This is a genomic window from Microbacterium sp. UBA3486 (assembly GCF_002377845.1).
GTDB lineage: Bacteria > Actinomycetota > Actinomycetes > Actinomycetales > Microbacteriaceae > Microbacterium > Microbacterium maritypicum_A.
Window position 1 is genome coordinate 1 of record NZ_DFQP01000039.1, and the last position, 57671, is coordinate 57671.

The window sequence follows — 57671 nt, forward strand, 5'->3', positions numbered from 1 at the left end:
CCGTCGCCGACACCCGTTCGCGCCTCGGCCGACGCCGCAGAGACTCCCACGCGTGTTCTCCCGCGGGTGGTGGCCGCGGCGGCCACCGGTCGCACCTCGGCAGCGGCCGAAACGCCCGAACCGGCGATCGGCGGCGGGCTCGACGATCTGTTCGCCCCGCACGACGACAATGTTCCCGCGGCGCCGAAGAAGAAGCGCCGCAAGGGCTGCCTGATCGCGCTGATCATCGTGCTCGCCGTGCTCGGCGGCATCGCGGCGGGGGGCGCCTGGGCCTGGAACACCTATGGCGACAAGATCAGCGATGCCATGGGCTGGGGCGAGTCGAAGGACTGGGAGCCCGGTCTCGCGAACGGCGAAGCCCTCGTCACGATCAAGCAGGGCGACACCGGGGGGCCGGTGTCGACGGCGCTCTATGAGGCCGGCGTCACGAAGACCGAGGACGTGTTCTACGACTACATCGTCGAAGAGAACCTCGCGGTCACGTTCTATCCGGGCGTCTACCGCCTGCAGAAGAAGATGACGGCGGAGGCCGCCCTCGCCGCGCTCAAGGACGACGCGAACAAGATGGCGAATGCCGTCTCGGTCTCCGAGGGGGGCACGATCGTGTCCTCGTTGCCCGGCATGGCCGAGACCCTCGGGCTTCCGCTCGCCGACTTCGAGGCTGCGGTCCAGGACCCCTCGGCCTACGGCGTGGACGCGCCGAGCCTGGAGGGCTGGCTGTTCCCCGCAGTGTACGAGTTCGATCCCGGGGTCACCGCACCTCAGGTGATCCAGCGGATGGTCGACCGCACCAGAGAGTCGCTCGACGCGGCAGGAGTACCGCCGGCGGATGCCGAACGAATCCTGACGATCGCCTCGATCATCCAACGCGAGGGCCGTCTCGACGACTTCGCGAAGGTGTCCCGCGTCATTCAGAACCGTCTCGACATCGACATGAAGCTGCAGATGGATTCGACCGCCCAGTACGGCTACGGGTCGCTGCACGAAGGCGTCGTGTCGAGCTCGAAGGAAGCGCTCGAGGACGACAACGAGTGGAACACCTACGTGCGCACCGGCCTGCCGGCGACACCGATCGCCAGCCCGAGCGACGCGGCCATCAAGGCGGCGATGCAGCCGGCTGACGGCCCGTGGCTGTACTTCGTCACGATCAACCTCGCCACGGGGGAGACCCAGTTCTCCGAGACCATGGCGGAGCACGAGCAGGGCATCGAGAAGTGGCGTGAGTGGTGCCGTGCGAACCCCGACGGCGGCTGCTGAGACGGTGACGCGCTCACGGTTGGCGGTCTGGGGCGATCCGATCGCGCACTCCAAGTCGCCGGAGCTGCATGCGGCCGCCTATCGTGTGCTCGGCCTGGACTGGGAGTACGGAAGGCGCCGGGTCTCGGCGGAAGGGTTCGCCTCGGCGATCGCCGAACTGGACGACACCTGGCGTGGTCTCTCCCTCACGATGCCGTTGAAGGAAGAGGCGTTCCGCGCGGCGGCGACACGGGATCGTCATGCGCAGCTCACGGGCGCCGTCAACACGCTCCTCCTGGGAGAAGAGCCGGCCGGGTTCAACACCGATGTCGGAGGGATCGTCGATGCCCTCGCCGAGGCGCACATCGCCGAGGTCGAACGGGTCCGGATACTCGGGGCCGGGGCCACCGCGGCATCGGCTCTCGTCGCCGCAGCCGAGATCGGGGCCGCGCGCGTCGACGTGCGTGCTCGGCGCGCTGCTCCCGCGGCGGCGCTGGTGGATCTCGGGGAGCGGCTCGGCCTCATCGTGGAAGTACGCGCGTTCGATGCGCCTGCTCCGGCCGTCGAGCTGACCGTGGCCACCCTGCCCAGCGGCACGGCTCTCCCCGCGGAGATCGCCTCGGTGCTGTCGTCGAGTGGCGGCTCGCTCTTCGACGCCGCCTACGCCCCGTGGCCGTCAGCTCTCGCGATGACCTGGAGCGAGGGCCCGGCCATCTCCGGACTCGGCATGCTGCTGCATCAGGCCGTGCGCCAGATCCGCATCTTCCGGCACGGCGATCCGACGATGGAGCTCCGCGACGAGGCTGCGGTGATCACCGCGATGCGCGCCGCGCTCTGAACCGAACCGCTCGCTCGACGAAACGCGGCGCTGCGGGGGTGTGAACCCGTGGGAGACTGGAGCAATGCTCCGCGTGCTCACAGCCGGCGAATCGCACGGCCCAGAACTCATCGCCGTCATGGAGGGTCTGCCCTCCGGCGTCCCTGTGTCCTCCGAGGCCATCCAGGCCGATCTCGCCCGTCGCAAGTTGGGCTACGGCCGCGGCTCGCGGATGAAGTTCGAGCAGGATGAGCTCACGATCTCCGGCGGTGTGCGCCACGGCCGGAGCCTCGGCAGTCCGATCGCGCTGCGCATCGGCAACACCGAATGGCCCAAGTGGATCGAGGTCATGAACCCCGAGCCCGTCGAGCTCACGGACAAGTCTCGCGGACGCAGCGCGCCTCTCACGCGTCCGCGTCCAGGGCACGCCGATCTGGTGGGCATGCAGAAATACGACTTCGACGAGGCGCGTCCGATCCTCGAGCGTGCGAGCGCCCGCGAGACGGCCGCTCGTGTCGCGTTGGGAGCGATCGCCCGCTCCTTCCTCGGTGAGCTCGGGATCCGTCTCGTCAGCCACACGTTGTCGATCGGCCCGGTGCGCGTACCCGAGGGTTCCGCGCTGCCCACGCCGGATGACGTCGAGGCGCTGGACGCCGATCCGCTCCGGTGCTTCGACGCGGCGACTTCCGCGCTGATGGTGGCCGAGATCGACGACGCCAAGAAGGACGGCGATACGCTCGGCGGGATCGTCGAGGTCCTCGCGTACGGGCTGCCTCCGGGACTCGGCTCCCACGTGCACTGGGACCGACGCCTCGACGCGCGTCTGGCCCAGGCCCTGATGAGCATCCAGGCGATCAAGGGTGTCGAGGTCGGCGACGGCTTCGAGACCACCCGTCGTCGCGGCTCGGCCGCGCACGACGAGCTCTTCGCGACCGCCGACGGCATCACGCGCGGATCCGACCGTGCCGGCGGCACCGAGGGCGGCATGTCGACGGGCACCGTCCTGCGCGTGCGTGCCGGCATGAAGCCGATCGCGACGGTGCCGCACGCGCTGCGGACGATCGACATCGCGACAGGAGACGACGCCACCGCCCACCACCAGCGCTCCGACGTATGCGCGGTACCAGCCGCCGGTGTGGTCGCCGAGGCGATGGTCGCGGTCGAGCTCGCGAACGCCGTGCTGGAGAAGTTCGGCGGTGACAGCATCCGGGAGACGCGACGGAACCTCGACGGGTACCTGGCGGGCATCCCTGCCGAGCTGCGCACGACCCCCGCGTCCGAGGCGGCGCTCATCGCGCATGACGAGCGGGGCTGATCCGCTGACGCTGGTGCTGGTCGGCCCGATGGCCGCCGGCAAGACCAGCGTCGGCAGACGCGTCGCCCGTCGGCTCGGCGTCGCGTTCATCGACACCGACAAGCGCATCGTGGCCGCTCACGGACCCATCGCCGGCATCTTCGAGGCCCACGGCGAGGCGCACTTCCGTGCCCTCGAGCGGGCGGCGGTGGCAGAGGCCCTCGCCGAGGGCGGGGTGATCTCCCTCGGTGGCGGGGCGGTGACGGAAGCGGCGACCCGGGAGCTGCTGGCAGAGCACCCGGTCGTGTTCCTGACAGTGAGCCCCGACGCGGTGGCCGACCGGCTCCGTGGGAGCAATCGTCCGCTGCTGGCGGGGGAGGACCCCCTGGAGCGCTGGAAGAAGATCTTCGAGGAACGTCGGGGGTGGTACGCCGAGGTGTCATCGGCGACCTTCGACACCTCACGTCGTCCGATGCAGAAGATCGCGGACGAGATCGTGGCATGGAGGAGAGAGCAGCGATGAGCACGACGACCATCAGCGTCACCGGTAGCGACGCCTACGACATCACGATCGGACGGGGGATCCTCGAACGGGTCTCGACTGCGCTGGCTCCGGGGGTGCGCAAGATCCTGGTCGTGCACCCGCCGACGCTGGCCGCACGGGCAGCCGAGCTGCGCGATCGCCTGCTCGCCGATACCGCGGACGGGCCGCGTGAGGTGCTGCTCGCGGAGATCCCGGATGCGGAGCAGGGCAAGCGCATCGAGGTCGCGGCCTTCTGCTGGCAGGTGATGGGGCAGGCCGACTTCACGCGCAGTGACGCCGTCATCGGCTACGGCGGCGGCTCGGTCACCGACCTCGCCGGCTTCGTGGCGGCGACGTGGCTGCGCGGTGTGCAGCTGATCCAGGTGCCGACCACGGTCCTCGGCCTCGTCGACGCGGCGGTCGGCGGCAAGACCGGGGTGAACACGGCGGAGGGCAAGAACCTCGTCGGTGCGTTCTGGGCGCCGCGCGCCGTCGTGGGCGACCTCGACGAGCTCGCGAGCCTCAGCCCGAACGAGGCGACCGCCGGTTTCGCCGAGGTCGTGAAGGCCGGATTCATCTGGGCGCCGGAGATCCTCGACATCGTCCAGGCGGATCCCGCTCGTGCCGTTGACCCCACGACGGACGAGTTCCGTCGTGCCATCGAACTCGCGATCGCGATGAAAGCCGAGGTCGTCTCGGACGACTTCCGGGAGGCGGGCCTGCGGGAGATCCTCAACTACGGCCACACCCTCGGACACGCTATCGAGCACGCAGAGCGATACCGCTGGCGTCACGGCGCCGCGATCTCGGTCGGCATGCTGTACGCGGCCGAGCTCTCGCGTCTCGCCGGACGCCTCTCCGACGCCGCGGCCGAGCGTCATCGCACCATCCTCGAGTCGCTGGGGCTTCCGACCTCGTACCGCGCAGGAGCCTGGCCGCAGCTGCTCGCCACGATGCAGCGCGACAAGAAGAGCCGCGGCGGAATGCTGCGCTTCATCCTCCTCGACGACATCGCGAAGCCGACGGTGCTGCAGGCCCCGGACGAATCGCTGATGTTCGCCGCCTACCAGGAGGTCGGCGCGTGAGCCGGCGCATCCTCCTGGTCAATGGACCCAACCTGAACCTGCTGGGTTCGCGCGAACCCGAGGTGTACGGCACGGCCACGCTCGCCGACGTGGAGCGCATCACCATCGCCGCCGCTGCAGAACACGACTTCGAGGTGCGTGCGGTGCAGAGCAATCACGAAGGGGTGCTGATCGACGCGATCCACGCCGCCCGTGAGGACTGCGCCGCGATCGTGATCAATCCCGGCGGACTCACGCACACGTCGGTGGTGCTGCGCGACGCTCTCACCGGAGTCTCGCTGCCGTTCGCCGAGGTGCACATCTCCGATGTGTACGCCCGGGAGGAATTCCGGCACCACTCCTACCTCGACGACGTCGCGGCCGTGCGCGTCGTCGGACGCGGTGTCGACGGCTACGCAGACGCCGTGCGGCAGCTCGCAGCACTCATCCCTTAGAATCGACTGTCGGTCTCGTCCGACCCCGCAGACTCACGAACGGAACTCGCAGCGCATGGCATCTACCGCAGACATCAAGAACGGCGTCGTCCTCAGCATCGACGGGCAGCTCTGGAGCGTCATCGAGTTCCAGCACGTCAAGCCCGGCAAGGGTGGCGCCTTCGTGCGCACCAAGCTGAAGAACGTCGTCTCGGGTAAGGTCGTCGACCGTACGTACAACGCCGGCGCCAAGATCGAGATCGAGAACGTCGATCGCCGCGACTACACGTACCTGTACACCGATGGCGACGGTTACGTCTTCATGGACCAGACCGACTTCGACCAGATCACGGTCGGCGCCGCGACGGTCGGCGACGCGAAGAATTTCCTGCTCGAGAACCAGGCCGTCACGATCGCCCTGAACAACGGCAACCCGCTCTACATCGACCTCCCGGCGTCAGTGGTCCTCGAGATCACCTACACGGAGCCCGGCCTGCAGGGCGACCGCTCGTCGGCCGGCACCAAGCCCGCCACGCTCGAGACCGGCTACGAGATTCAGGTGCCGCTCTTCGTCGAGGCCGGCACCAAGGTCAAGGTCGACACCCGCACGGGTGACTACCTCGGCCGCGAGAAGTAAGGCGTGAGCGCCCGGACGAAGGCGCGCAAGCGCGCTCTCGACATCCTGTTCTCCGCCGATGTGCGCGGGGACGACCTCGCGGTCACGCTGGCCGCCGAGGCGAAGCGCGCCGCGAGCGAGCCCGCCCGCGAGGCGTCCTGGCTCTACGCCCGCGAGATCGTCGACGGCATCATCGACTCGCGCGATGAGATCGACGAGCAGATCACGACGCACAGCCGCGACTGGAAGCTGGAGCGGATGCCCGCGGTCGACCGCGCGCTGCTCCGGATCGGCGTGTGGGAGATCCTCTACAACGACGACGTTCCGACGGCTGTCGCGATCGATGAGGCCGTGGAACTCGCCAAGGAGTTCTCGACCGATGACTCCGGCGCCTTCGTGCACGGCGTCCTCGCGCGAGTCGCCCGCGCCGCCTGATCCGTCCGACCGGAGAAGCGGTCGGCCCTCTCACCGTCAGCGGTATCAGTGTCCGCGGCGTCGCTTTCGGTGGTGTCGCTGTCGGTGGTGTCGGAGAGGATGGCCCTATGTCGCTCCCTCATGATGCTTCCCGCGCGGAGCGTCCGTCATCCGCTGACTGGCGGATCATGCTCGGCGCCGGACAGGGGAGTGCCGAGACGGCTCTCGCGCTCGGTATCGAACTCCGGTTGCGCGATGGTCGTGGTGCGAATCCGTGGGCCTCGCGCCCGCAGCGCACCGCTACTGCGCGCGACGTCGGGAAGCGCTCCGGCGAGATCCTCCTCGGGATCCGTCCGCTCGAGAGGAGCGCAGCGACGGGGGCCTGGGTGCAAGGAACAGCCACGTGGGATGCGGTGCGTCGGTCACCGACGCAGTACGGGCGTGATCGCTCGCGGTGGTTCGCCGATCTGCTCAGCATCGCCCGCGACACACTGCTCTCCGGCACAGCCGGGGACTGGCTGGTCGCCGATCTGATCGAATCCGGACTCTTCTGGCGACACCTGCGCGCGGGCGCCGAAGTCGGCATCCCCCTCGTCGCCACGCAGAAGAGCACGACCGTGATCCTCGCCGACCGCGCCGAGATCCGTGCGACCATCGGACGCGACGACGCGGGCGGCCTCCTCGTGCGCCCTGACGTCATGATCGATGGAAGAGAGGCGGACCCGGCCGGCGTGCGAACCATCGGTCACAGCGGGCTGTACGAAGTCGAGCAACGCGGTACGACCATGCGTGTGACTCTCGCCGAGGTGCCGATCAGTGCCCCGGTGCACGCGCTCCTCGGCGCGGGGGCGGGCGTGGAAGTCCCGGCGCATGACGAAGCCGCGTTCTTCCGCGACGCCTACCCGCTGCTCGGCCGCCGCATCGAGGTGCGTCCGGTCGGTCGCGTCGAGCTGCCGGTGCTGCCCGCCCCCCGTCCGGTGCTCGAGCTGTCCTTCCTGCGCGGCGACACGGTCAGATACGCCTTCGAGTGGGAGTATCGCGGGTTCGGGCGGGTCCCGTTCGCTCCCGGAGGAGACGCCGTGCGCGACGCGGTCGCGGAGGAGATGCTCCGAGACGCGCTCCAGGCCGTCTGGATGGAGCAGCTGGGCGAAGATCTCGCTTCGGAGGGTTCCTTCCACGACGTCGCCGCCGCCGAGTTCGTCACCCGAATGGTGCCGGCGCTCGAGGCCGAGGGCGTCACGGTCTCCGTATCCGGTCGTCGCAAGAGCTATCACGAGCTCACGGGCGAGCCGCAGATCACCGTATCCACCGTCGAGAGCAGCGACCCCGACTGGTTCGACCTGGGAGTCCTGGTAAAGATCGACGGGCGCACCATCCCGTTCGAACCGCTGTTCACGGCGCTCAGCAAGGGCCGCAAGAAGCTCCTCCTCGTGGATGGCAGCTACTTCTCCCTGAACCATCGAGCGCTCGATCGTCTCCGGGAGCTCATCGACGAGTCCGGCGACCTCGACGAGTGGGAGACCGGTCCACGGATCAGCCGCTACCAGACCGACCTCTGGGAGGAGTTCGAGGACCTCGCCGATGAAGCCGTTCCCGCCGTCGCATGGCGGGCGATCGCCGACGGACTCCGCCGCGCCACCTCGGTGCCCCCAGTCGCTGTGCCATCGGGCATCACGGCCGAGCTCCGTCCCTATCAGAAGGAGGGTCTCGACTGGCTCGCCTTCCTGTGGAGCCATCGCCTGGGAGGCATCCTCGCCGACGACATGGGACTCGGAAAGACGCTCCAGCTTCTGGCGCTCATCGTGCACGCTCGCGAATCAGGGGAGAAGCGTCCTTTCCTCGCGATCGTCCCCACGTCGGTGCTCGCCACGTGGCGCAGCGAGGCTGAGCGCTTCGCTCCCGCGCTCCGTGTGATGCTCCGGGGGAGCACCCAGGGGCCACCGCTCGACGGCAGCCTCCGAGAGGTCGACCTCGTCATCACCACCTATGCCGTCGCCCGTCTGGATGAGATCGAGTACGCCGCTGTCGAGTGGGCAGGGCTCATCCTCGACGAGGCGCAGTTCGTGAAGAACCCGGCGACCAAGCTGCATCGTGCTGTGGCCTCGTTCCGTGCGGACGTGACGTTCGCGGTCACCGGCACCCCGATGGAGAACAGCCTCAGCGAGCTGTGGGCGCTGCTGAAGCTCACCGCTCCCGGCCTGTTCGCCTCTGCGCGGAAGTTCCGCGAACACTACATCCAGCCGATCGAGCAGGGAAAGGTCCCGGAGAACGAGGAGGGGGGCACCTATCGGCAGCGACGCCTCGAGCAGCTGCGGCGGCGCATCCGTCCCCTGCTGCTGCGACGGACGAAAGAGCTCGTGGCCCCCGACCTCCCGGCGAAGCAGGAGCAGATCCTCGAGGTCGAGCTCAGCTCGTCTCATCGCGCGCTCTACGACGTGGTCCTGCAGCGCGAACGGCAGAAGGTGCTCGGACTGCTGGAAGACCTCGATCGCAACCGCTTCATCGTCTTCCGCTCGCTCACACTGATGCGCATGCTCAGCCTTGCCCCCGGGCTCATCGATCCGGAAGACGCCAAGATCGGCTCGCGCAAGCTCGACGTGCTGCTCGAGCGGGTGATCGAGCTGCAGGCGGAGGGGCACCGGGCGCTCGTGTTCAGCCAGTTCACCTCGTTCCTCGACCTGGCTGCGGCGCGCCTCGATGCCGCCGGCATTCCTTATGCGCATCTCGACGGGTCGACACGTCACCGGCAGAAGGTCGTCGAGAGCTTCACCTCGGGGGAGCAGCCGGTGTTCCTCATCAGCCTGAAGGCCGGCGGCTTCGGCCTCACGTTGACCGAGGCCGATTACGTCTTCCTGCTCGATCCGTGGTGGAACCCCGCAGCCGAGGCGCAGGCCGTCGATCGCACACACCGCATCGGTCAGGACAGCCAGGTGTTCGTGTACCGCATGATCTCCACCGGCACGATCGAGGAGAAGGTGCTCGACCTGCAACGCCGCAAGGCCCGGTTGTTCACCGCCGTGCTCGACGACGAGGCGCTGTTCGCGCAATCGCTCTCCGCCGACGACATCCGCGGGCTGTTCGAGGGCTGACCGGAATACTCACGGCCGGGTCGACCGGGCGTTCAGGGAGCCGTCGGTACAATCGAACGGTTCACTTTCGGGAGGAATGCAATGCGGATCACGGGACTCGGCCACGCCGGGATGTTCATCGAGACGGTCGGCGGGAACATCATCTGCGACCCGGTCCTCGGACCCTCGTTCTACGGATCCTGGTTCCCGTTCCCCGACAACCGAGGCCTGGACTGGGAGCGTTTCGGGCGTGAAGCCGATTTCCTCTGGATCTCGCACCGGCACCGCGACCACTTCGACCCGCGGCTCCTCGAACGCTACATCCGCAAGGACATCGAGGTGCTGCTTCCGGAGTACCCGACCGATGACCTCGAGAAGGACATCCGGGCACTCGGCTACACGAACATCACGTACGCCCCGGCCGGGCAGGTGATCCAGCGCGGCGAGCTCAAGATGATGATCACGCCGCTGCGAGCCCCCAGCGACGGTCCGATCGGTGACTCCTCGCTGAGCGTCGACGACGGCACCGGCTCGATGCTGAACCAGAACGACTCCCACCCGCTCGATCTCGAGAAGCTGCTCGATTTCGGCAAGCCCGACGCCTACTTCACTCAGGTGTCCGGCGCGATCTGGTGGCCCATGGTCTACGACCTGCCTCTCGATGCCAAGCAGAACTTCGCCCGTCTCAAGCGCGAAGCGCAGAACAAGCGCGCCATGTACTACATCGAGAAGGTCGACGCTCCGCACGTCTTCCCGATGGCGGGCCCGCCCATGTTCCTGCGTGACGACCTGTTCGACTTCAACGGTCTCGGGAAGAACGGCGAGTCGATCTTCACCGACCAGAAGCAGTTCCTCGCGCACATGAAGGAGCTGGCGCCGCAGTACGACGGGCAGCTCTTCATCCCCGGCACGGTCGTCACGGTCGAGGACGGATCCGTCACGAGCGAGCAGACGCTCTACACCGAGGCCGAGATCTCCCACATCTTCGATGAGAAGTGGGACTACCTCGAGGAGCAGCGGGCGAGCCGACAGCAGGAGATCCGCGACGAGGAGGCTTCTCGTGCCGCGATCATCCCGCCCGCCGAGATGCTCGAGGCGATCAAGAACTGGTGGGAGCCGCTGCTGAAGAAGTCCCGCACGATCCGACTCGGCGTCGGCGGGTGCGTGCGCTTCCGCATCGGCGAGCTCGACATGGTGGTCGATTTCCCCCGCGCGAAGGTCCGGGAGTATGCCGGGGAGGAGTGCATCTACTGGTACACCATCCCCGCAGACCTGGTCTCGACGAACATCGTCGATCACGAGATCGACTGGTCGAACTCGATCTTCCTCTCGATGCAGTTCTCCGTGGGGCGCAGCGGCAAGTTCAACGAGTTCCTCACCACGTTCCTCAAGTGCCTCTCCGTGGATCGGATCGAGTACGTCGAGAACTGGTACCAGGAGCAGACCGACCAGACCGAGGATGCCGAGATCGGCGACTGGGTCGTGCAGCGCCGGTGCCCGCACCTGCGTGCCGACCTCACCCGCACGGGCACGGTCGACGAGGACGGCATCCTCACGTGCAGCATGCACGACTGGAAGTGGGACCTGAAGACGGGGCGCTGTCTGTCGACCGCCGGTCACCCGATCCGTTCCTCCAAGATCGATGAGGTCACCGACCCCGTGCTGCAGGAGGCCAGCTGATCCGCCGGAGTCCCCGCGCTCCGATAGACTGACATCACAAGCAACCTTTAACACCGTCCTGTGAGGCGGAGAAGGGAGCGGCCGATGAGCATGCGCACCGTGCTGCACGAAGCCGACATCTCACGAGCGCTGACCCGTATCGCGCACGAGATCCTCGAGTCCAATCGAGGAGCCGAGAATCTGGTGCTGCTGGGCATCCCGACCCGCGGTGTGACCCTCGCCCATCGCCTCGGGCTGCTGATCAGCGAGATCGCGCAGCAGTCCGTCCCGGTCGGCGCTCTCGACGTCACGCTCTTCCGCGACGACCTCGCCCAGCACCCGACACGCTCCCCGCAACCCACCGAGATCCCGGTCGGCGGCATCGACGGCAAGACCGTCGTGCTCATCGACGATGTGCTCTTCTCGGGTCGCAGCATCCGGGCAGCGTTGGACGCGATCCAGTCGATCGGGCGCCCCTCGGTCGTGCGCCTCGCGATCCTCGTCGACCGCGGGCACCGTGAGCTCCCGATCCGTCCCGATTTCGTCGGCAAGAACATCCCCTCCGCCCGCACCGAGCGGGTCAACGTGCGCCTCTTCGAGAACGACGGCGCGGAGGAGGTGACGATCGGCGAATGAGACACCTCCTCGACACCCGCACCCTCGACAGGGCCACAGCCCTGCGCATCCTCGACGTCGCCGAAGACATGTCCGACACGCAGTCGCGTGAGGTCAAGAAGCTCCCGACGCTGCGTGGCAAGACCGTCGTGAACCTCTTCTTCGAGGATTCGACGCGCACGCGCATCTCGTTCGAGGCGGCCGCCAAACGCCTCTCCGCCGATGTGATCAACTTCGCGGCGAAGGGATCCAGCGTCTCCAAGGGCGAGAGCCTGAAGGACACGGCGCAGACCCTGGAGGCGATCGGTGCTGACGCGGTCGTGGTCCGGCACCCGGGTTCCGGCGCGCCGCAGACGCTCGCCACCAGCGGTTGGATCTCGGCCGGTGTCGTGAACGCCGGCGACGGCACCCACGAGCACCCGACGCAGGCGCTGCTCGACGCCTTCACGATCCGCAAGCGCCGGTTCGGCGCCGACAGTCGCGGTCGTGACCTGAGCGGTCTGCGCGTGGTGATCGTCGGTGACGTGCTGCACTCTCGGGTCGCGCGCTCCAACGTCTGGCTGCTCACCACGCTCGGCGCCGATGTCACGCTCGTCTCGCCGCCCACGCTGGTTCCGCAGAACGTGTCGCTCTGGCCGGTGCGGGTCGTCTACGACCTCGATGAGGCGTTGGCGGAAGAGCCGGACGCCGTGATGATGCTGCGCATCCAGCTGGAACGGATGAATGCCGCGTATTTCCCGACTGAGCGGGAGTATTCCCGACGCTGGGGCCTGGACGCACGGCGTGTGGCCGGTCTTCCGGCAGGTAGCATTGTCATGCACCCCGGACCCATGAACCGGGGACTGGAGATCTCCTCGGAAGCTGCCGATTCCCCCCGCTCGACGGTGCTGGAACAGGTCACGAACGGGGTATCCGTCCGCATGGCGGTGCTGTACCTGCTGCTGGCAGGAGAACGAGACGACGAACGAGGGGGAGACCTGTGAGCGAGACCCTCGTCATCACCGGTGCACGACTGCTCGGTGCCGAGAGCGCCGACATCATCATCGAGGACGGCCGGATCGCCGAGATCGGGAGCGGACTGCAGCGTTCGGGTGCTCGGGTCATCGACGCAGCGGGTCTCGTCGCCCTGCCCGGACTGGTCGACCTGCACACGCATCTGCGCGAGCCCGGCTACGAAGCGTCCGAGACGATCCTCACCGGAACGCGCGCCGCCGCGGCCGGTGGTTTCACCGCCGTCTTCGCGATGCCCAACACCTCGCCGGTCGCCGACACCGCTGGTGTCGTGGAGCAGGAGCTCGCGCTCGGTGAAGCGGCGGGCTACGCCACGGTGCAGCCCATCGGCGCTGTCACCGTCGGGCAGAAGGGCGAGCGGCTCGCCGAGCTGGGCGCGATGGCCACCTCCCGCGCGCAGGTCCGTGTCTTCAGCGACGACGGCTTCTGCGTGTTCGACCCGCTCATCATGCGTCGCGCGCTGGAATACGTGAAGTCGTTCGGCGGCGTGATCGCCCAGCATGCGCAGGACCCCCGCCTCACGGAGGGCGCGCAGATGAACGAGGGCACGGTGTCGGCCGAGCTGGGCCTCGCCGGCTGGCCCGCGGTCGCCGAGGAGTCGATCATCGCCCGCGACGTGCTGCTGGCCGAGCACGTCGGCTCGCGACTGCACGTGTGCCATCTCTCGACCGCGGGCTCGGTGGACATCATCCGCTGGGCCAAGAAGCGCGGCATCGACGTCACGGCCGAGGTCACCCCTCACCACCTCCTGCTGACCGACGAACTCGTGCGCGGGTACGACGCGCGCTACAAGGTCAATCCTCCGCTGCGTCGCGAAGAGGATGTGCTCGCGGTGCGCGAGGGTCTCGCCGACGGAACCATCGACATCGTCGCGACTGATCATGCCCCGCATCCCAGCGAGCACAAGGCCTGCGAGTGGCAGGCAGCGGCGAACGGCATGGTGGGTCTCGAGAGCGCGCTGCGCGTCGTGCACCAGTCGATGGTGCAGACCGGCCTGCTCGACTGGGCCGACATCGCGCGTGTGATGAGCGCGGCACCCGCTCGCATCGGACGTCTCTCCGGACACGGCACGCCGCTCGAAGTCGGTCAGCCGGCACAGCTCACGCTGTACGACGCCGCGGTCGACGGTGTCTTCACGGAGGCCGACCTCCACGGCCGGAGCGTGAACTCGCCGTACCTCGGCCGCGCGCTTCCCGGACGAGTGGAGTACACGGTCCACGGCGGCGTGCTCACGGTCGACGGCGGCAGCGTCGTCGAGGAGCTCCGCGCATGAGCGCTCGGGACCTCGCCGTCGCGATCACGATCGCCGTCGCGCTCCTGGTGCTGCTGGTGATGCTTCTCGCCTGGCGACGACGAATCCGCCGCGATTCCGTGTTCACGGCCCCGCTGGGTGTGCCTGAGCACGCGGAGGTCGCCCGCCGCGACGAGGTGCTGTACGTGTCGACGACACGGCACGAGCAGCCGCTCGAGCGTCTCGCGGTGTCACCTCTCGCGTACCGGGCCCGCGGCGAGCTCGCGCTCACGGATCGCGGCATCGCCCTCTGCCTCGACGGTACCCCGACGGTCTTCCTCGCGAACGACCGGCTCGTCGCCATCGACCGCGCCACGGTCACGATCGACCGCGTCGTGGAGCCCGGCGGCCTCGTGCGCATCGCCTGGAACATCGACGACGACACCATCGTCGACAGCTACCTGCGCCTCGCCACCGGCGATCCCCAGAACCTCATCTCCGACCTGCAGCGGCTCGTCCCCGCCGCCCCCGACACAGGAGCACAGTCATGACACTCTCGACAACCTCCGGGCAGGCCCCCGCGGCCTCGCTTCCCGATCCCGCCGTCCTCGTCCTGGAGGACGGCACACGTCACATCGGACGCGCCTACGGCGCCCGCGGCCGCACCCTCGGCGAGGTCGTCTTCGCGACCGGCATGTCCGGATACCAGGAGACGATCACCGATCCGTCCTACGCGGGCCAGATCGTCCTGCAGACGGCGCCGCACATCGGCAACACGGGCATGAATGACGAAGATGCCGAATCACGTCGCATCTGGGTCGCCGGCTACATCGTGCGCGACCCCTCCCGCGTCGTGTCGAACTGGCGCGCGAACGCCTCGCTCGACGACGTGCTCGTCGAAGACGGCGTCGTGGGGATCAGCGGTATCGACACCCGATCGATCACCCGCCACATCCGGTCGGCGGGCTCCATGCGCGGCGGGATCTTCTCCGGTGCCGATGCGGCGCTCGATGCCGAGGAGCAGGTGCGCATCGTCCGCGAAGCACCGGAGATGGCCGGGCGCAACCTGTCCGCCGAGGTCTCGGTCGACGTGGCCACCGTGACGACGGCGATGGGGGAGCGGATCGGAAACCTCGCCGTGCTCGACCTCGGTGTGAAGCAGGCGACGATCGACAACCTCGCCGCCCGCGGTTTCGAGGTGCACGTCCTTCCGCAGAACGTGACGATCGACGAGATCCGTGCGGTCGACCCCGTCGCGGTCTTCTACTCGAACGGCCCCGGCGACCCCGCGGCCTCCGGCGACCATGTCGAGCTGCTGCGTGCGGTGCTCGATGACGGGCTGCCGTTCTTCGGGATCTGCTTCGGCAACCAGCTCCTCGGTCGTGCACTGGGCCTCGGCACCTACAAGCTGCCGTTCGGTCACCGCGGCATCAACCAGCCGGTGCTGGACAAGCAGACCGGCAAGGTCGAGATCACCGCGCACAACCACGGTTTCGCGGTCGAGGCTCCGATCGAGGGCACTTTCGACAGCCCGAACGGCTACGGCAAGGTCGAGGTCAGCCACGTCGGCCTCAACGACAACGTCGTCGAGGGACTTCGCGCCCTCGACATCCCGGCATTCTCGGTGCAGTACCACCCCGAGGCGGCGGCCGGCCCCCACGACGCCAACTACCTCTTCGACAGGTTCCGCGACCTGGTCATCGCAAGCCAGAAGGACTCCAAGTAATGCCCAAGCGCGACGACATCAACTCCGTCCTCGTCATCGGCTCCGGCCCGATCGTCATCGGTCAGGCCTGCGAGTTCGACTATTCCGGCACCCAGGCGTGCCGCGTGCTGCGCGAGGAGGGCGTCCGGGTCATCCTGGTCAACTCCAACCCGGCGACCATCATGACCGATCCCGACTTCGCCGACGCGACGTACATCGAGCCGATCACCTGGCAGGTCATCGAGACGATCATCGCGAAGGAGCGTCCTGACGCGATCCTGCCCACGCTGGGTGGCCAGACCGCGCTGAACGCCGCGATCGAGCTGCACAACCACGGCATCCTCGAGAAGTACGACGTCGAGCTTATCGGCGCCAACTTCGAGGCGATCAACAAGGGCGAGGACCGCCAGATCTTCAAGCAGCTGGTGCTCGACGCCGGTGCCGACGTGGCGGACTCCCGCATCGCGCACACCATGGACGAAGTGCTGGCGGCTGCCGACGAGCTGGGCTACCCGATGGTGGTCCGCCCGAGCTTCACGATGGGGGGTCTGGGCTCGGGCTTCGCCTACGACGAGGAAGACCTGCGCCGCATCGCCGGCGCCGGCCTGCGAGACTCGCCGACCACCGAGGTGCTCCTGGAGGAGTCCATCCTCGGCTGGAAGGAGTACGAGCTCGAGCTCATGCGCGACACAGCCGACAACACGGTCGTCGTCTGCTCCATCGAGAACGTCGACCCGGTCGGCGTGCACACGGGCGACTCGATCACGGTCGCCCCGGCGCTCACCCTCACCGACCGCGAGTACCAGAAGATGCGCGACATCGGGATCGACATCATCCGCGCCGTCGGCGTCGACACCGGAGGCTGCAACATCCAGTTCGCGGTCGACCCGACCAACGGCCGCATCATCGTGATCGAGATGAACCCGCGCGTCTCGCGGTCCAGCGCCCTCGCCTCGAAGGCCACCGGATTCCCGATCGCGAAGCTCGCGGCCAAGCTCGCGCTCGGCTACCGCCTCGACGAGATCCCGAACGACATCACGGGCGTGACACCGGCGAGCTTCGAGCCCACGCTCGACTATGTGGTCGTCAAGGTGCCGCGGTTCGCCTTCGAGAAGTTCCCGGCCGCCGACGCGACGCTGACCACGACCATGAAGTCGGTAGGCGAGGCCATGGCCATCGGTCGCAACTACGCGACCGCGCTGCAGAAGGCGCTCCGCTCGCTCGAGAAGCGCGGATCGAGCTTCCACTGGGGCGTGGAGGACCGCTCCGTCGAGGAGCTGCTCGAGATCTCGAAGATTCCCACCGACGGTCGGATCGTCACCCTGCAGCAGGCGCTGCGCAAGGGTGCGACCGTGGAGCAGGCCTTCGATGCGACAGCGATCGACCCGTGGTTCCTCGACCAGATCGTGCTGATCAACGGGGTCGCCGAGGTCGTGCGCCAGGCATCCGAACTGGATGCGGCGACGCTCCGCTACGCCAAGGAACACGGCTTCTCCGACGCACAGCTCGCCGAGCTCCGCGGAACCTCTGAGGCCGAGGTCCGCGGCGTGCGCCACGGTCTCGGCATCCGCCCGGTGTACAAGACGGTCGACACCTGCGCCGGCGAGTTCCCGGCTCTCACGCCTTACCACTACTCGAGCTACGACTTCGAGACCGAGGTCGAACCGTCCGAACGCACCAAGGTCGTCATCATCGGATCGGGTCCGAACCGCATCGGGCAGGGCGTCGAGTTCGACTACTCATGCGTGCACGCATCGTTCGCGCTGTCCGATGCCGGCTTCGAGACCGTCATGGTCAACTGCAACCCGGAGACGGTCTCGACCGACTACGACCCCTCCGANNCCGACCGCCTGTACTTCGAGCCGCTCACGCTCGAAGACGTGCTGGAGGTGCTCGATGCGGAGGCCGCGAGCGGCACCATCCTCGGTGTCGTCTGCCAGCTCGGCGGTCAGACCCCCCTGGGACTCGCGAAGGGCATCGAGGCCGCCGGCTATACGGTGCTCGGCACGAGCCCCGAGGCGATCGACCTCGCGGAGGAGCGCGAGCTCTTCTCGCGGCTGCTCGACGAGGCCGGTCTCGTCGCACCGCGCAACGGCACGGCGATCGACGTCGAGGGTGCCGTGCGCATCGCCGAGGAGATCGGATACCCGGTGCTGGTGCGTCCGAGCTTCGTGCTCGGCGGACGCGGCATGGAGATCGTGTACGACACCGCGTCGCTGCGCGACTACTTCGTGCGCACCGCGGGCGAGGTCGTCATCGAGGAGGGCAAGCCCCTCCTGGTCGACCGCTTCCTCGACGACGCGATCGAGCTCGACGTCGATGCGCTCTACGATGGCACCGACCTGTACATCGGTGGCGTCATGGAGCACCTCGAAGAGGCCGGCATCCACTCCGGCGACTCCAGCTGCACGCTGCCGCCGGTATCGCTCGGCCGCACCGATGTCGACCGCGTGCGCGAGGCCACGCTGGCCATCGCCGAGGGCGTGGGCGTGCGCGGACTCCTGAACGTGCAGTTCGCCATCAGCGCCGGCGTGCTCTACGTGATCGAGGCCAACCCGCGCGCCAGCCGCACCGTGCCGTTCGTGTCGAAGGCACTCGGCATCCCGATGGCCAAGGCGGCGAGCCGCATCATGACGGGCTCGACGGTCGCCGAGCTGCGCGCCGAAGGGATGCTTCCCGAGCAGGACGGTTCGCGCGTTCCGCTCGACGCACCCGTGTCGGTCAAGGAGGCCGTGCTCCCGTTCAAGCGCTTCCGCACCGCCGACGGCAAGACCGTCGATTCCGTGCTCGGCCCGGAGATGCGTTCCACGGGTGAGGTCATGGGCATCGACCGCGACTTCCCGACCGCGTTCGCCAAGAGCCAGGCCGCTGCCTATGGCGGCATGCCCACCTCGGGAACCGTGTTCATCTCGGTGGCCGACTCGGACAAGCGCGCCGTCATCCTCCCCGCCCACCGTCTGCAGCAGCTCGGCTTCACGATCGTCGCGACGGAGGGCACCGCCGAGATCCTCTCGCGCAACGGCATCGCCGTCACGGTCGTCGAGAAGTACAGCGAGACGCAGGAGTCGGGCGCGAAGAACATCGTGGACCTCATCAACGAGGGCTCGATCGACATCGTCGTGAACACTCCGTCCGGTGGTGCCGCGCGAGCGGACGGCTACGAGATCCGCGCTGCCGCCGTCGCCGCCGACAAGGCGCTGTTCACCACGATGGCTGTGCTCGGCGCGGCCGTGAGCGGGATGGACGCGGCCCACGAGGGCTTCCAGGTCAAGAGCCTGCAGGAGTACGCGCTGGACCGGAAGGCGGCACTGTGAGCGAACGCTTCGGCGAACGCACACGGTCCGCGCTGAGTGCGCGGGGCCCGCTCTGCGTCGGCGTCGACCCCCACGCGGCACTGCTCGCCGCGTGGGGGCTGACCGACGACGCTCACGGTGTCCGTGAGTTCGGCCTCCGCACCGTCGAGGCGGCGGCCGGTCGGGTGGGCTTCGTGAAGCCTCAGGTGTCGTTCTTCGAGCGCTTCGGTTCCGCAGGCTTCGCAGCTCTCGAAGAGGTGCTCGCGGCGGCACGTGCCGCAGATCTGCTCGTGATCGCCGATGCGAAGCGTGGCGACATCGGATCGACCATGGACGACTACGCGAAGGCGTGGTTGACGCCGGGATCCTCGCTCGAAGCCGACGCGCTCACGGTGAATCCTTTCCTCGGCGTCGGTGCCCTCGATGGGTCCTTCGCCCTCGCCGAAGAGCACGGCAAGGGCGTGTTCGTGCTCGCCGCCACCAGCAACCCCGAGGCAGCGGGCATCCAGCGTTCGATCACTGCGAGCGATGAGACGGTGTCTGCCGCGATCATCGGGGAGGTCTCCGCACGCAATGCCGCAGCCTCAGGCGCAGGCGAGTGGGGGAGCTTCGGCTTCGTTGTCGGCGCGACCGTGGACTGGGCGGCCGCAGGCCTTTCGCCGTTCGGCCCGGTCGCCCCCATCCTCGCTCCGGGGTTCGGCGCGCAGGGCGCGACTCCCGCTGATCTCCGCCTTCGCTTCGGCTCGATGGCGGATGCCGTGATCGCGAGTGAGAGCCGCAGCATCCTCTCCGCCGGTCCCGCCGACCTGGCGACCGCCATCACCGCGCGTGCGGCCGAGTACTTGGAGGTGGCGCGTGCCTGACGCGCAGCGTACGGTTCCCGAGGTCGACAGGGCCGCGGCCGCCCGCCGTGCCGTGGAACGGCGCCGCGCCAGGGCATCGGTCAAACGCGACCTGACGATGCGCGTGGTGACCCCGCAGACCGTCCTGCACCGCGCGACGGCCGATGCTGACTCGGTGGAGGGGTCGATGCGCATCACCGACTTCCTGCTCGCGCTCCCCGCGATCGGTGCGGGCAAGCGTGACCGCGTGCTCGATGAGCTGCACATCTCCCCGGTCAAGCGTCTCGGCGGTCTCGGTGCGCGCCAGCGCCGGGTGCTGGAGGCCTGGCTCGATTCGCGCTTCCCGGTGCCGACCCCGCGCGACGCACGGAGCCGCCTGCTGGTGCTCGCCGGCCCCACCGCTGTGGGGAAGGGAACCGTCGCCGCGCATATCCGCGAGCACAACCCGGAGATCCACCTGTCGGTATCGGCAACGACCCGGCCGCCCCGCCCCGGTGAGATCGACGGCGTGCACTACTACTTCGTGGACGACGCCGAGTTCGACCGGCTGATCGCCGACGACGAGCTGCTCGAGTACGCCGTGGTGCACAACCGCTCCCGCTACGGCACGCCACGCGCGCCGATCGACGCCGCACTGGCCGAGGGCAAGACCGTGCTCCTCGAGATCGACCTCCAGGGCGCCCGTCAGGTGCGTCGTGCAGAGCCGTCGGCGACGCTGATATTCCTGCTGCCCCCGAGTTGGGATGAACTGGTGCATCGACTGGTCGGGCGAGGCACGGAAGACGCCGAGGAACGGGCCAGACGACTGCGCACCGCGAAGGTCGAACTCGCCGCCCAGAACGAGTTCGACCACCTCGTCGTGAACGAGGACGTCGCCACCGCGGCTCGCGAGGTCGTAGAATTGTCCACAAGCTCTGCGCGCTGAGCGTCTTCGCGCGCCTTTCGCACCGTCTTCGCGACGATCCCGTCGCCTGATCAGGAGGTCTCACCATGGCCGGACACAACAACGGAATCATCGATCCCCCCATCGACAACCTGCTCGACCGCGTCGACTCGAAGTACGAGCTCGTCATCTACGCCGCCAAGCGTGCGCGTCAGATCAACGACTACTACTCCGACCTGCACGAGGGAAACCTCTTCGACAACGTCGGCCCGCTCGTGGACTCGTCCGTCGAGGACAAGCCGCTCACGATCGCCCTGCACGAGATCAACGAGGACAAGCTCCGTCTGCGTCACGCAGAGTGATATTCGAGACCGCGCCTCCCGTCTGTCGGAGGCGCGGTCCAGAATGGGTGCAACACCCTCCTTCCGTCCGTCCCGTTCTGGAGTACCGATGAGCGCCCTGCGTCTGTTCACGTCCGAGTCCGTCACCGAAGGGCACCCGGACAAGATCTGCGACCAGATCTCGGACAGCATCCTCGACGGCCTCATCGCGAAGGACACGGGCTCGCGCGTCGCAGTCGAGACGCTCGTCACGACGGGCCTCGTCCATGTGGCAGGTGAAATCCGGACCGAGGCATACGTCGACATCCCCACGATCGTCCGTCAGGTCGTGAACGGCATCGGATACACCTCGAGCGACACCGGCTTCGACGGCTCCTCGTGCGGCGTCAGCATCTCGGTCGGCGAGCAGTCGACCGACATCGCCCATGGCGTCGACAGCGCGCAGGAGCACCGCGACGGGTCCTCGGTGGACCCGCTCGACGGCCTCGGCGCCGGCGATCAGGGCATCATGTTCGGATTCGCGACCAACGAGACGCCTCAGCTCATGCCGATGGCCGCGTGGACCGCTCACCGTCTGTCGGAGCGTCTCGCCGAGGTGCGTCGCAGCGGGGAGCTGCCCTTCCTGCGTCCCGACGGCAAGACCCAGGTCACCCTCGGGTACGACGGCTTCACTCCGAAGACCGTCGATGCCGTCGTGGTCTCCACGCAGCACCACCCCGACATCTCGCAGGAAGGGCTTCAGGCTCAGGTCCGTGCGCACGTGATCGACCCGGTGCTCGCGACGACAGGTCTCGATCTCGACGACGTCACCCTCTACATCAATCCCGCGGGTCCCTTCGTCACCGGTGGCCCCAAGGGCGACGCCGGTCTGACCGGTCGCAAGATCATCATCGACACCTACGGCGGAGCATCGCGTCACGGCGGTGGGGCGTTCAGCGGCAAAGACCCGTCCAAGGTCGACCGTTCCGGTGCATACGCCACGCGCTGGGTGGCGAAGAACGCCGTCGCCGCAGGCTTGGCGGAGCGTCTCGAGGTACAGGTCGCCTATGCCATCGGCGTCGCCCGTCCCGTCGGTCTCTACGTCGAGTCCTTCGGGACCGGCACGGTGTCGGATGAAGTCATCACGCGGGCGATCAACGAGGTGTTCGACCTGCGCCCGCAGGCGATCATCGAGCAGCTCGACCTGCTGCGTCCGATCTACGCCCAGACGGCCGCCTACGGGCACTTCGGCCGCGAGCTCCCCGACTTCACCTGGGAGCGCACCGACCGCGCCGAAGAGCTGCGTCGCGCTGCCGGGCTCTGATGGGACCGCGGTCCTGATGCCTCCGGAGAGCCGGCGCATCGCGCGCGTGCTCCTCGATTCGCCCCTGCCGCAGCTCGATCGGCTCTTCGACTACGCGTTGCCTCCCGAGTGGGGCGAGGTGCCGCGTGGTGTTCGCGTGCAGGTCCCGCTGCGCTCCGCCGGGCGTGTGATCGACGGCTATGTCGTCGACGTCGACACCGAGGACGACGCCGACCGGGCGCTCTCAGAAGTCGAGAGCGTGGTGTCGCTGGTGCCGGTGCTTCCGGAGCGCCTGCACACGCTCGCACGCCGCGTGGCGGATCGCGCCGCGGGTTCGGCCTCCGATGTGCTTCGGCTCGTCATCCCCAAGCGCCAGGTGCGCGTCGAGAAGGCCTGGACCGCCGACACACCGGCCGAGGCGCCGACGGCGGATGCGCTCATCGCGGCAGAAGAGACCGTCGGACTCTACGAGGGCCTCGATGTCGTGCTCGATGCGGGTGGACGGGCGGCCGTCGAGGCGATTCCGCAACTCGTCGACGGGGTTCAGGGATGGTCCCGGTTGCTGGCGGCCTCGGCGGCGCGGATGCTCGCCGCGGGGAAGTCGTCGATCATCGTGGTCCCCGACAGCCGTGACCTCGATCGACTTCTCGCCGCGCTCGAGGTCCTCGTGCCCGTCGCAGCGATCGTGCGCCATGACTCCCGTCAGACCAACCCCGATCGCTATCGCGGCTTCCTGCGCACGCTCGAGGACGCGCCGTGCGTCGTGGTGGGAAACCGTTCGGCGGTCTACTCGCCTGTCGTCGCCGGCATGGTGGCGATCTGGGACGACGGCGATCCTCTCCTGGGGGAGCCGCTGGCCCCGTACGTCAATGCGCGTGATGCTGCGCTGCTGCGTCAGGAGCTCGAGGGATCGGCGCTGCTCTTCGCCGGGCACACCCGGACGACCGATGTGGAACGTCTGGTCGCCCTCGGCTGGTTGCAGGACGTCAGAGCAACGCGCCGCGTGTTGCCCCGCGTCGTGCTCAGCACGCCCCAGGAGATGGAACAGCCCACCGCCCAGCGGATGCCGTCTTCCGCGTTTCTCGCCGCCCGTTCCGCCGCAGCAGAGGGACCGGTGCTCGTGCAGGTCTCGCGACCGGGTTTCTCGCCGTCGCTGGTGTGTGCGGAATGCCGGGCTCCGGCTCGATGCGCGCACTGCGGCGGTCCGCTCGGGGCGAAGCATCGCGGTGCCGTGCCGGTGTGCGCCTGGTGCGGTCGATCGGCCAGCGCATGGTCGTGCCCGACGTGCTCCTCCACCAACCTGCGGTTGGCCTCATCCGGGAGCGAGCGCACCGCCGACGAACTGGGTCGGGCGTTCCCGGGCGTGCGTGTGATCGTCGCCGACAGTGCGCACCCGGTGGAGCGGGTTCCCTCCAAGCCCGCGCTCGTGGTGGCGACCCGTGGTGCCGAGCCGATCGCCGACGGCGGATATCGTGCCGTCGTCCTGCTCGACGGCCCACGGATGCTCCAGGCACCCGATCTGCGCGTCGCCGAGTCCTGCCTGCGCTGGTGGTCGAACGCGGCGGCCCTCGCCGCACCCGGCGCGCCGATCCATCTGGTCGGAGTGAACGGCGCGGCCGCGAAGGCGCTCGCGACCTGGAATCAGGCAGGCCACGCCCGTATGGAGCTCGACAGCAGGGCTCCGCTGCACATGCCGCCGACGACCCGGGTGGCCCTGGTCCAGGGGTCGGCTCCCGCGGTCTCCGGCGCTCTCGCCGCGCTGACCGAGCTCGCGCTGCCTCCCGACGCGGTGCTGGGGCCCGTCCCGGTCGAATCCGACGACGTCCCTCCACGGGTGCGGGCGCTCGTCCGGTTCGACTACGGCGCCGGAGCGCGGGTGGCGACCGCACTGCGCGCCGCGGTCGTGGCCGAAGCAGTGAGCGGGCGTCGCCGAAAGGGACGTGCGACCAAGAGCACGCTCTCCGTCCGCCTCGATATCCTCGAACCAGAGCTCTGACCCTTCCGGAGAACCTTCATGCGCCTCGTCTTCGCCGGCACCCCCGCTGCCGCCGTGCCCACCCTTCGTCGCCTCGCGGTGTCCCACGACATCGCCGCGGTCGTCACCCGACCGGACGCACCTCTCGGGCGTCGTCGGGTGCTGACTCCGTCGCCCGTGGCTCAAGCGGCCGTCGAACTGGGCCTCCCCGTCATCAAGGCTGCTCGGCTCGATGACGCCGCGACCGACGCGATCTCGGCCCTGCGGGCGGACCTCGGTGTGATCGTGGCGTACGGCGGGCTCGTGCGCGAGCCGCTGCTCTCGGCGCCGACCGCTGGCTGGATCAACCTGCACTTCTCCGTGCTGCCCGCCTGGCGGGGCGCGGCCCCGGTGCAGCGCGCACTGATCGCCGGCGACGAGGTTCTCGGTGCCAGCGTCTTCCAGCTCGTCGCGGAGCTGGATGCCGGCGACGTCTTCGCGAGCCGCACGATCGACCTTCCCGCGACGGCGACGGCGGGAGAGGCGCTCGAGGCGCTCGCGCTGGACGGCGCCGAACTCACCGCCGACGTGGTCTCGGGGATCGCGGACGGTACAGCGGTAGCGGTGCCTCAGCAGGGGGAGCCGACCTTCGCCGCCAAGCTCACGCTCGCCGACGGATTGCTCGACTGGAACCAGCCGCTCGATGTCGTCTTCGCCCGGTTCCGCGGGGTGACCCCGGAACCGGGCGCGCACACCACCGTCGCCGGGCAGCCGCTGAAGGTGCTGGAAGCGGTCCCTGCGCCGGAGGCCGAAATGCTGGCCCCAGGACGTCTTCGTGGCGCCAAGACGGCGCTCCACATCGGCACGTCCACCGGGCCGCTGGCCGTCACCAGGGTTCAGCCCGCGGGCAAGGGAGCGATGAATGCCGTCGACTGGTGGCGCGGTCTGCGCGGCGGCGATGAATTGGTGGCGGGATCATGAGCGAAGACGGACGACCCCGGCGGCCGCAGCCGTCGAACGGACGGCCGCGTGGCGGGCGGGGAGCGACAGAGGCTCGTCGCGACGTTCAGCGTGGCCCCGTCCGTACCGTGCAACCCGCGCGACGGGTGGCTTACGACGTGCTGCGCGCGGTGTCCGAGACGGATGCCTATGCGAACCTCGTCCTTCCTCCGGCGATCGCCGATGCGCGGCTCTCTCCGCAGGACGCGGCCCTCGCGACCGAGCTGACCTACGGCACGCTGCGACGACTCGGCACGTATGATGCGATCATCGCCGCTGCGGCGGATCGTTCGACCGACAGCATCGATCCGGCCGTGCTCGATGCGCTGCGCCTCGCGGTGCACCAGCTGCTCGCCACCCGCGTCGCCTCGCATGCGGCTGTCAACGAGTCGGTGAACCTCGTGGCCACAGAGTCCGGCCGTGGCGCATCGAGCTTCGCGAACGCGGTGCTCCGACGTATCACGCGTGAATCGAGCGAGGACTGGCAGGAACGCATCGAGAGCGGGGCACGCTCCGACGACGAGCGCCTCGCTCTGCGTTCCGCACACCCGGTCTGGGTGATCCGCGCCTTGCGTCGCGCTCTGGCGGCCGAGGGGCGCGGAGAGGAACTGGACGCTCTTCTCGATGCCGACAACGCCTCGCCCGAGGTCACCCTCGTCGCCCTCCCCGGCCTGGCGGAGCCCGATGAGCCCCGACTTCCCTACGCGCCGACCGCCTTCGCGTCTCCCGGAGGCGATCCGCGTCGGCCGGTGGAAGCCTCGGGCGGTACCGTGCGCGTGCAGGACGAGGGGTCCCAGCTCGTCGCGCTCGCGCTCGCGGGCGCCGCGCCCATCAAGACGGGGGAGCGCTGGCTCGACCTGTGCGCCGGTCCCGGCGGAAAGACGGCACTCCTCGCCGCGATCGCGCGTCAGCACGAGGCGACGCTGGAGGCGAACGAGATCGTCCCGGTCCGCGCGCGACTCGTCCGCAAGGCGCTCAGGGCGGTTCCCGGTGACGTCGTGGTGCACGAGCAGGACGGGCGCACCCTCGCCGCATCGCGGCCGGGCGAGTTCGACCGCATCCTCGTGGACGCCCCCTGCACGGGCCTCGGTGCGCTGCGCCGCCGTCCGGAAGCGCGGTGGCGCAAGTCTCCGGCCGACGTCGCCGAGCTCGTTCCGCTCCAGGTGGAGCTGCTCTCCTCCGCCGTCGATGCTCTGGCCCCGGGCGGGATCGTCGCGTACGTCACGTGCTCTCCTCACCTCGCCGAGACGACGGGCGTCGTCAAGGAGGTCCTGCGCGACCGCACCGACGTCGTCGAACTCGATGCGCGCGCGGCCATCGCCGATGTCGCTCGCTCACCGATCGATCTGGCCGAGGAGGGGCGGGAGGGGTCGGGTAGCGCCCAGCTGTGGCCGCACCGACACGGGACGGACGCGATGTTCCTCGCACTCCTGCAACGCTCATCGACCGGGAACCACTCATCTGGGAAGGAAGACTAGGACCGTGGAACTGCCCCGCGCCCCGCGCATCAACCCGAGTATCCTCGCTGCCGATTTCGTGAACATGCAGGCGGACCTCGCCCGGATCGCGACAGCCGACTTCGCGCACGTGGATGTCATGGACAACCACTTCGTCCCCAACCTGACGTTCGGCCCGCAGATGGTGGAACGCATCCAGGCGACCAGTCCGATTCCGCTCGATGTGCATCTGATGATCACCGACCCGGAGCGCTGGGCTCCCGGATACGCCGAGATCGGCGCGGCGAGCGTGACCTTCCATCTCGAAGCGTCGAGCGATCCCGTGGCCCTCGCACGCCGGTTGCGTGACATCGGCTCGCGGGCGGGGGTCGCGGTCAAGCCGGCGACTCCCGTGGAATCGCTGTACGACGTGCTCGACGAGTTCGATCAGATCCTCGTGATGACGGTCGAGCCCGGCTTCGGGGGACAGGGCTTCATGCCCGAGACGATGCCGAAGCTCCGTGCCCTCGCCGACGAGGCGCGTCGGCGAGGATCCCGCGTCTGGCTCCAGGTCGACGGCGGTATCTCCGACCGTACGATCGAGATCGCCGCCGATGCGGGCGCCGACACGTTCGTCGCCGGCTCGGCCGTATACGGCGCCGATGACATCGAGGCGGCCGTCACCCGGCTGAGAGACCTCGCCAGAGCCGCTAGCCTGGAACCGTGAAGACTTTCGACGAGCTGTTCGCCGAGCTCAGCGTCAAGGCCGAGACCCGTCCTGAGGGATCGGGGACGGTCGCCGAACTCGACGGCGGCGTGCACACGATCGGCAAGAAGATCGTGGAAGAGGCCGCCGAGGTGTGGATGGCGTCGGAGTACGAGTCCGACGAAGCCGCCGCCGAGGAGATCTCCCAGCTGCTGTACCACGTCCAGGTGATGATGCTCGCGAAGGGCCTCAGCCTGCAGGACGTCTACCGACATCTGTGATGCGCTCCGTTCCGATCTCCTCGAACTGAAAGCCATCCATGCTGCGCATCGCTGTTCCCAACAAGGGCTCGCTCTCCGAGACCGCCGCCGACATGCTCGCCGAGGCGGGCTACGCCGGTCGCCGCGACCCCAAGACCCTGCACGTCATCGACGCCGAGAACGACGTCGAGTTCTTCTTCCTCCGCCCCAAGGACATCGCCACCTATGTCGGCTCCGGCGCGATCGATGTGGGCATCACCGGACGTGATCTGCTGCTCGACGCCCGTATGCCGGGTGCGCGGGAGATCGAGGCGCTCGGTTTCGCCGGCTCGACGTTCCGCTTCGCCGCTCCGACCGGACGCTACACCGACGTGAGCGAGCTCGACGGTCTGCGCATCGCCACGTCGTATCCCGGCCTGGTGGACGCGTTCCTCGACGAACGCGACATCGCCGTCGATCTGGTGCCGCTCGACGGAGCCGTGGAGTCCGCGGTCCGCCTCGGCGTCGCCGACGCGGTCGCCGATGTCGTCGAGACCGGGACGACCCTGCGCCAGGCCGGGCTCGAGGTCTTCGGTCCGGTCATCCTGGAATCCGAGGCGGTACTCATCGCGGGACCGGTGGATGCCGAGGGCGCGGACACGCTTCTTCGTCGCCTCCGCGGCGTGATGGTCGCACGTCGCTTCGTGATGATCGACTACGACCTGCCGGTCGCCCTCCTCGATGACGCCGTGAAGATCGCCGGCGGCGTCGAATCGCCGACCGTCTCGCCGCTGCGCGACCCCGAGTGGGTCGCGGTGCGGGTCATGGTGGCGCGCTCCCGCGTGAACCCCGTGATGGATGCGCTGTACGCGCTGGGTGCGCGGGCCATCCTGGTCACCGCGATCCACAACGCGAGGCTCTGATGACGCTCGCCAGTCGGGTGATCCCGTGCCTCGACGTGGCTGATGGCCGCGTCGTCAAGGGAGTCAACTTCGAGAACCTGCGCGACATGGGCGACCCGGTCGAGCTCGCCCGGCATTACGCCGCCCAGGGCGCGGACGAGATCACCTTCCTCGACGTCACCGCCACGGTCGACGCCCGTGCGACGACCTACGATGTCGTGCAGCGCACCGCCGAGCAGGTGTTCGTCCCGCTGACCGTGGGCGGGGGCGTGCGCAGCGTCGACGATGTCGCACGTCTCCTCGCGGTGGGCGCGGACAAGGTGGGGGTCAACTCCGCTGCGATCGCGCGCCCTGAGCTCATCGGCGAGATCGCTGACCGGTTCGGTGCCCAGGTGCTCGTGCTGTCGCTGGACGTGAAGCGTGCTCCGACAACGCGCTCGGGCTTCGTCGTGACGACACACGGCGGCCGGACCCAGACCACCCTCGATGCGCTCGACTGGGCGCGGGAGGCTGCGGAACGCGGCGCGGGTGAGCTGCTGGTGAACTCGATCGACGCCGACGGCACGCGTGACGGCTTCGACCTGGAGCTCGTCCGACTGATGCGCGAGGCGGCCTCCGTGCCGGTCATCGCTTCGGGCGGGGCGGGGCGGGCTTCCGACTTCGCTCCCGCGATCAAAGCGGGCGCGGATGCAGTCCTGGCGGCGAGCGTGTTCCACACCGGCGCGCTCACGGTCGGAGATGTCAAGGACGCGCTTCGCGCGGAAGGAGTGCTCGTACGATGAGCGATGCAGACGGGCAGGCGGCTTCGGTGGAGGAGCGCATCGCACAGGTCGTCTTCAACGCCGACGGCCTGGCCCCCGTGATCGTGCAGCAGTGGGACACGCGCGAGGTGCTCATGCTCGCCTGGGTCGATGCGGAGGCGCTTCGACGCACCTTGACATCAGGGCGGGCGACGTACTGGTCGCGCTCCCGCCAGGAGTACTGGCGCAAGGGGGACACGTCAGGGAACATCCAGGTCGTGCACGAGGCGCGTCTGGACTGCGACGGGGACGCGATCCTTCTCCTCGTCGCGCAGACGGGACCGGCCTGTCACACCGGCACGCGCACGTGCTTCGACACGAACGATCTCGAGGCGATCGTCGGGACGGACCAGTCGTGAGCTTCGCGCAGCGCGGTCGCGCCCTCTCCGTCTCCGGATTCCTTCTCGCCGGTGCGATCGGCATCATCTCGTCGACCCAGACCTGGCTGACGGTCGAGCGCGCGGATGCGGGCGAGGCGATCCTGGTCCCCGGTGCCTCCGCCATGGTGCTGCTCGCTCCGCTCAGTCTCGCGGTTCTGGCCCTCGGCGCGGCGCTGTCGATCTCCGGCAAGGTCGTGCGCCTGATCTTCGGTGTCCTCGCGGCGGCGACGGCGCTGTTCCTCGGCTGGTCGACTCTCCAGTTGCTGATCGCCGAACCCTTCGACGCGGTCGCGGCGACGGTGACCGAGGTCACCGGTCTCGCCGGGGGACTCGCCGTCCACGAGGTCGTGGCGAGCATCGTGCCGTCCGCCTGGCCGTACATCGCCCTCGTGGGCTGGGCGATCCTGCTCGTCGCGTCCCTGGTCGTCCTGATCACGTGGCGGGGATGGAAGGCCGGAGGACGGCGCTACCGGACCGAACACGTCGAGGTCGCGCATGACGGTCCCGTCGACGCCGTGGATTCCTGGGACGAGCTGTCCCGGGGCACCGATCCGACGCGCTGACCCCGATAGACTGATTCCGAACCGCACGTCGTCCCCCCGGAGGAGAACATGACCAACCCGATCGCCGACCCCGGCCACGGACACTCGCCTGCCGCCTGGACCGCCGTCGTGATCATGCTGGTCGGCGTCGCCGCCGGCACCGTCGCCTTCTGCTTCGAGCAGCCCGCCCTCGTCGTGGCCTCGGTCGCGCTCATCCCGATCGGTGCGATCGTCGGCTGGGCGCTCGCGAAGGCCGGTTACGGCGTGAAGGGTCCGAAGTACGCTCCGAAGGCGCACTAATGGTGCTCGCCGACCTGACGGCCGGCGCTGTCGCAGACGCTGAGCGTCGCTCCCTGTCGCGCCCGCTGGCCACTGTCGAGCGAGACGCTCTCGCACGCCCCGCGGCCAAGGACGCCCTGTCGTTCCTCGCACCGTCGGATCGGGTGAAGATCATCGCGGAGGTCAAACGCGCGAGCCCCTCGCGAGGAGCTCTCGCCGACATCCCCGATCCCGCGCTGCAGGCTTCCCTGTACGAGGCGGGCGGCGCCTCCGCGATCAGCGTCCTCACGGAGCAGCGTCGTTTCGGCGGAAGCCTCGCCGACCTCGAGGCCGTCACGGCCCGGGTCTCGCTGCCGGTGCTGCGCAAGGACTTCATCGCCACCCGCTACCAGGTGCTCGAAGCACGTGCGGCGGGTGCCGACCTCGTTCTGCTGATCGTCGCGGGCCTCGAGCCCGCGGTGCTCCGTGATCTCTTCGGCTTCATCGGCGAGCTGGGCATGACCCCTCTCGTGGAGACGCATTCCGCGGATGAGCTCGAGGCCGCGATCGATCTCGGCGCGCCGCTGATCGGCGTGAACGCGCGAGACCTCAAGACCCTCGAACTCGACCGCGACCTCTTCGGGCGCCTGGTCGATCGAATCCCCGACACGGCGGTGAAGATCGCGGAGTCCGCGGTGCTGACGCCCGCCGATGTCGTGCACTACCGCTCCGCCGGCGCCGATGTCGTCTTGATCGGCGAGGCGCTCGTGACCGGCGACCCGGTCGCCACCCTCAAGAGTTTCCTGGAGGCATGATGAGCCTGCGCGACCAGCACGGCCCCTTCTTCGGCGAGTTCGGCGGGCGCTACATGCCCGAGTCGCTCATCGCCGCGATCGATGAGCTGACGGTGGCCTATGAGGCGGCGATCGTCGATCCGGAGTTCCGAGCCGAGCTCGCGCACCTGCTCAGCTCGTACGCCGGCCGCCCTTCCGCCATCACCGAGGTACCGCGGTTCGCCGAGCACGCCGGGGGTGCGCGCATCTTCCTCAAGCGTGAAGACCTCAACCACACCGGCTCGCACAAGATCAACAACGTGCTCGGTCAGGCGCTGCTGACCAAGCGTCTGGGCAAGACCCGCGTGATCGCCGAGACCGGTGCCGGTCAGCACGGCGTCGCGACGGCGACCGCAGCGGCGCTGTTCGGTCTGGAGTGCACCATCTACATGGGCGAGGTCGATACCGAGCGTCAGGCGCTCAACGTCGCCCGCATGCGCCTTCTGGGCGCGGAGGTCGTTCCGGTCACCTCGGGTTCGCGAACGCTCAAGGACGCGATCAACGATGCCTACCGCGACTGGGTGGCGTCGGTCGAGACCACCAACTACATCTTCGGTACCGCGGCGGGACCGCACCCGTTCCCCGCGATGGTCCGTGATTTCCAGAAGATCATCGGCGAAGAGGCGCGTGCCCAGCTGCTCGACGAGGTCGGTCGTCTGCCGGACGCCGTCATGGCGTGCGTCGGCGGCGGATCCAACGCGATCGGCATGTTCGACGCGTTCCTCGATGACGAGGGCGTCAAGCTCTACGGCGTCGAGGCGGCGGGCGACGGCGTCGACACCGAGAAGCACGCGGCGTCGATTGAGCGGGGCCGCCCCGGTGTGCTGCACGGTGCGAAGACCTACGTCCTCCAGGACGCCGACGGTCAGACCGTCGAGTCGCACTCGATCTCCGCCGGACTCGACTACCCGGGCGTCGGTCCGGAGCACTCGTGGCTCGCCGACATCGGTCGTGCCGAGTACATCCCGGCCACCGACGACGAGGCGATGCAGGCGCTGCGTCTGCTCAGCCGGACAGAGGGGATCATCCCCGCCATCGAGTCGGCGCACGCTCTCGCCGGTGCCCTGCGCATCGGCCGCGAGCTCGGCCCCGACGGACTGATCGCCGTGTGTCTGTCCGGCCGCGGCGACAAGGACATGGACACCGCGGCGCGCTACTTCCAGCTCTACGACGAGGCCGCTCTGGCCCACGATGTCGCCGCGGAGAGCGAAGAGGAAGAACTGGCCGCGAAGGGGGAGCCGCAGCTATGAGCCGCGTCGAACAGGCGATCCAGCGCGCACAGGACGCCGGGCGCAGTGCCTTCGTCGGCTATCTGCCCGTGGGCTTCCCCGACCTCGAGACGAGCATCCAGGCGGCCATCGCCCTCGCCGAGAACGGTGTCGACATCATCGAGCTGGGCCCGCCGTACAGCGACCCGGTGATGGACGGCGCGATCATCCAGGAGGCGACCACCAAGGCCCTGGCGGCAGGCTTCCGGATGGCCGACCTCTTCACGGCGATCCGCGCGATCACGGCGGCGACCGATGTGCCCGTCCTCGTGATGACGTACTGGAACCCGGTCATGCAGTACGGCATTGACCGCTACGCGGACGACCTGCTCGCTGCGGGCGGCGCCGGATTGATCACGCCCGACATCACACCCGACGCGGCAGGGGAGTGGATCGCCGCGAGCGAGCGGACGGGCCTGGACCGGGTATTCCTCGCTGCTCCGACCTCTTCCGACGAGCGTCTCGACCTTGTGGTGAAGTCGTCCACCGGGTTCGTCTACACGGTCTCGACCATGGGCATCACCGGGGAGCGCGCTGAGCTCGATCGCGCCGCCCGCACCCTGGTCGGGCGTCTTCGCGCGCACGGCGCTCACCGTGCATGCGTCGGCATCGGCATCTCCACCGCCGAGCAGATCGCCGGGGTGTCGGAGTATGCCGACGGCGCGATCGTCGGCACCGCGCTCGTCCGCGCCCTGCGTGACGGCGGCGTGCCCGCCCTTGCGGAAGTCACCCGAAACCTGGCCTCCGGCACCTCGTCGGCACGCCCCGATCACGAGAACTAGAATCGCACTCATGTCACTCGCGCTCCACAGCACCTTCACGAACGTGCTCGCCAGCATCCCGAGCCCCACGGTCTCCTATTGGGACGTGTGGCCTGGCATCCGGATCCACTTCTACGCGCTCTGCATCATCGCCGGCATCATCGCCGCGACGCTCCTGACCAACCGCCGTCTCACGAAGCGCGGAGCGGAGCCGTGGGTCGTGATCGACATCTCGATCCTGGCCGTGCCCCTGGCGATCATCGGTGCGCGCATCTTCCACGTGCTGACCCACCCGAACGACTACTTCGGGGAGGGGATCAACACCTGGAACCCCTTCCAGCCCGGCTCGGTGTGGGCGATCTGGGAGGGCGGAATCGCGATCTTCGGCGCCCTCATCGGCGGTGCCATCGGTGCGTACCTCGGGTGCCGTTGGACCGGTATCCGCTTCTGGACGTTCGCCGACGCCCTGGCCCCCGGCCTGCTGTTGGCGCAGGCCATGGGCCGCTTCGGCAACTGGTTCAACAACGAGCTCTTCGGTCTTCCCACGGATCTGCCCTGGGGGCTGGAGATCCCGTCCACGAACTCGGCCTTCCCCCCGGGGCTGCCCGAGGGCACGCTGTTCCACCCGACCTTCCTCTACGAGGTTCTCTGGAACGGACTGGGAGTCATCGTCCTGCTCTGGCTCGGCCGCAAGCTCTTCTTCCAGTGGGGCCGTCTGTTCGCCATCTACCTGATCTGGTACAGCGCCGGCCGCATCGTCTGGGAGTCGATCCGCATCGATCCGAGCGAGATCATCCTCGGCCTGCGCAGCAACGTCCTTGCCGCGATCATCGGCGTCCTCGTCGGTCTCGCGATCCTCATCGTCCAGACACGTCGACACCCCGGACTCGAGCCTTCGCCGTACCAGCCGGGCCGCGAACGGACGGACGTGGACGCTGATGTACAATCGCAGAACAATCCCTCTGACTTCGTGGACGTGAGCGAGCCTCCGACCGAAGAAGTCACCGCAGGAGCCACCGCCACAAGCACTGCTCCCACGAGCGAGGACGGCTCTCGATAACGCCGCCTCGTGGCGGGAGAACCATTGCACTGAACGAGCGGGCCGACGTCGTCCCCGGGTTTCACTCGAAGATCTGAGGACGGTAACTGGTGTACTTCCAGCCCCCTTACGGCGCCTCCGGCGCATACCCCCCGAAGCAGGGCATGTACAACCCGGCGTTCGAGAAGGACGCCTGCGGCCTCGCCATGGTCGCGACCCTGCGCGGCGAAGCCGGGCACGACATCATCGCGTTGGCCCTCGAGGCCCTGCGCAACCTGGAGCACCGCGGAGCCATCGGCTCGGATGCGGGCACCGGGGACGGCGCCGGCATCCTGACGCAGATGCCCGATGCGTTCCTCCGCGCCGTCGTCGGCTTCGAACTGCCGCCCGTGGGGGAGTACGCGGCCGGACTGGCGTTCCTGCCCCGCGATTCGAGCGAGCGCCGCCAGCAGAAGGCCGGGATCGAGAAGATCGCCCGCTCCGAGGGCCTCCGGGTCCTCGGCTGGCGCGACGTCCCCACCGCCAACGAGAACCTCGGCAAGCTCGCCGATGAGGCCCGTCCTGCCTTCGAGCAGCTCTTCGTGAGCGCCGGAGGGGCGACCCACACCGATGCGCCGCTCACGGGCATCGCCCTCGACCGTGTCGCCTACCGGCTGCGCAAGCGCGCCGGTCACGAACTCGGCGCCTACTTCGTCTCGCTCTCGGCGCGCACGCTCGGCTACAAGGGCATGGTCACGACGCTCCAGCTCGAGCCGTTCTACCCCGACCTGCAGGATGAGCGCTTCGCGTCCGAACTCGCCGTGGTGCACTCCCGGTACTCCACGAACACGTTCCCCTCGTGGCCGCTCGCGCAGCCTCTGCGCATGCTCGCCCACAACGGTGAGATCAACACGGTCGGAGGCAACCGCAACTGGATGCGCGCCCGCCAGTCTCAACTCGAATCCGAACTGCTGGGCGACATCACCCCGCTCCTGCCCATCTGCACCGACGGTGCCAGCGACTCGGCCTCGTTCGACGAGGTGCTCGAACTGCTGACCCTCACCGGCCGCAGCCTGCCGCACGCCATCATGATGATGGTTCCTGAGGCCTACGAGAAGCAGGCCGACATCACACCGGAGCTGCGCTCGTTCTACGAGTACCACTCCAACCAGATGGAACCGTGGGACGGCCCTGCCGCCCTGATCTTCACCGACGGCACGCTCGTCGGTGCCACGCTCGACCGCAACGGCCTGCGCCCTGGACGCTGGACCGAGACGACCGACGGGCTCGTGGTCATCGGCTCCGAGACCGGCGTGCTGCAGTTCGAGCCGGAGCGCATCAAGCGCCGTGGTCGCCTGCAGCCCGGGAAGATGTTCCTCGTCGACACCGCGCAGCGCCGCATCGTCGAGGACAGCGAGATCAAGCACGACCTCGCCACGATGCACCCGTGGCAGGAGTGGCTGGACGCCGGTGCCGTGCGTCTTGCCGAGCTGCCGGAGCGCGAGCACATCGTGCACCCGCCGGCATCGATCACTCGCCGTCAGCGCACCTTCGGCTACACCGAGGAAGAGGTCCGTATCCTCCTCACCCCCATGGGGCAGACCGGCGTCGAGCCGCTCGGCGCCATGGGATCGGACACGCCGATCGCTGTGCTGAGCAAGCGTCCGCGGCTGTTGTTCGACTACTTCACGCAGCAGTTCGCGCAGGTGACCAACCCGCCTCTCGACTCGATCCGCGAAGAGGTCGTGACGAGCCTCAAGCTGGGCCTCGGCCCGGAGAGCAACCTGCTGTCGTGGGGTCCGGAGCACACCCGCACGGTCTCGCTCGACTTCCCGGTGATCGACAACGACGAGCTCGCGAAGATCCGCCACATCGACAAGGCCATGCCCGGCCGGTCGAGCGCGACCATCCGGGGTCTGTACCACTTCGATGCCGGGCCCCAGACGCTGCAGGACCGGCTCTCCGAGATGTGCGCAGAGGTGGACGAGGCGATCGAGAACGGCGCCGAGTTCATCATCCTGTCGGACCGCGACTCCAACAAGGACCTCACCCCGATCCCGTCTCTCCTCATGGTGTCGGCGATCCATCACCATCTCATCCGGCGCGAGAACCGCATGAAGGTCGGTCTCATCGTCGAAGCGGGTGACGTCCGCGAGGTGCACCACGTCGCGACGCTGATCGGCTACGGCGCCTCCGCCGTCAACCCGTACCTCGCTATGGAGACGGTCGAGCACCTCGTGCGCACCGGCTACATCAACGGCATCACGCCCGAGAAGGCGGTCAAGAACCTGATCTACGCGCTCGGCAAGGGCGTGCTCAAGATCATGTCGAAGATGGGCATCTCCACGGTGTCGTCGTACGCGGGCGCTCAGGTGTTCGAGGCGGTCGGCCTCAGCCAGGAGTTCATCGACGCGTACTTCACGCGCACCGAGTCCAAGCTCGGCGGTATCGGCATCGAGGAGATCTTCGCCGAGAATCAGGCGCGCCACGACTACGCGTATCCCGAGGATGCGGCCGCACGTGCGCACGAGCGTCTGTGGACCGGCGGCGAGTACCAGTGGCGTCGGGACGGTTCTCCGCACCTGTTCAATCCGGAGACGGTGTTCAAGCTGCAGCACTCGACCCGCACACGGCGGTACGACATCTTCCGCGAGTACACGAAGCTCGTCGACGAGCAGGCCGCAGAGCTGAAGACCCTGCGCGGACTCTTCACCCTGCGCACCGGCACACGCAAGCCCGTGCCGCTCGACGAGGTCGAACCGGTGTCCGCGATCGTCAAGCGGTTCTCCACGGGGGCGATGAGCTACGGCTCGATCTCCCGGGAAGCGCACGAGACCCTTGCGATCGCGATGAACAGCATCGGGGCCAAGTCGAACACGGGCGAGGGTGGCGAGGACCCCGATCGGCTGGTCGACCCCGAACGCCGCAGCTCGATCAAGCAGGTCGCCTCCGGACGCTTCGGTGTCACGAGCCTCTACCTCACCGAGGCGGACGACATCCAGATCAAGCTCGCGCAGGGTGCCAAGCCCGGCGAGGGAGGTCAGCTGCCCCCGACCAAGGTGTACCCCTGGGTGGCACGCACGCGTCACGCGACCGCCGGGGTGGGCCTGATCTCGCCGCCGCCGCATCACGACATCTACTCGATCGAAGACCTCAAGCAGTTGATCTTCGACCTGAAGAGGGCGAATCCCGAGGCACGCATCCACACCAAGCTGGTGAGCCAGTCGGGTATCGGTGCGGTGTCGGCGGGTGTCGCGAAGGCACTGAGCGACGTCATCCTGGTCTCCGGTCACGACGGGGGAACGGGGGCCAGCCCGCTGAACTCGCTCAAGCACGCGGGTACGCCGTGGGAGCTCGGTCTCGCCGAGACGCAGCAGACGCTCATGCTCAACGGCATGCGCGACCGTGTGGTCGTGCAGGTCGACGGGCAGCTCAAGACCGGTCGCGATGTGATCATCGGAGCCCTGCTGGGAGCCGAGGAGTTCGGCTTCGCCACGGCTCCGCTCGTGGTCAGCGGCTGCATCATGATGCGTGTATGCCACCTCGACACCTGCCCGGTGGGCGTCGCGACCCAGAACCCGGTGCTGCGCGAGCGGTTCACGGGCAAGCCCGAGTTCGTCGTGAACTTCATGGAGTTCATCGCGGAGGAGGTGCGCGAGCTCCTCGCCGAACTCGGATACCGCTCGATCGACGAGATCGTCGGCCGTGCCGACCTCATCGAGGTGAACGCCGCTGTCGAGCACTGGAAGGCCGAGGGGCTCGACCTCACTCCGGTGCTCGAAGGACCGGTGTTCCCTGCGGGTGAGCCGCGTCGCAGCGGGCGCACACAGGATCACGAACTCGAGAAGCATTTCGACGTGCAGCTCATCGACATCGCGAAGGGGGCGCTCCTCAACGGCGAACCCGTCGTGGTGGAGCTGCCCATCGCCAACACCGAGCGCGCCGTGGGCACGATGCTGGGTCACCAGGTGACCTCGCGGCACGGGGCGGCGGGTCTGCCGCAGGGCACGATCGACGTCACGCTGCAGGGCACCGCCGGACAGTCGCTCGGCGCGTTCCTGCCGCCGGGGATCGTGCTCCGCCTCGAGGGCGATGCGAACGACTACGTCGGCAAGGGGCTGTCCGGCGGCGACATCACGATCCGCCCGCCGCGCGGCTCCGCTATCGCTCCGCACGAGAACGTGATCGCCGGCAATGTGATCGGCTACGGCGCGACCTCGGGGACGATGTTCATCTCGGGCGTCGTCGGCGAGCGCTTCCTCGTGCGCAACTCCGGTGCGACCGCTGTCGTCGAGGGCGTGGGTGACCACGCTCTGGAGTACATGACGGGTGGTCTGGCCGTGATCCTCGGGTCCACCGGACGCAACTTCGGCGCCGGCATGTCCGGGGGAGTGGCGTATGTGCACGCGCTCGACACGAGCAAGGTGAACGCGCAATCCCTCGGGAGTGGAGAGCTGCTGCTCGAACCGCTCGATCGAGCGGATCTCGAGGTGCTGCGCAGCCTGCTGGTCGCGCATGTCGAGCGCACGGCGTCGCCGTTGGCCTCATCCTTCCTCGAGAGCTTCGAGGAGACCGCTGCAGAGTTCGTGAAGGTGCTGCCTCGTGACTTCGCCGCTGTGCGGAGCATGCGCGAGGAGGCGCTGGCCGAGGGGATCGACCCCGACGGCGACATCGTGTGGAACCGCATCCTGGAGGTGACCGGTGGCTGATCCCAAAGGCTTTCTGAAGGTGACCGAGCGGGAACTCCCCGCACGACGTCCGGTGCCGGTGCGCATCATGGACTGGAAAGAGGTCTACGAGCCCGGTGACAAGCAGGTGCTCCGTCGACAGGCCGGCCGTTGCATGGACTGCGGTGTGCCGTTCTGCCACCAGGGGTGCCCGCTCGGCAACCTGATCCCGGAGTGGAACGACCTGACGTGGCGCGGTGAGGGTCGCGCGGCGATCGAGCGTCTGCACGCCACGAACAACTTCCCTGAGTTCACGGGACGGCTGTGCCCTGCGCCGTGCGAGAGCTCGTGCGTGCTCGGCATCAACCAGCCGGCCGTGACCATCAAGCAGATCGAGGTCTCGATCATCGACGAGGCGTTCGCGAAGGGCTGGGTCGAACCCGAGCCGCCGGAGCGCCTGACGGGCAAGACCGTCGCTGTCGTCGGATCGGGACCGGCGGGTCTCGCCGCCGCGCAGCAGCTCACCCGCGCCGGGCACACCGTCGCGGTCTTCGAGCGTGACGACCGCATCGGAGGTCTGCTCCGCTACGGCATCCCCGACTTCAAGATGGAGAAGACCCAGCTCGAGTCGCGTCTTCGTCAGATGCAGGAGGAGGGCACCCGCTTCCGTGCCGGTGTCGAGATCGGCAAGGACATCTCCTGGCCCGATCTGCGCGCGCGGTACGACGCGGTCGTCATCGCCACCGGCTCGACCGTGCCGCGTGACCTCGCCATCCCCGGCCGTGACCTCGACGGGGTGCATTTCGCCATGGAGTACCTCGTGGAGTCGAACCACGCGGTCGCGGGAGACAAGGTCGCCGACCAGATCAGCGCCGAGGGCAAGCACGTCATCGTGATCGGCGGCGGTGACACCGGAGCGGACTGCATCGGCACCGCTCACCGTCAGGGCGCACTCAGCGTCACCAACCTCGCGATCGGCAAGCAGCCGGGTGACACGCGTCCCGACCACCAGCCGTGGCCGATGATGCCGACCGTGTTCGAGGTCTCGTCTGCGCATGAGGAGGGCGGCGAGCGGGTCTTCCTCGCATCCACCGTCGAGTTCCTCGGCAACGAGGTCGGCGAGGTCCGAGCGCTGCGTGTGGCGGAGACGGAGTACGTCGACGGTCGTCGCGTGCCCAAGAGCGGCACCGAGCGCGAGATCCCGGCCGACCTCATCCTGATCGCGATGGGATTCACCGGTCCCGAGCAGGGCGGATACACCGAGGACACGCTTCCGCAGGTGACCGACCGGGGTGCGTTCCGTCGCGACTCCTCGTACGAGTCGACGGTTCCCGGCGTGTTCGTGGCCGGTGACGCCGGACGCGGACAGTCGCTCATCGTGTGGGCCATCGCTGAAGGGCGTGCGGCGGCGGCGAACGTCGACCGGTTCCTGATGGGCACCACCGTGCTCCCCGAGCCGGTGCGCCCGAGTGATGTCGCGATCGGTCTTCAGCCCGCGTAGGCTGAGGCCGGCACCGTCGCCTGATTTACCTTCCCCCACTTCTACCCTGGAGAAATCTTTGAGACGCGCGAAAATCGTCGCCACCCTGGGCCCCGCCACCTCCACCTATGAGACGGTGCGCGCACTGATCGATGCGGGGGTGGATGTCGCTCGACTGAACCTCAGCCACGGCGACTACTCCGTGCACGAGAACAACTACGCCAATGTGCGTCGTGCCGCAGAAGACGCCGGCCGTGCCGTCGCCATCCTCGTCGACCTGCAGGGTCCGAAGATCCGTCTCGGCAAGTTCGAGAACGGCCCCTACGAACTCGCCAAGGGCGACATCTTCAAGATCACCACCGAAGACATCATCGGCAACAAGGACATCAGCGGGACGACCTTCAAGGGTCTGCCGCATGACGTCAAGCCGGGAGACTTCCTCCTGATCGACGACGGCAAGGTCCGGGTCGAGGTCGTCGAGACCGACGGCGTCACCGTCACGACCAAGGTCATCGTCGCCGGTGCCGTGTCCAACAACAAGGGCATCAACCTGCCCGGCGTCGCCGTCAACGTCCCCGCGCTGAGCGAGAAGGACGAAGACGACCTGCGCTGGGGTCTGCGCATCGGTGCCGACCTGATCGCCCTGTCGTTCGTGCGCAACGCCGCCGACGTCGAGCGTGTGCACGAGATCATGGCGGAAGAGGGCGTCCGCGTCCCTGTCATCGCCAAGGTCGAGAAGCCGCAGGCCGTCGACGCGCTCGAAGAGATCGTCGACGCGTTCGACGCGATCATGGTCGCTCGTGGCGACCTCGGTGTGGAACTTCCGCTCGAGGCCGTGCCGATCGTGCAGAAGCGCGCCGTCGAGATCGCGCGTCGTATGGCCAAGCCGGTCATCGTCGCGACGCAGATGCTCGAGTCGATGATCAGCAGCCCGGTGCCGACCCGCGCCGAGACCTCGGATGTCGCGAACGCCGTGCTCGACGGCGCGGACGCGGTCATGCTGTCGGGTGAGACCAGCGTCGGCGACTACCCGGTGGTCGTCGTCGAGACCATGGCGCGGATCATCGCGTCCACGGAAGAGCACGGCTTGGAGCGCATCGCGCCCCTCACGACCAAGCCCCGCACCCAGGGTGGTGCCATCACGCTTGCTGCTCTCGAGGTCGCCGAGTTCGTCGACGCGAAGTTCCTCTGCGTGTTCACGCAGTCGGGCGACTCCGCGCGTCGTCTGTCGCGCCTGCGCTCGCGCATCCCGATGATCGCGTTCACGCCCGAGCCGGGCATCCGTCGCCGTATGGCTCTGACCTGGGGCATCCGTTCGACCCTGGTCGACATGGTGCAGCACACCGACCTGATGTATCACCAGGTCGACGAGTATCTGCTCGGTAACGGTCTCGCCGAGGAAGGGGACAAGGTCGTCGTGATCTCCGGCTCCCCTCCCGGAATCGTCGGATCGACGAACGACCTTCGTGTGCACAAGGTCGGCGACGCGATCCGCGGTGCCGCCCCCATCTACAAGGCCGGCGTCTGACGGACAGCATCCAGAGGGGGCGAGACTTCGGTCTCGCCCCCTCTGTCATGCGCATCGGGTAGTTTTCACTCATGGAGCCGTGGTGTCGTCGGAGGAGCCCGTCATCGGCGTGCTGAAAAAAGCGGGGTGGTGGATCGCCGACTACGTGTACGCCGGGTACTGGCAGGTGCGCGCGATGTTCGACCGCACCGATCCGGCATCCTTCGCATCCGGGAGTGCTGCGCACATCATCGTCCTTCCGGGCGTCTATGAGACGTGGCGGTTCCTGCAGCCGCTCGTCGCCGCCATGCACGACCGCGGGCATCCGGTCCACATCGTCGATACGCTTCACCGGAATCAGCGACCGGTGGCGGACATGGCGCGGGCTGTGGAGGCGTTCCTGACGGAGAACGGGCTCGACGATGTGATCCTCGTCGCCCACAGCAAAGGGGGTCTCGCGGGAAAGGTCGTGATGACGGGTCCCGCGGGCGAGCGAGTGCGTTCGATGCTCGCGATCGCGACCCCGTTCGGGGGTTCGCGCTATGCCCGGCTCATGCTGTCGCGGACTCTGCGGGAGTTCTCACCGGAAGACCCGTCGATCGTGAGCCTCGCGCAGCAGCTCACGGTGAACGAGCGGATCGTGTCGGTCTATGCGGCGTTCGACCCCCATATCCCGGAGGGGAGCGAACTCGCCGGAGCCAAGAACGTCCGCCTCGACACGGGCGGGCACTTCCGGATCCTCGCGAATCCTCGCGTCCTGGCGGAACTCGCCGTTCTCGCGGAGTAGCTCCCCGTCGAGAAGCAGAAGGTCACCGGCAGCCGTCCGACGGAGGGCGGTCTCCGTCCAGCGTCGGGAGCCAGAGCAGCAGGTCGGGCAGGGCGGCATAGGCGGCGAGGCCGTGGGTGACGTCAGGATAGCGGTGGAACGTCACCTCGGCGTTCTGCGTGCACAGCAGCTTCACGTAGCCCTCGGTCGCGCTCGGCAGTACGAGTTCGTCGGCTTCTCCCTGGCCGACGAAGACGGGCACTCCGATGGGACTGTTCCCCGCACTGTTCTCCCGCAGCATCGTCTGCCACGGCTCGGTCGTGGCGGGGTCGCTCCGAACATACCCGCCGACCAGCGGGTCGGCGATCGCGTGGATCTCCTCGTTCTGCGTGAGCAGGCACAGCGCGGCCATGTCCGGCGTCGCCTTCAGCCCGGCGGGCGTGAGGATGTCTGTGATCTCCGTGGCGCCGTACTGCTCGGCGTAGGCGGCCTCGTAGGCCGGGACGGCGAAGGAGGCGATCGTGACGCCGGAGAGGTTCACGATGTCGTCGGTCATCAGAGCGTTCAGGTTCGCTGCGGGGGCCGCCACAGCGACACCTTCGATCGTGAGCTCGTGCGCGTACTCCGCTGCACGTTCCGCAGCGAAGAGCACAGCCTGCCCGCCTTGCGAGTGTCCCCACAGCACGACCCGGTCGCTCACGTGTGCGTCGTCGATCCGTCGCGCCGCCCGGACGATGTCGAGCACACTGTTGGACTCGGGCACGCCGAGCAGATACGACGACGCGCCTTCGACGCCGAGCCCCGGATAGTCGGTGGCCACGACCGCGTAGCCCTCGGCGAGCAGTTCATGCATCCCCTCGATGTACTGGAACGGATCCAGGCCGCGTGAAGGCGCACACGTCGATGCCGCACCGGTGGTGGGATGGCCCCAGGAAATCACGGTGCGTCCGCCCTCGGGAGCAGGCCCATCCGGGACGATCACCACGCCGGAGACCGGGATGTCTGCCCCCACGAGATCGCGAGAGTGGTAGATCACGCGCCACGCGACGGTGCCCACGGGTGCGCTCTCGATCGACTCGATGCGGATGATCTCGCCCGGATCTTCCCGGGGCGGGGGAGAGGGGAGGGTGTAGAACGCGGGATCCGCTCGGGCTTCGTCCTGCTCGGCGAGGGCTCTCCGTGTCACCTCGGCGGCGAGGAGCATGAGAGCCACGGCGAGGACGACGCCGATGACGATGAGGGCACGGCGTCGACGTCGCGGACGTGCAGCGTGTGCGGCAGGCAGCTCGTCGCCTCTGTGCATAAGGACTTTCTAGCGCACGGGGCCGTTTCGAGGGAGAGGACCGGCGGGCGCGGAGGAGACGACGGAGGTAGTCTCATCGAGGGTGCCGGCGGTGGGACTCGAACCCACACGCCCTTTCGGACAAAGCATTTTGAGTGCTCCGCGTCTGCCATTCCGCCACGCCGGCTCGTGTGTCGCGTCTACGACTTTAGCGCAGACGAGGCGCGTGAACGTCCGCGCCGAGCGCCTACGGCCTGTGGACAGGGGCACTCCACTAGGATGGTTGTGTGACAGAGCAAGAAGAGCAGGCTGAGCAGCCCACGTCATCCGCACCCCGACGCGTCGTCGTCGCCGAAGATGAGTCGCTGATCCGTCTCGACATCGTCGAGATCCTCCGCGACAACGGCTTCGATGTCGTCGGTGAGGCCGGTGACGGAGAGACCGCTGTCGCTCTGGCGACCGAGCTGCGTCCCGACCTGGTCATCATGGACGTCAAGATGCCTCAGCTCGACGGCATCAGTGCCGCCGAGAAGCTGCACAAGGGCAACATCGCCCCCGTCGTCCTCCTCACGGCATTCAGCCAGAAGGAACTCGTCGAGCGTGCCAGCGAGGCGGGTGCTCTCGCGTACGTCGTGAAGCCGTTCACCCCGAACGACCTCCTGCCCGCGATCGAGATCGCGCTGGCCCGCCACGAGCAGATCATCACGCTCGAGGCTGAGGTCGCCGACATGGTCGAGCGCTTCGAGACCCGCAAGCTCGTCGACCGCGCCAAGGGCCTCCTCAACGAGAAGATGGGCCTGAGCGAGCCCGAGGCGTTCCGATGGATCCAGAAGGCGTCCATGGACCGCCGTCTGACGATGCAGGACGTCGCCAAGGCGATCATCGAACAGCTCGCTCCCAAGAAGTAGCGGTGGACGCCGGGATCCTCCGGCTCGATACCGAGCACATCCTGCGGCCCGTACGGCGGGGCGATGGCGCTGCGCTCTCGCGCGCCTATCTCGCGAACCGCGAGCATCTCGCACCGTGGGAACCCACCCGCAGCGAAGCGTTCTTCTCCGTCGACTCGCAAGAGCAGCATGTGCAGCAATGCGTGGATGATGCGGCCAGTGGCCGCAGCATCCGCTTCGTCATCGAATCCGATGACGGAGAGATCCGCGGACGGATGAACATCAACAACATCGTCCGTGGCGCGTTCTGGAGCGCCGACCTCGGATACTGGGTCGACAGGTCGAGGCTGCACCGTGGGCTCGCGAGCCGCGGGGTCGCGCAGATCATCGAGTACTCGCGCGCAGAACTGCGCCTCCATCGGCTGCAGGCGGCGACGCTGCTGCACAATCTCGGGTCACAACGGGTGCTGCTCGGAAACGGCTTCGAGCGCATCGGTATGGCGCCGAAATACCTCCGCATCGCGGGGGAGTGGCAGGACCACCTGCTGTTCCAGCAACTGCTGGAGGAACCGCTCAGCGCTCGGCGGGAAGGTCCTTGATCATGTTGGTGATGCGGATCGTCGAGCAGCGGCGCCCCTGATCGTCCGTGACCACGATCTCGTGAACGGTGATGCTCCTGCCCAGGTGCACGGGCGTGCACACTCCCGTGACGACGCCCGAGGTCGCCGAACGCGTGTGCGTCGCGTTGATGTCGACACCGACGGCGAGTCGGCCGGCACCGGCGTGCAGGTTCGCCGCCATCGATCCGAGGGATTCCCCGAGCACCACGTAGGCGCCGCCGTGCATGAGTCCCACCGGCTGGGTGTTGCCTTCGACGGGCATGGTCGCGACGCAGCGCTCGACGCTGAACTCGACGAACTCCATGTCCATCTTCTCGGCCAGAGCACCCATTCCACGGGCCGCGGCCCAGTCGAGTCCCTCGCTCATCGCGACGTCGCTCATGCATCCTCCTCAGCGGGTGTCTGTCGTCCTCGTTAGGCTGACAGGGTGACGGACTCCGCAAAGCCTACCCTCATGGTCGTCGACGGCCACTCGCTCGCCTATCGTGCCTTCTTCGCCCTCCCGGTCGACAATTTCACGACCAAGGACAATCAGCACACCAACGGCATCTACGGCTTCCTGTCGATGCTGGTGAACCTCATCAAGGCCGAGCAGCCGACGCATCTGGCGATCGCCTTCGACACCTCGCGTCATTCGTTCCGCACGGATGAGTACCCGGAATACAAGGCGACGCGGTCGGAGTCGCCGCAGGAGTTCAAGGGTCAGATCCCTCTCCTTCAGGATTGCCTCGCCGCCATGTCCATCCCGGTCCTGACGAAAGAGGGGATCGAGGCCGATGACATCCTCGCGACCCTCGCGTCGCAGGGCGCGGAGCAGGGCTTCGAAGTGCTCGTCGTCTCCGGCGACCGCGACACCATCCAGCTCGTCAACGACGATGTCACTCTGCTGTACCCGTCGGTGCAGGGTGTCTCCCAGCTCAAGCGCTACGACCCGTCCACCGTTCAGGAGCGCTACGGGGTGCGACCAGAGCAGTACCCCGACATCGCGGCACTCGTCGGGGAGACGAGCGACAACCTCCCCGGCGTTCCGAAGGTCGGCGAGAAGACCGCGGTCAAGTGGCTCACGCAGTTCGGCTCGCTCGATGAGCTGATCGCCCGTGCCGATGAGATCAAGGGCGTGGTCGGCGGCAACCTCCGCGAACACATCGAGGACGTCCGTCGCAACCGCAAGCTCAACCGCCTGCTCACCGACGTCGAGCTTCCGGTCGGCCCCGCCGATCTCGCGGTGGCACCGATCGATCCGCAGGCTGTGCGTGACATCTTCGCGCGCCTCGAGTTCCGCACCCTGTTGCCTCGCGTCTTCGAGGCCGTGGGCGCAGGCGAGGTCGCCGACGACCCCGCATCCGTTGTCGTCCTTCCCGTCCCCGCTGAGGTGACGCCGACCGACCTCGCCACGTGGGCCGCGGCTCAGGAAGGCGACGTCTCTCTGCGCATCACGACCCAAGGCGGGGTCCCCGTGCGCATCGGTGCCGCCACGCTGACCGAGCTCCGCGAGACCGACTGGGCAGACGCCGCCGCCGAAGCGTTGCGCGGATGGATCGAGTCCGATGCGCCGAAGGTGCTCCACGACGCGAAGCCGCAGGTGAAGGCGCTGATCCGCCAGGGCATCCGCCTCGGCGGGCTCGCCTACGACACGAGCCTGGCTGGCTGGCTGCTGCGCCCCAGCTTCCCCGACAAGACGCTCTCCGATCTGGTCGAGCGCTACCTCGGCGAGAAGCTTCCCGAGGCCGATCCGACGCAGCTCGTCCCCGAGACGGAGGGGGCCACCCCGTCGCAGGAGGCATGGTTCGCGCTTCGCGTCGCCGATGCGCTTCGCGAAGACATCCCCGAGCCGGTCGCCGCGGTCCTGGTCGACATCGAGCTCCCGACACTGCTCACCCTCGCCGATATGGAGGTCGCGGGCGTGGCGGTTTCTCACGACGTGCTGTCGACATTCTCCGGTGAGCTCGCCACCCGAGCCGAAGGGCTTGCGCAGGAGGCGTTCTCCGTCGTGGGACGGGAGTTCAACCTCGGCTCGCCCAAGCAGCTCCAGGAGGTCCTGTTCGAAGACCTCCAGCTCCCCAAGACCCGCAAGACCAAGACCGGCTACTCGACGGATGCCGCGGTGCTGGCCGACCTGCAGGAGAGCAATCCCCATCCCTTCCTGAGCCTTCTGCTGCAGCATCGCGAAGCCACAAAGCTGCGCCAGATCATCGAGTCGCTCGACACGGCCATCGGCGACGACCACCGTGTGCACACGACCTATGTGCAGACCGGAAGCCAGACCGGTCGTCTCTCCAGCACCGATCCGAACCTGCAGAACATCCCGGTGCGCACCGAGGAATCTCGCCGCATCCGCAGTGCTTTCGAAGTCGGCGAGGGGTACGAGTCTCTGCTCACGGCTGACTACTCGCAGATCGAGATGCGCATCATGGCGCACCTGTCCGGTGACGAAGGATTGATCGAAGCGTTCAACAGCGGAGAAGACCTTCACCGCTTCGTCGGCGCGCGGGTGTTCGGCGTCGAGCCGAGCGACGTCACTGCGGCCATGCGCACCAAGGTGAAGGCCATGTCGTACGGTCTCGTCTACGGCCTCTCCGCCTTCGGTCTCTCCAAGCAGCTGCGTATCGAGCAGTCTGAGGCCAAGCAGCTCATGGTCGAGTACTTCGCACGTTTCGGCGCCGTGCGCGACTATCTGCGGGCCTCGGTGATGAAGGCGAAGGAGGTCGGCTACACCGAGACGATCTTCGGTCGCCGTCGCCCGTTCCCTGACCTGGCGAGTCCGAACCGGGTGCTGCGCGAGAACGCCGAGCGTGCGGCGCTCAACGCTCCGATCCAGGGCAGTGCGGCCGACATCATGAAGATCGCGCTCCTGCATATCCACGACGATCTCCGGTCCGAGCAGCTCTCCTCTCGCGTGCTGCTGCAGATCCACGACGAACTCGTGGTCGAGGTCGCTCCGGGGGAGTGGGATGCCACGGAGCGGATCGTGCGCGCCCGGATGGGGGATGCGGCCGAGCTCTCGGTGCCGCTCGACGTGCAGGTCGGACGCGGCCGCGACTGGAACGAAGCAGCGCACTGAGACCCGGCGGCGAGAGGGGGTCGGGGATTAGGCTGACAGCTATGACTTCAGCTCCCCGCACTCCCTCCGCCATCGACGCCGTCGCCGATGAATGGGTCGACACGATCGCGGTACTGGCGCCCACTCTCGGGACCTACATCGGCCGCGACGAGGTGAACGATCGCTTCGGTGACCTGAGCCCCGCGGGGCATGAAGAGATCGCCGCTGCGACTCGCGCGACGCTCGACAGGCTCTCGGCCCTCGAGCCCGTCGACGCGATCGACGAGGTGACCAAGACCGACCTGGGCGCGGAGCTGCGTCTCGATCTCGAGTTGCACGACGCGAAGTGGCATCTGCGTGATCTCAACGTCATCGCCTCGGCGGCGCAGGATGTGCGCGCGGCCTTCGACCTGATGCCGACCGCGACCGTCGAGAACTGGGATGTGATCGCGACGAGGCTCGCCGCTGTTCCCGACGCCCTCCGTGGCTACGTCGAGACGCTGCGCACCGGTATCGCCGAGGGGGTGACGCCGGCACGTCGTCAAGTGATCGAGGTCGCGACGCAGATCGACCGTTACACCGCGGATGACGGATTCTTCGCCGCGTTCGTCGCGGAGGCCGACCCCGAAGAAGGTCAGCTGCCTGCCTCGCTCGCGCGTACTCTCGCCGACAACTCCGCCGCCGCACGCGTCGCGTACGACGAGCTGCGCCGCTTCCTCGCGGAGGAACTCGCCCCCGCCGCCGGAGAGGTCGACGCCGTCGGACGCGACCTGTACGCGCTCAACTCCCGTCGCTTCCTCGGTGCGACGATCGACCTCGACGAAACTTACGAGTGGGGCCGCGAAGAGCTCGCGCGCATGGTGGCGGAGCAGACCGCGATCGCGAATGAGATCCTGCCGGGGGCCTCCGTCGAAGAGGCCGTGGCCCACCTCGAAGCCGACCCTGCCCGCAAGCTCGTGGGCACCGACGCTCTCCAGAAGTGGATGCAGGAGACGAGCGATCGCGCGGTCGCCGAACTCGGAGCCTCCCACTTCGACATCCCCGAGGCGATCCGCACGCTCGAGTGCATGATCGCGCCCACCCAGGAAGGTGGCATCTACTACACGGGCCCGACCGACGACTTCTCGCGTCCCGGTCGTATGTGGTGGTCCGTTCCCGAGGGCGTCACGGAGTTCGACACCTGGCGAGAGCTCACCACCGTCTTTCATGAGGGCGTGCCGGGCCACCACCTGCAGATCGCCCAGGCCGTGTACAACCGGGCCGAGCTCAACTCCTGGCGCCGGCTGTTGGCCGGCACCTCGGGCCACGCCGAGGGGTGGGCCCTGTACGCCGAGCGTCTGATGGAGCAGCTCGGCTACCTCGACGATCCCGCCGATCGACTCGGCATGCTCGACGGGCAGCGTATGCGGGCGGCCCGTGTGGTGCTCGACATCGGCGTACACCTGGGCAAGCCACGTCTCGATGGCACGGGAGTGTGGGATGCGGAGTACGCACTCGACTTCATGCGTCAGAACGTGAACATGTCGGATCAGTTCGTGCAGTTCGAGGTGAACCGCTACCTCGGCTGGCCGGGGCAGGCTCCGTCGTACAAGGTCGGTCAGCGCATCTGGGAGCAGGTGCGTGACGGCGTCCGTGCGGCGGAGGGCGACGCCTTCTCCTTCAAGGGCTTCCACAAGCGCGCGCTCGACATGGGTGGGGTCGGCCTCGACACGCTGCGCAGCGCGCTGCTTCCGCGCTGACGGGAATGCGGTTCGATCGCCGCGTGTTCATTCACCTGAATAGAGAGGGATGACATGGGCATCGAATTCGGGCTGGACACCTTCGGGGACATCACGAGGGACGCAGACGGAGAGCTCCTCACCGGAGCGCAGACCATCCGCAACGTCGTGGAGCAGGCAGAGCTCGCAGACACGGTGGGAGTGGACTTCTTCGGGGTGGGGGAGCACCACCGCGCCGAGTTCGCGGTGTCCGCGCCGGAGATGGTGCTGGCCGCGATCGCGGCTCGCACGGAACACATCCGATTGGGCACCGCGGTGACCGTGTTGTCCTCCGACGATCCGGTACGCGTGTTCGAACGCTTCTCGACGCTGGACGCGCTTTCGGACGGTCGCGCCGAGGTCGTTCTCGGGCGCGGATCCTTCATCGAGTCTTTCCCCCTGTTCGGCTACGACCTCCGCGACTACGACGCACTGTTCGAGCAGAAGCTGGAGCTCTTCGTCGAGCTGCTCAAGGAAGAGCCCGTGACGTGGTCGGGCACGATGCGGGCGTCGCTCGACAACGCGAATGTGTTCCCCAAGACCGAGAAGGGCCTGCGTACCTGGGTCGGTGTCGGTGGAAGCCCGGAGTCCGTCGTGCGCGTCGCGCGTCACGGCCTGGGGCTGATGCTCGCGATCATCGGGGGACCGGCGGCGCGGTTCAAGCCCTTCGTCGACCTGTACCACCGCTCGGTGGCGTCGTTCGGCACGACCTCGCACCCCGTCTCCGTTCATTCCCCGGGCCACATCGCCGAGACCGACGCGGAGGCCTGGGACGCGGCGTACTCCGGATTCGAGGCGATGAACAACACCATCGGCCGTGAGCGCGGCTGGCCGGCATACAGCCGCGCGCGTTTCCAGAACGATGTCGGTCCGGAAGGGGCGATCTACGCGGGCTCACCGGATCGAGTCGCCGCGAAGATCGCCGACACGATCACGACCTTGGGTCTCGGCCGCTTCGACCTGAAGTACGCCACGGGCACACTGTCGCACGAGTCGATGATGCGCAGCATCGAGCTGTACGGCACGGAAGTGATCCCTCGGGTGAAGCGGATCCTCGGCGCGCAGGACTGACGATATCGCGTGCGGGGCGTCCGGCGCTCGGCTCTACGATGAGGAGCATGGCCAACACCGCCCTGCCGAGCCGCTCATCGCTGGCCGAGCGCCTGGACGTCCTGCCGTTCACGCGTCGACACCTCCGGCTGCTCACCGGATCCGGGCTCGGATGGGCCCTGGACGCGATGGATGTCGGTCTGATCTCCTTCATCCTCGCGGCCCTCACGCAGCAGTGGGGACTGACCAAGGGCGAGGCGGGGTGGATCGCCTCGGTCGGTTTCATCGGGATGGCCATCGGTGCGACGCTCGGCGGTCTGCTGGCCGATCGCTTCGGTCGCCGCCAGGTGTTCGCTCTCACCCTGCTCGTGTACGGCATCGCGACCGGGGCCAGCGCGCTCGTCGGCGGAATCGCGGCACTCCTCGTGCTGCGATTCCTCGTCGGGCTCGGCCTCGGTGCCGAGCTCCCGGTCGCGTCGACGTACGTGAGCGAGTTCGCTCCTGCCCGAATCCGCGGTCGTCTGATCGTCGCGTTGGAGGCCTTCTGGGCGCTCGGATGGACGGCAGCCGCCGTCATCGGGTTCCTGGTCATCCCGGCGTCCGACGACGGTTGGCGCTGGGCCTTCGCGCTCGGCGCGATTCCTGCCGTGTATGCACTGTTCGTGCGGTGGCGGATGCCCGAGTCTCCGCGATGGCTCGCCTCGCGTGGGCGCATCGCGGAAGCTGATCGCATCGTCTCGGCCTTCGAGGCTGATGCCGGTGTGGGGACGCCCCCGGCCATTCGGAAGGAGCCGGCGTCCCGCGCGATCGCGGTCACGGCTCGGGCCCGCCTCGCCACGCTCTGGAACCCCGAGTTCCGCCTGCGCACCCTCTGCCTCTGGGTGGTGTGGCTGGGCGTGAACTTCGCCTATTACGGCGCGTTCATCTGGATTCCGAGCATCCTCGTGGACGCCGGGTTCGATCTCGTCCGCTCGTTCGGATTCACACTGATCATCACGCTCGCGCAGCTTCCGGGATACGCGGTCGCCGCGTGGCTGATCGAGGTCTGGGGGCGGCGGCTGACCCTGTCGGTGTTCCTTCTGGGGTCGGCCGTCTCGGCTGTGATCTTCGGCACGGCCACGACCGAGGGAGCGATCATCGCTGCGGGCATGGCTCTGTCCTTCTTCAACCTGGGTGCCTGGGGCGCGCTGTACGCCGTCACGCCCGAGATCTATCCGACGTCGTTGCGGGGAACGGGCGCGGGCTGGGCCGCCGGGGTCGGCCGCATCGCATCGATCGTGGCGCCGCTTTCCGTACCGGTCCTTCTGATCGCCGGTGGGGCTCCGCTGCTGTTCGCCGTGTTCGGCGTGTGCTTCCTCGGTGCGGCCGCCGCGGCATGGGGGCTCGTCGATCGGGGTGGTCAGGCTCTCGACGACCGTTGACGCGGCGCGTCGTGAGCCGCAATAGGCTGGGACGATGGCAGATGTGCGGTACGTGGCGATCGGCGACTCGTTCACCGAGGGGGTCGGTGACGTTCTTCCGGATGGGCGGGAGCGCGGCTGGGCCGATCTCGCGGCCCAAGGCTGGGCGGACGCGGCGGGCCACTCCATCCAGTACGCGAACCTCGCGATCAGGGGCAAGCTCGCCTGGCCGATCGTCGAGCAGCAGCTCGAACCCGCGCTCGCCCTGCGCCCGACGCATCTCTCCTTCAACGGCGGTGGCAACGACATGCTGCGCCCGCGCACCGATGTCGAGCACATCGCCGATGCCTTCAGCCGAGTGCTGCGTCGGTGCGATGAGGAAGGCGTGACCATGATCCTGCTCTCGGGTGCCAATCCCAGCGGGCAGCTCCCGATGGGCTCCCTCGTCCAGCGGCGGGGCGATCTGCTCTCCGACGCGGTGCTCCGGCGGATCGAAGAGCGCCCCGACGTGGTCCGAGCACTCAATTGGCCGGATCGTGAGCTCTCGCGCGGTGCGTACTGGGCGGATGACCGTCTGCACATGAACGCGGCGGGTCACCACCGTGTCGCTGCCCGCGTGCTGCACGCGCTCGGCTTCGAGCCCCCGGCGACATGGTGGGCCCCGAATGATCGACTGGGTACCGGGCCATCGGGGCTCGCCTACTACCGGGAGTTCGTCGGTCCCTGGGTCCGCCGACGCGTGACGCGCACCTCGTCGGGCGATGGCCGTACGGCGAAGTACCCGTCCTGGGTCGAACGAGTGCCCTCGTGATGCGAAGCGGTTCCTCGGTTGCGGGGGATCGGTGAGCGACTTCGAATTGGCGCGTATACCCGCCGGTGTCCTGACGCTGCACGATGCGCGTCGTGACGAGCGGCGTGATGTGACACTCGAGCCGTTCCGGATCGGTGTGTATCCGGTGACCGAGGAACAGCTCACCGAGGTGCTGGGCATCCCGGTGCGCCATCCGCGTCGCCCCGCCGCCGACCTCAGTTGGTTGCGCGCGATCCACTTCTGCAACGCCGCATCCGAATGGGAGGGCCTGGATCGGGTCTATCTGTTCGATGGCGAGGAGGTGACCTGGGACACGACCGCCGACGGGTACCGGCTCCCCACCGAAGCGGAGTGGGAGTTCGCCTGCCGCGCCGGGTCGACAGGTCCGCACTATGCGCCTCTTGCCGATGCGGCATGGACGAGTGCGGACGGGGTGTCCTCTCCGCAGGACATCGGCGGCAAGCTGCCGAACCTCAACGGTCTCTTCGACACGCTCGGCAACGTCTGGGAGTGGTGCTGGGACCTGTTGGATCCCGCCCGTTATGACGACTACCGCGTCTTCCGCGGCGGCGGGTTCGCCGACGACGCGTGGAGCGTGCGGGCATCGGTGCGTCGCGGGGGCGCGCCGCGCATGCATCACGAGGATGTCGGGCTCCGACTGGCGCGGGGTGCGTTCGACACGGCCGACAGTGCACAGGGCTGGTCCGCGCGCGCGGACCGCGAACGTGCTGTCCGGAATGGACCGTTGCCTTCCGGATGGACGCCTCGTCGGAGCTGAGACGCCGGTACCGCGCGGCCGCCGTGTCCGCATCACTCCACGTTTTGTCCTGACATCCCGCGGATGGAAAGCTGGGGACATGGCACCTTCCTACGCGCTCATCGTCTCCCAAGGCCGAGTGGCCGATCGCACCGACGGAGCGCTCGTGGGGGCACGACGCGTGGGTGACGCGGTCTCGGCATTGCTGGAGATCGAACCGCACGTCGTCGGCACCCCGACACCGGGCCTGGTCGATGACTGGTCCGTCGCGCTTCCCGAAGCGGAGGCGACTCTGAGCGGATTGCGCGCAGCGGTGCACGACGCCATCTCTACGGGCGCGACACCCCTCCTGATCACGAACACCTGCGCGGCGAGCCTCGGCACTCTTCCCACTGCTGCCGAGCACCATCCCGACGCCGTCGTGCTCTGGATCGACGCACACGGCGATTTCAACACTCCGGATACGACGGATTCGGGCTATCTCGGCGGTATGGTCCTGGCCGCGGCGTGCGGACTCTGGGACAGTGGGCACGGCGACGGCATCGATCCGAAGCAGGTGATCGTGGTCGGCGGTCGAGACATCGACGTCGCTGAGGGTGAGTTGCTCGCCGAAGCGGGGGTCACCGTTCTCGCTCCTTCCGAGAGCACGCCGGAGCGCGTCCTCGAACTCGTCGCCGGACGTCCCGTGTGGATCCACGTCGATTGGGACGTGCTCGAACCCGGGTACATCCCCGCCGCCTACCGGGTCGGAGGCGGGTTGCTGCCTCACCACGTGGCGGCGATTTTCGCGGCGCTGCCGTCCGATTCGGTCCGGGGGATCGAACTCGCGGAGTTCGAAGCCGGCGACGAGGAGGTGCCGGAGCGCGTCAGCGTCGAGCTCATCGTGGAGACGCTGCAGCACCTGCTCCGATAGGGTGCGCTCAGCGCCGACGTTCCGGATCGAGGCCCATGCGGATGCGCGTCCGCTTGCGTTCGATGAGGATGAACACCGTGCCGATGATCCAGAGGGGGATCGGCATCAGGAACGCGATCCGGAAGGCCTCGAGCGAGTATGTCTCGGGAGTGCCGGCGCCCTGCAGGTCGAGTGCGAGGCCGATGAGGAAGATGGCGATGAGCGCGGCGATGAACCCTCCCGCGTTCGTCACACCGGTGGCGGTGCTCAGACGGTGGGTGGGGTTGTGCGTCCGCGCATGGTCGAACGCGATCATGGAGGCGGGCCCTCCGGTCGCGAGGGCGATCGCCAGCACATAGAGGAGCCAGATGGGCGCGGTGTCGGGCACAGCGATGACAGCGGCCCACGCTGCCATCTGTACCCCGACGGCGGGGAGCACCAGCGCGAGCGACCGGTGATTCGGAAGCCGCCGGGAGAGGTCGCCGATGAGGGGTCCCAGAAGCATGCCGGCCACGACATATACGGAGATGATTCCCGCGGCGTGGGCCGTGTCGAGCCCTTCCGCCGCAGTGAGGAAGGGCATTCCCCAGAGCAGCACGAACGCGGTACCCGCGAACGGGGTCGTGAAGTGCGACCAGAAGGCCAGCCGCGTGCCCGGGTGTGCCCAGGCGGCACGTATGCCGACACCGGTATCTATGGCGGAGGTGACGACGCGGACGACACCGGTATCGGTGTTCACCGTGACGTCGGCGCCGCGCTCTGCGGGATGGTTGCGAATCACCAGCGCCACGAGGATGGTGAACAGCACACCGAGGCCCGCGATGCTGCCGAAGGTGATGGTCCAGTTGGTGGCGTGCAGGAGTGCGGCCAGCGGGACCAGGGCGATCAGCTGGCCGGCTTGACCGATGATGCCGGTGAACTGGACCATGAGCGGCCCGCGTTGGGCGGGAAACCAGGTCGCGACGAGTCGTAGCACCGCGGGGAAGATCGCGGCATCACCGGCACCGAGCAGGACGCGCGCGAAGATCGCAATGCCGATGCTGGGGGAGAGGGCCATGGTCAGCTGGCCTGCGGCCATCAGCAGCATGCCGACGGTCATGATCGGGCGCGAGCCGAAGCGATCGAGGAGCACTCCGATCGGGATCTGCATTCCTCCGTACACGGCGAGTTGGACCACGGCGAAAAGAGCGAGCGTCGATGCATCCGCCTGGAAGCGGTCGGCCGCTTCGACGCCGACAGCGCCGAGCGATGTGCGGTTCGTGATGGCCAACACGTAAGCGGCGACTCCGACCGACCAGATCACCCAGGCTCTCCACCCCGGTGTCGAGACGGGGGACGGGGAGACCTGCGGCACGCCTCAACGCTACTCCTCCGACGGCGCGCATTCGGCGACCTCCGCTCGATGTCGGTCGGGGTCGCTACGGTGGCGCCATGACCAGTTCCCCTTTGCACCACTCACTCGACTACATCGAGCTCGTCGTCACCGATATGGAGGCGTCGAAGAGCTTTTTCGGTGACGCCTTCGGCTGGAGCTTCAACGACTACGGCCCCGGATACGCCGGGATCGTGTCGCCACGAGGCGACGGCAACGAAACCGGTGGTCTGATGCTGGCCGACGAGCCGCGTCCCGTCGGAGGTCCGCTCGTACTGCTCTATTCGGAAGACCTCGACGCCACGAAGGCGGCTATCGAGAAGGCCGGCGGAACGATCCTCCAAGAGCCGTACGCGTTCCCCGGCGGGCGACGCCTGCACTTCGCCGACCCGACGGGCACGGAGCTCGGAGTCTGGTCGACGCAGTAGGAGTCAGCCGTGGCTTCGCCGGTGTCGCGCGTGCGACGATTGCCGGTATGACGGACATCGTGGCGGGCGACATCCCCGAGGACATCGAGAGATGCGTGGACGTCTGGATTCACGCGCTCCGGCACCGTGACGGGGATGTCGACTCCCGCTCGATCGCCGATCGCATGCGAAAGCTGTTCGATGGCCATGTCCTCCGGTTCGCGCTCACGGGGGAGCCTCTGGCGGGTTTCGCTCTCACCACGCCGAAGACACACGACGAGACGACGGCCGTGTTGGAGCGGATCGCCGTGATGCCGTCATCCGCCGGGCAGGGACGTGGTCGTGCCCTGCTGCGCGATGCGATTCAGTATTCGACGGGTGCCGGCTTCTTCAGCCTCGAACTCGCGGTGCGGCGAGGGAACGCCGCCATCCCGCTCTACGAATCGGAGGGGTTCGCGGCGGTCTCGGAGCCTGTCCCGCACCCGCTCGGCGGCGAGCCCATGATCACCTACCGCCGTGATCTCGTCGATCCGCACAGCGGAGCGATCGCGG

Annotated in this window: 52 protein-coding genes and 1 tRNA gene (1 of these 53 running past the window's edge); 49 read left to right on the plus strand and 4 right to left on the minus strand. The window is 68.1% G+C overall.

The annotated features are described in order from the left end of the window. The 38 genes from mltG to B2869_RS04985 form a co-directional block, all read left to right on the plus strand. On the plus strand, nt 1-1257 hold a 1257-nt coding region (gene mltG / locus B2869_RS04800), incomplete at its 5' end, for an endolytic transglycosylase MltG (protein ID WP_292763324.1). A gap of 4 nt (nt 1258-1261) precedes the next feature. Further along, nucleotides 1262-2074 (plus strand): shikimate dehydrogenase, encoded by an 813-nt coding sequence (locus B2869_RS04805; RefSeq protein ID WP_292763326.1) that lies wholly within the window; start codon nt 1262-1264, stop codon nt 2072-2074. 64 nt (nt 2075-2138) lie between these two features. Next, entirely contained in the window at nt 2139-3368 is a 1230-nt protein-coding gene (gene aroC / locus B2869_RS04810) for a chorismate synthase (protein ID WP_292763328.1), read from the plus strand. Further along, a complete protein-coding gene (locus B2869_RS04815; RefSeq protein WP_136024908.1) occupies nt 3352-3870 on the plus strand; it encodes a shikimate kinase in 519 nt (172 codons plus the stop codon). The genes aroC and B2869_RS04815 overlap by 17 nt, the downstream gene beginning before the upstream one ends. Then, complete coding sequence (gene aroB / locus B2869_RS04820) at nt 3867-4955, plus strand: 3-dehydroquinate synthase (RefSeq protein WP_292763331.1); 1089 nt, start codon at nt 3867-3869, stop codon at nt 4953-4955. Before B2869_RS04815 ends, aroB begins: the two co-directional genes overlap by 4 nt. Then, on the plus strand, nt 4952-5389 hold the full coding sequence (gene aroQ, locus B2869_RS04825; protein ID WP_292763333.1) for a type II 3-dehydroquinate dehydratase: 438 nt from the start codon (nt 4952-4954) through the stop codon (nt 5387-5389). The genes aroB and aroQ overlap by 4 nt, the downstream gene beginning before the upstream one ends. A gap of 55 nt (nt 5390-5444) precedes the next feature. Beyond that, a complete protein-coding gene (gene efp / locus B2869_RS04830) occupies nt 5445-6005 on the plus strand; it encodes an elongation factor P (protein ID WP_021200619.1) in 561 nt (186 codons plus the stop codon). Between the two features lie 3 nt (nt 6006-6008). Next, nucleotides 6009-6419, plus strand: a complete 411-nt coding sequence (nusB, locus tag B2869_RS04835) for a transcription antitermination factor NusB (RefSeq protein ID WP_021200618.1) — start codon at nt 6009-6011, stop codon at nt 6417-6419. Between the two features lie 107 nt (nt 6420-6526). Further along, entirely contained in the window at nt 6527-9487 is a 2961-nt protein-coding gene (locus B2869_RS04840) for a DEAD/DEAH box helicase (protein WP_292763337.1), read from the plus strand. 81 nt (nt 9488-9568) lie between these two features. Then, a complete protein-coding gene (locus tag B2869_RS04845) occupies nt 9569-11146 on the plus strand; it encodes a Rieske 2Fe-2S domain-containing protein (protein WP_021200616.1) in 1578 nt (525 codons plus the stop codon). A gap of 84 nt (nt 11147-11230) precedes the next feature. Beyond that, a complete protein-coding gene (gene pyrR / locus B2869_RS04850; RefSeq protein WP_021200615.1) occupies nt 11231-11761 on the plus strand; it encodes a bifunctional pyr operon transcriptional regulator/uracil phosphoribosyltransferase PyrR in 531 nt (176 codons plus the stop codon). Next, nucleotides 11758-12723 carry an aspartate carbamoyltransferase catalytic subunit gene (locus B2869_RS04855; RefSeq protein WP_021200614.1) on the plus strand — a complete coding sequence of 322 codons (966 nt, stop codon included), beginning with the start codon at nt 11758-11760 and terminating at the stop codon, nt 12721-12723. The genes pyrR and B2869_RS04855 overlap by 4 nt, the downstream gene beginning before the upstream one ends. Then, nucleotides 12720-14024 (plus strand): dihydroorotase, encoded by a 1305-nt coding sequence (locus tag B2869_RS04860; protein WP_292763341.1) that lies wholly within the window; start codon nt 12720-12722, stop codon nt 14022-14024. Before B2869_RS04855 ends, B2869_RS04860 begins: the two co-directional genes overlap by 4 nt. Further along, entirely contained in the window at nt 14021-14533 is a 513-nt protein-coding gene (locus B2869_RS04865; RefSeq protein ID WP_136024902.1) for a hypothetical protein, read from the plus strand. Before B2869_RS04860 ends, B2869_RS04865 begins: the two co-directional genes overlap by 4 nt. Beyond that, on the plus strand, nt 14530-15708 hold the full coding sequence (gene carA, locus B2869_RS04870; protein WP_029259253.1) for a glutamine-hydrolyzing carbamoyl-phosphate synthase small subunit: 1179 nt from the start codon (nt 14530-14532) through the stop codon (nt 15706-15708). Before B2869_RS04865 ends, carA begins: the two co-directional genes overlap by 4 nt. Next, nucleotides 15708-19001, plus strand: a complete 3294-nt coding sequence (gene carB / locus B2869_RS04875; protein WP_292763347.1) for a carbamoyl-phosphate synthase large subunit — start codon at nt 15708-15710, stop codon at nt 18999-19001. The genes carA and carB overlap by 1 nt, the downstream gene beginning before the upstream one ends. Next, entirely contained in the window at nt 18998-19843 is an 846-nt protein-coding gene (gene pyrF, locus B2869_RS04880) for an orotidine-5'-phosphate decarboxylase (RefSeq protein ID WP_021200609.1), read from the plus strand. Before carB ends, pyrF begins: the two co-directional genes overlap by 4 nt. Then, nucleotides 19836-20747, plus strand: coding sequence for a guanylate kinase (gene gmk / locus B2869_RS04885; protein ID WP_021200608.1), 912 nt, complete (start codon nt 19836-19838; stop codon nt 20745-20747). The genes pyrF and gmk overlap by 8 nt, the downstream gene beginning before the upstream one ends. Nucleotides 20748-20812: 65 nt before the next feature. Next, nucleotides 20813-21067 (plus strand): DNA-directed RNA polymerase subunit omega, encoded by a 255-nt coding sequence (gene rpoZ, locus B2869_RS04890; RefSeq protein ID WP_017204385.1) that lies wholly within the window; start codon nt 20813-20815, stop codon nt 21065-21067. Nucleotides 21068-21155: 88 nt separating this feature from the next. Beyond that, nucleotides 21156-22349, plus strand: coding sequence for a methionine adenosyltransferase (metK, locus tag B2869_RS04895; RefSeq protein WP_292763362.1), 1194 nt, complete (start codon nt 21156-21158; stop codon nt 22347-22349). Nucleotides 22350-22365: 16 nt separating this feature from the next. Beyond that, nucleotides 22366-24324: a primosomal protein N' gene (locus B2869_RS04900; protein ID WP_292763364.1), complete on the plus strand. Its 1959-nt coding sequence runs from the start codon at nt 22366-22368 to the stop codon at nt 24322-24324. Nucleotides 24325-24342: 18 nt separating this feature from the next. Further along, complete coding sequence (locus B2869_RS04905) at nt 24343-25263, plus strand: methionyl-tRNA formyltransferase (protein ID WP_292763366.1); 921 nt, start codon at nt 24343-24345, stop codon at nt 25261-25263. Next, nucleotides 25260-26759 (plus strand): RsmB/NOP family class I SAM-dependent RNA methyltransferase, encoded by a 1500-nt coding sequence (locus tag B2869_RS04910; RefSeq protein ID WP_373695370.1) that lies wholly within the window; start codon nt 25260-25262, stop codon nt 26757-26759. Before B2869_RS04905 ends, B2869_RS04910 begins: the two co-directional genes overlap by 4 nt. 4 nt (nt 26760-26763) lie before the next feature. After that, nucleotides 26764-27444, plus strand: coding sequence for a ribulose-phosphate 3-epimerase (gene rpe / locus B2869_RS04915; protein ID WP_021200603.1), 681 nt, complete (start codon nt 26764-26766; stop codon nt 27442-27444). Beyond that, a complete protein-coding gene (locus tag B2869_RS04920; protein ID WP_017202142.1) occupies nt 27441-27704 on the plus strand; it encodes a phosphoribosyl-ATP diphosphatase in 264 nt (87 codons plus the stop codon). The genes rpe and B2869_RS04920 overlap by 4 nt, the downstream gene beginning before the upstream one ends. Before the next feature lie 38 nt (nt 27705-27742). After that, on the plus strand, nt 27743-28585 hold the full coding sequence (gene hisG / locus B2869_RS04925) for an ATP phosphoribosyltransferase (RefSeq protein WP_021200602.1): 843 nt from the start codon (nt 27743-27745) through the stop codon (nt 28583-28585). Continuing rightward, nucleotides 28585-29346 (plus strand): imidazole glycerol phosphate synthase subunit HisF, encoded by a 762-nt coding sequence (hisF, locus tag B2869_RS04930; protein WP_021200601.1) that lies wholly within the window; start codon nt 28585-28587, stop codon nt 29344-29346. Before hisG ends, hisF begins: the two co-directional genes overlap by 1 nt. After that, nucleotides 29343-29723, plus strand: coding sequence for a phosphoribosyl-AMP cyclohydrolase (hisI, locus tag B2869_RS04935; protein ID WP_021200600.1), 381 nt, complete (start codon nt 29343-29345; stop codon nt 29721-29723). Before hisF ends, hisI begins: the two co-directional genes overlap by 4 nt. Beyond that, nucleotides 29720-30307, plus strand: coding sequence for a Trp biosynthesis-associated membrane protein (locus tag B2869_RS04940; RefSeq protein ID WP_021200599.1), 588 nt, complete (start codon nt 29720-29722; stop codon nt 30305-30307). The genes hisI and B2869_RS04940 overlap by 4 nt, the downstream gene beginning before the upstream one ends. A gap of 48 nt (nt 30308-30355) precedes the next feature. Further along, entirely contained in the window at nt 30356-30586 is a 231-nt protein-coding gene (locus tag B2869_RS04945; protein ID WP_021200598.1) for an HGxxPAAW family protein, read from the plus strand. Nucleotides 30587-30588: 2 nt separating this feature from the next. Next, nucleotides 30589-31359 (plus strand): indole-3-glycerol phosphate synthase TrpC, encoded by a 771-nt coding sequence (gene trpC / locus B2869_RS04950; RefSeq protein WP_292763655.1) that lies wholly within the window; start codon nt 30589-30591, stop codon nt 31357-31359. Then, complete coding sequence (trpB, locus tag B2869_RS04955; RefSeq protein WP_021200596.1) at nt 31359-32627, plus strand: tryptophan synthase subunit beta; 1269 nt, start codon at nt 31359-31361, stop codon at nt 32625-32627. Before trpC ends, trpB begins: the two co-directional genes overlap by 1 nt. Further along, complete coding sequence (gene trpA / locus B2869_RS04960) at nt 32624-33427, plus strand: tryptophan synthase subunit alpha (protein WP_029259243.1); 804 nt, start codon at nt 32624-32626, stop codon at nt 33425-33427. Before trpB ends, trpA begins: the two co-directional genes overlap by 4 nt. Nucleotides 33428-33437: 10 nt before the next feature. Next, nucleotides 33438-34466 (plus strand): prolipoprotein diacylglyceryl transferase, encoded by a 1029-nt coding sequence (gene lgt, locus B2869_RS04965; RefSeq protein WP_292763377.1) that lies wholly within the window; start codon nt 33438-33440, stop codon nt 34464-34466. A gap of 143 nt (nt 34467-34609) precedes the next feature. Next, nucleotides 34610-39133, plus strand: a complete 4524-nt coding sequence (gene gltB / locus B2869_RS04970) for a glutamate synthase large subunit (protein ID WP_292763659.1) — start codon at nt 34610-34612, stop codon at nt 39131-39133. Next, the gene (locus B2869_RS04975; protein WP_021200592.1) at nt 39126-40592 is read left to right on the plus strand and encodes a glutamate synthase subunit beta; all 1467 of its coding nucleotides are present in this window, start codon (nt 39126-39128) and stop codon (nt 40590-40592) included. The genes gltB and B2869_RS04975 overlap by 8 nt, the downstream gene beginning before the upstream one ends. A 58-nt stretch (nt 40593-40650) precedes the next feature. Continuing rightward, nucleotides 40651-42099, plus strand: coding sequence for a pyruvate kinase (gene pyk, locus B2869_RS04980; RefSeq protein ID WP_021200591.1), 1449 nt, complete (start codon nt 40651-40653; stop codon nt 42097-42099). A 79-nt stretch (nt 42100-42178) separates the two neighbouring features. Next, entirely contained in the window at nt 42179-42865 is a 687-nt protein-coding gene (locus B2869_RS04985) for an esterase/lipase family protein (protein WP_292763380.1), read from the plus strand. A gap of 22 nt (nt 42866-42887) precedes the next feature. Here B2869_RS04985 and B2869_RS04990 read toward each other — a convergent pair whose 3' ends face one another. Next, entirely contained in the window at nt 42888-44147 is a 1260-nt protein-coding gene (locus tag B2869_RS04990; RefSeq protein WP_292763382.1) for an alpha/beta fold hydrolase, read from the minus strand. 83 nt (nt 44148-44230) lie between these two features. Then, nucleotides 44231-44313: transfer RNA gene (locus tag B2869_RS04995), tRNA-Leu, on the minus strand. Between the two features lie 100 nt (nt 44314-44413). On the opposite strand from B2869_RS04995, the gene B2869_RS05000 reads away from it, so the two are divergent. Then, nucleotides 44414-45034, plus strand: coding sequence for an ANTAR domain-containing response regulator (locus B2869_RS05000; protein WP_017830602.1), 621 nt, complete (start codon nt 44414-44416; stop codon nt 45032-45034). 2 nt (nt 45035-45036) lie between these two features. After that, the gene (locus tag B2869_RS05005; RefSeq protein WP_292763388.1) at nt 45037-45612 is read left to right on the plus strand and encodes a GNAT family N-acetyltransferase; all 576 of its coding nucleotides are present in this window, start codon (nt 45037-45039) and stop codon (nt 45610-45612) included. On the opposite strand, the gene B2869_RS05010 is transcribed toward B2869_RS05005, so the two are convergent. After that, nucleotides 45587-46015, minus strand: coding sequence for a hotdog fold thioesterase (locus B2869_RS05010; RefSeq protein ID WP_292763390.1), 429 nt, complete (start codon nt 46013-46015; stop codon nt 45587-45589). The two genes, B2869_RS05005 and B2869_RS05010, sit on opposite strands and share 26 nt — an antisense overlap. A gap of 45 nt (nt 46016-46060) precedes the next feature. Here B2869_RS05010 and polA point away from each other — a divergent pair, with 45 nt between their 5' ends. The 7 genes from polA to B2869_RS05045 all read left to right on the plus strand — a co-directional run bounded on the left by polA (nt 46061) and on the right by B2869_RS05045 (nt 55361). Then, nucleotides 46061-48694, plus strand: a complete 2634-nt coding sequence (polA, locus tag B2869_RS05015) for a DNA polymerase I (RefSeq protein ID WP_029259238.1) — start codon at nt 46061-46063, stop codon at nt 48692-48694. 41 nt (nt 48695-48735) lie between these two features. After that, entirely contained in the window at nt 48736-50412 is a 1677-nt protein-coding gene (locus tag B2869_RS05020) for a DUF885 domain-containing protein (protein ID WP_136024897.1), read from the plus strand. Between the two features lie 54 nt (nt 50413-50466). Beyond that, on the plus strand, nt 50467-51501 hold the full coding sequence (locus B2869_RS05025; RefSeq protein WP_021200584.1) for an LLM class flavin-dependent oxidoreductase: 1035 nt from the start codon (nt 50467-50469) through the stop codon (nt 51499-51501). A gap of 47 nt (nt 51502-51548) precedes the next feature. Next, nucleotides 51549-52901 (plus strand): MFS transporter, encoded by a 1353-nt coding sequence (locus B2869_RS05030; RefSeq protein ID WP_292763394.1) that lies wholly within the window; start codon nt 51549-51551, stop codon nt 52899-52901. A 34-nt stretch (nt 52902-52935) separates the two neighbouring features. Further along, nucleotides 52936-53691, plus strand: coding sequence for an SGNH/GDSL hydrolase family protein (locus B2869_RS05035; RefSeq protein WP_292763396.1), 756 nt, complete (start codon nt 52936-52938; stop codon nt 53689-53691). Between the two features lie 31 nt (nt 53692-53722). Then, nucleotides 53723-54469: a formylglycine-generating enzyme family protein gene (locus tag B2869_RS05040; RefSeq protein WP_292763398.1), complete on the plus strand. Its 747-nt coding sequence runs from the start codon at nt 53723-53725 to the stop codon at nt 54467-54469. Between the two features lie 79 nt (nt 54470-54548). Continuing rightward, nucleotides 54549-55361 (plus strand): arginase family protein, encoded by an 813-nt coding sequence (locus B2869_RS05045; RefSeq protein WP_292763400.1) that lies wholly within the window; start codon nt 54549-54551, stop codon nt 55359-55361. Between the two features lie 7 nt (nt 55362-55368). Here the strand turns inward: B2869_RS05045 and B2869_RS05050 are convergent, their stop codons facing one another. After that, nucleotides 55369-56694 carry an MFS transporter gene (locus B2869_RS05050; protein ID WP_292763402.1) on the minus strand — a complete coding sequence of 442 codons (1326 nt, stop codon included), beginning with the start codon at nt 56692-56694 and terminating at the stop codon, nt 55369-55371. Nucleotides 56695-56771: 77 nt separating this feature from the next. On the opposite strand from B2869_RS05050, the gene B2869_RS05055 reads away from it, so the two are divergent. Further along, nucleotides 56772-57140 (plus strand): VOC family protein, encoded by a 369-nt coding sequence (locus B2869_RS05055; protein WP_292763404.1) that lies wholly within the window; start codon nt 56772-56774, stop codon nt 57138-57140. Nucleotides 57141-57187: 47 nt separating this feature from the next. After that, on the plus strand, nt 57188-57671 hold the beginning of the coding sequence (locus B2869_RS05060) for a GNAT family N-acetyltransferase (protein ID WP_292763406.1). The gene runs 575 nt beyond the window's last position; only the first 484 of its 1059 coding nucleotides appear in the window; it begins with the start codon at nt 57188-57190; its stop codon lies off the right edge, out of view.

Coding starts and splice junctions, on each gene's coding strand:
- aroC (WP_292763328.1), top strand. CDS start 2,139: ATGCTCCGCGTGCTCACAGCCGGCGAATCGCACGGCCCAGAACTCATC.
- B2869_RS04815 (WP_136024908.1), top strand. CDS start 3,352: ATGACGAGCGGGGCTGATCCGCTGACGCTGGTGCTGGTCGGCCCGATG.
- aroB (WP_292763331.1), top strand. CDS start 3,867: ATGAGCACGACGACCATCAGCGTCACCGGTAGCGACGCCTACGACATC.
- efp (WP_021200619.1), top strand. CDS start 5,445: ATGGCATCTACCGCAGACATCAAGAACGGCGTCGTCCTCAGCATCGAC.
- B2869_RS04840 (WP_292763337.1), top strand. CDS start 6,527: ATGTCGCTCCCTCATGATGCTTCCCGCGCGGAGCGTCCGTCATCCGCT.
- B2869_RS04845 (WP_021200616.1), top strand. CDS start 9,569: ATGCGGATCACGGGACTCGGCCACGCCGGGATGTTCATCGAGACGGTC.
- pyrR (WP_021200615.1), top strand. CDS start 11,231: ATGAGCATGCGCACCGTGCTGCACGAAGCCGACATCTCACGAGCGCTG.
- B2869_RS04855 (WP_021200614.1), top strand. CDS start 11,758: ATGAGACACCTCCTCGACACCCGCACCCTCGACAGGGCCACAGCCCTG.
- B2869_RS04865 (WP_136024902.1), top strand. CDS start 14,021: ATGAGCGCTCGGGACCTCGCCGTCGCGATCACGATCGCCGTCGCGCTC.
- carA (WP_029259253.1), top strand. CDS start 14,530: ATGACACTCTCGACAACCTCCGGGCAGGCCCCCGCGGCCTCGCTTCCC.
- rpoZ (WP_017204385.1), top strand. CDS start 20,813: ATGGCCGGACACAACAACGGAATCATCGATCCCCCCATCGACAACCTG.
- metK (WP_292763362.1), top strand. CDS start 21,156: ATGAGCGCCCTGCGTCTGTTCACGTCCGAGTCCGTCACCGAAGGGCAC.
- B2869_RS04900 (WP_292763364.1), top strand. CDS start 22,366: ATGCCTCCGGAGAGCCGGCGCATCGCGCGCGTGCTCCTCGATTCGCCC.
- B2869_RS04905 (WP_292763366.1), top strand. CDS start 24,343: ATGCGCCTCGTCTTCGCCGGCACCCCCGCTGCCGCCGTGCCCACCCTT.
- B2869_RS04910 (WP_373695370.1), top strand. CDS start 25,260: ATGAGCGAAGACGGACGACCCCGGCGGCCGCAGCCGTCGAACGGACGG.
- hisG (WP_021200602.1), top strand. CDS start 27,743: ATGCTGCGCATCGCTGTTCCCAACAAGGGCTCGCTCTCCGAGACCGCC.
- hisF (WP_021200601.1), top strand. CDS start 28,585: ATGACGCTCGCCAGTCGGGTGATCCCGTGCCTCGACGTGGCTGATGGC.
- hisI (WP_021200600.1), top strand. CDS start 29,343: ATGAGCGATGCAGACGGGCAGGCGGCTTCGGTGGAGGAGCGCATCGCA.
- B2869_RS04945 (WP_021200598.1), top strand. CDS start 30,356: ATGACCAACCCGATCGCCGACCCCGGCCACGGACACTCGCCTGCCGCC.
- trpB (WP_021200596.1), top strand. CDS start 31,359: ATGAGCCTGCGCGACCAGCACGGCCCCTTCTTCGGCGAGTTCGGCGGG.
- trpA (WP_029259243.1), top strand. CDS start 32,624: ATGAGCCGCGTCGAACAGGCGATCCAGCGCGCACAGGACGCCGGGCGC.
- lgt (WP_292763377.1), top strand. CDS start 33,438: ATGTCACTCGCGCTCCACAGCACCTTCACGAACGTGCTCGCCAGCATC.
- gltB (WP_292763659.1), top strand. CDS start 34,610: ATGTACAACCCGGCGTTCGAGAAGGACGCCTGCGGCCTCGCCATGGTC.
- B2869_RS04990 (WP_292763382.1), bottom strand. CDS start 44,147: ATGCACAGAGGCGACGAGCTGCCTGCCGCACACGCTGCACGTCCGCGA.
- B2869_RS05010 (WP_292763390.1), bottom strand. CDS start 46,015: ATGAGCGACGTCGCGATGAGCGAGGGACTCGACTGGGCCGCGGCCCGT.
- B2869_RS05020 (WP_136024897.1), top strand. CDS start 48,736: ATGACTTCAGCTCCCCGCACTCCCTCCGCCATCGACGCCGTCGCCGAT.
- B2869_RS05025 (WP_021200584.1), top strand. CDS start 50,467: ATGGGCATCGAATTCGGGCTGGACACCTTCGGGGACATCACGAGGGAC.
- B2869_RS05030 (WP_292763394.1), top strand. CDS start 51,549: ATGGCCAACACCGCCCTGCCGAGCCGCTCATCGCTGGCCGAGCGCCTG.
- B2869_RS05035 (WP_292763396.1), top strand. CDS start 52,936: ATGGCAGATGTGCGGTACGTGGCGATCGGCGACTCGTTCACCGAGGGG.
- B2869_RS05045 (WP_292763400.1), top strand. CDS start 54,549: ATGGCACCTTCCTACGCGCTCATCGTCTCCCAAGGCCGAGTGGCCGAT.
- B2869_RS05055 (WP_292763404.1), top strand. CDS start 56,772: ATGACCAGTTCCCCTTTGCACCACTCACTCGACTACATCGAGCTCGTC.